Annotated in this window: 48 protein-coding genes and 4 pseudogenes (1 of these 52 running past the window's edge); 23 read left to right on the forward strand and 29 right to left on the reverse strand. The window is 68.5% G+C overall.

The window, feature by feature from the left end; all coding sequences use genetic code 11:
- Window positions 1-91 precede the first annotated feature (91 nt).
- Window positions 92-1,207 carry an ADP-ribosylglycohydrolase family protein gene (locus ACIBK0_RS33070; RefSeq protein WP_399087981.1) on the forward strand — a complete coding sequence of 372 codons (1,116 nt, stop codon included), beginning with the start codon at window positions 92-94 and terminating at the stop codon, window positions 1,205-1,207.
- A gap of 120 nt (window positions 1,208-1,327) precedes the next feature.
- Here the strand turns inward: ACIBK0_RS33070 and ACIBK0_RS33075 are convergent, their stop codons facing one another.
- On the reverse strand, window positions 1,328-2,896 hold the full coding sequence (locus ACIBK0_RS33075; protein ID WP_399087983.1) for a sodium:solute symporter family protein: 1,569 nt from the start codon (window positions 2,894-2,896) through the stop codon (window positions 1,328-1,330).
- A 445-nt stretch (window positions 2,897-3,341) separates the two neighbouring features.
- The gene (locus ACIBK0_RS33080) at window positions 3,342-4,127 is read right to left on the reverse strand and encodes an SDR family oxidoreductase (RefSeq protein WP_399087985.1); all 786 of its coding nucleotides are present in this window, start codon (window positions 4,125-4,127) and stop codon (window positions 3,342-3,344) included.
- 81 nt (window positions 4,128-4,208) lie between these two features.
- On the opposite strand from ACIBK0_RS33080, the gene ACIBK0_RS33085 reads away from it, so the two are divergent.
- Window positions 4,209-5,048, forward strand: coding sequence for a hypothetical protein (locus ACIBK0_RS33085; RefSeq protein ID WP_399087987.1), 840 nt, complete (start codon window positions 4,209-4,211; stop codon window positions 5,046-5,048).
- Between the two features lie 110 nt (window positions 5,049-5,158).
- Here the strand turns inward: ACIBK0_RS33085 and ACIBK0_RS33090 are convergent, their stop codons facing one another.
- From ACIBK0_RS33090 to ACIBK0_RS33100, 3 genes are all read right to left on the reverse strand, one after another.
- Window positions 5,159-5,356, reverse strand: a complete 198-nt coding sequence (locus tag ACIBK0_RS33090) for a DUF397 domain-containing protein (protein ID WP_399087989.1) — start codon at window positions 5,354-5,356, stop codon at window positions 5,159-5,161.
- 262 nt (window positions 5,357-5,618) lie between these two features.
- The gene (locus tag ACIBK0_RS33095; RefSeq protein ID WP_399087991.1) at window positions 5,619-6,476 is read right to left on the reverse strand and encodes a helix-turn-helix domain-containing protein; all 858 of its coding nucleotides are present in this window, start codon (window positions 6,474-6,476) and stop codon (window positions 5,619-5,621) included.
- A gap of 354 nt (window positions 6,477-6,830) precedes the next feature.
- Window positions 6,831-7,586 (reverse strand): GPP34 family phosphoprotein, encoded by a 756-nt coding sequence (locus ACIBK0_RS33100; RefSeq protein ID WP_369247303.1) that lies wholly within the window; start codon window positions 7,584-7,586, stop codon window positions 6,831-6,833.
- Between the two features lie 220 nt (window positions 7,587-7,806).
- On the opposite strand from ACIBK0_RS33100, the gene ACIBK0_RS33105 reads away from it, so the two are divergent.
- Together ACIBK0_RS33105 and ACIBK0_RS33110 are read left to right on the forward strand one after the other, a co-directional pair.
- Window positions 7,807-10,743, forward strand: a complete 2,937-nt coding sequence (locus ACIBK0_RS33105) for a serine hydrolase (protein WP_399087994.1) — start codon at window positions 7,807-7,809, stop codon at window positions 10,741-10,743.
- A gap of 205 nt (window positions 10,744-10,948) precedes the next feature.
- Window positions 10,949-12,784: an MFS transporter gene (locus ACIBK0_RS33110; protein ID WP_399087996.1), complete on the forward strand. Its 1,836-nt coding sequence runs from the start codon at window positions 10,949-10,951 to the stop codon at window positions 12,782-12,784.
- A 177-nt stretch (window positions 12,785-12,961) separates the two neighbouring features.
- Here ACIBK0_RS33110 and ACIBK0_RS33115 read toward each other — a convergent pair whose 3' ends face one another.
- From ACIBK0_RS33115 to ACIBK0_RS33125, 3 genes are all read right to left on the reverse strand, one after another.
- Entirely contained in the window at window positions 12,962-13,858 is an 897-nt protein-coding gene (locus tag ACIBK0_RS33115; RefSeq protein ID WP_399087998.1) for a MerR family transcriptional regulator, read from the reverse strand.
- A gap of 87 nt (window positions 13,859-13,945) precedes the next feature.
- The gene (locus ACIBK0_RS33120) at window positions 13,946-14,446 is read right to left on the reverse strand and encodes a glutathione peroxidase (RefSeq protein ID WP_399088000.1); all 501 of its coding nucleotides are present in this window, start codon (window positions 14,444-14,446) and stop codon (window positions 13,946-13,948) included.
- A gap of 34 nt (window positions 14,447-14,480) precedes the next feature.
- Complete coding sequence (locus ACIBK0_RS33125; RefSeq protein ID WP_399088003.1) at window positions 14,481-15,446, reverse strand: ArsR/SmtB family transcription factor; 966 nt, start codon at window positions 15,444-15,446, stop codon at window positions 14,481-14,483.
- A 78-nt stretch (window positions 15,447-15,524) separates the two neighbouring features.
- Between ACIBK0_RS33125 and ACIBK0_RS33130 the strand changes: the two genes are divergently transcribed.
- From ACIBK0_RS33130 to ACIBK0_RS33145, 4 genes are all read left to right on the forward strand, one after another.
- Entirely contained in the window at window positions 15,525-16,757 is a 1,233-nt protein-coding gene (locus tag ACIBK0_RS33130; RefSeq protein ID WP_399088005.1) for an MFS transporter, read from the forward strand.
- A 108-nt stretch (window positions 16,758-16,865) separates the two neighbouring features.
- Window positions 16,866-17,732, forward strand: a complete 867-nt coding sequence (locus tag ACIBK0_RS33135) for a calcium-binding protein (RefSeq protein ID WP_399088007.1) — start codon at window positions 16,866-16,868, stop codon at window positions 17,730-17,732.
- A 176-nt stretch (window positions 17,733-17,908) separates the two neighbouring features.
- Entirely contained in the window at window positions 17,909-18,682 is a 774-nt protein-coding gene (locus ACIBK0_RS33140) for a tRNA-dependent cyclodipeptide synthase (protein WP_399088009.1), read from the forward strand.
- Entirely contained in the window at window positions 18,672-19,859 is a 1,188-nt protein-coding gene (locus ACIBK0_RS33145; RefSeq protein ID WP_399088011.1) for a cytochrome P450, read from the forward strand. The genes ACIBK0_RS33140 and ACIBK0_RS33145 overlap by 11 nt, the downstream gene beginning before the upstream one ends.
- Window positions 19,860-20,116: 257 nt before the next feature.
- On the opposite strand, the gene ACIBK0_RS33150 is transcribed toward ACIBK0_RS33145, so the two are convergent.
- Both ACIBK0_RS33150 and ACIBK0_RS33155 read right to left on the reverse strand, forming a co-directional pair.
- A complete protein-coding gene (locus tag ACIBK0_RS33150; protein ID WP_399088013.1) occupies window positions 20,117-20,848 on the reverse strand; it encodes a DUF2637 domain-containing protein in 732 nt (243 codons plus the stop codon).
- On the reverse strand, window positions 20,845-21,099 hold the full coding sequence (locus tag ACIBK0_RS33155) for a hypothetical protein (RefSeq protein ID WP_399088015.1): 255 nt from the start codon (window positions 21,097-21,099) through the stop codon (window positions 20,845-20,847). Before ACIBK0_RS33155 ends, ACIBK0_RS33150 begins: the two co-directional genes overlap by 4 nt.
- 606 nt (window positions 21,100-21,705) lie before the next feature.
- On the opposite strand from ACIBK0_RS33155, the gene ACIBK0_RS33160 reads away from it, so the two are divergent.
- Complete coding sequence (locus ACIBK0_RS33160; protein WP_399088017.1) at window positions 21,706-22,824, forward strand: GNAT family N-acetyltransferase; 1,119 nt, start codon at window positions 21,706-21,708, stop codon at window positions 22,822-22,824.
- 499 nt (window positions 22,825-23,323) lie between these two features.
- Here the strand turns inward: ACIBK0_RS33160 and ACIBK0_RS33165 are convergent, their stop codons facing one another.
- Window positions 23,324-24,148 (reverse strand): SDR family oxidoreductase, encoded by an 825-nt coding sequence (locus ACIBK0_RS33165; RefSeq protein WP_399088019.1) that lies wholly within the window; start codon window positions 24,146-24,148, stop codon window positions 23,324-23,326.
- A gap of 252 nt (window positions 24,149-24,400) precedes the next feature.
- Between ACIBK0_RS33165 and ACIBK0_RS33170 the strand changes: the two genes are divergently transcribed.
- Window positions 24,401-25,654, forward strand: coding sequence for an LPXTG cell wall anchor domain-containing protein (locus ACIBK0_RS33170; RefSeq protein ID WP_399088021.1), 1,254 nt, complete (start codon window positions 24,401-24,403; stop codon window positions 25,652-25,654).
- A 53-nt stretch (window positions 25,655-25,707) separates the two neighbouring features.
- Here the strand turns inward: ACIBK0_RS33170 and ACIBK0_RS33175 are convergent, their stop codons facing one another.
- Window positions 25,708-26,187 carry a hypothetical protein gene (locus ACIBK0_RS33175; protein WP_399088023.1) on the reverse strand — a complete coding sequence of 160 codons (480 nt, stop codon included), beginning with the start codon at window positions 26,185-26,187 and terminating at the stop codon, window positions 25,708-25,710.
- A 547-nt stretch (window positions 26,188-26,734) separates the two neighbouring features.
- Between ACIBK0_RS33175 and ACIBK0_RS33180 the strand changes: the two genes are divergently transcribed.
- The gene (locus ACIBK0_RS33180; protein WP_399088025.1) at window positions 26,735-27,073 is read left to right on the forward strand and encodes a hypothetical protein; all 339 of its coding nucleotides are present in this window, start codon (window positions 26,735-26,737) and stop codon (window positions 27,071-27,073) included.
- Between the two features lie 282 nt (window positions 27,074-27,355).
- Here the strand turns inward: ACIBK0_RS33180 and ACIBK0_RS33185 are convergent, their stop codons facing one another.
- Both ACIBK0_RS33185 and ACIBK0_RS33190 read right to left on the reverse strand, forming a co-directional pair.
- A complete protein-coding gene (locus ACIBK0_RS33185) occupies window positions 27,356-28,150 on the reverse strand; it encodes a hypothetical protein (RefSeq protein WP_399088027.1) in 795 nt (264 codons plus the stop codon).
- Between the two features lie 87 nt (window positions 28,151-28,237).
- Window positions 28,238-28,870, reverse strand: coding sequence for an RNA polymerase sigma factor (locus tag ACIBK0_RS33190; RefSeq protein WP_399088095.1), 633 nt, complete (start codon window positions 28,868-28,870; stop codon window positions 28,238-28,240).
- A gap of 856 nt (window positions 28,871-29,726) precedes the next feature.
- Between ACIBK0_RS33190 and ACIBK0_RS33195 the strand changes: the two genes are divergently transcribed.
- The 4 genes from ACIBK0_RS33195 (at window position 29,727) to ACIBK0_RS33210 (ending at window position 36,111) form a co-directional block, all read left to right on the forward strand.
- On the forward strand, window positions 29,727-30,221 hold the full coding sequence (locus tag ACIBK0_RS33195; RefSeq protein ID WP_399088029.1) for a DUF1877 family protein: 495 nt from the start codon (window positions 29,727-29,729) through the stop codon (window positions 30,219-30,221).
- 306 nt (window positions 30,222-30,527) lie between these two features.
- On the forward strand, window positions 30,528-31,337 hold the full coding sequence (locus ACIBK0_RS33200; RefSeq protein ID WP_399088031.1) for a hypothetical protein: 810 nt from the start codon (window positions 30,528-30,530) through the stop codon (window positions 31,335-31,337).
- A gap of 14 nt (window positions 31,338-31,351) precedes the next feature.
- Entirely contained in the window at window positions 31,352-33,775 is a 2,424-nt protein-coding gene (locus tag ACIBK0_RS33205) for a glycosyltransferase (RefSeq protein ID WP_399088033.1), read from the forward strand.
- A gap of 134 nt (window positions 33,776-33,909) precedes the next feature.
- Entirely contained in the window at window positions 33,910-36,111 is a 2,202-nt protein-coding gene (locus ACIBK0_RS33210; RefSeq protein WP_399088035.1) for a transglycosylase domain-containing protein, read from the forward strand.
- A gap of 153 nt (window positions 36,112-36,264) precedes the next feature.
- On the opposite strand, the gene ACIBK0_RS33215 is transcribed toward ACIBK0_RS33210, so the two are convergent.
- On the reverse strand, window positions 36,265-37,629 hold the full coding sequence (locus tag ACIBK0_RS33215; RefSeq protein ID WP_399088097.1) for a sugar transferase: 1,365 nt from the start codon (window positions 37,627-37,629) through the stop codon (window positions 36,265-36,267).
- A 933-nt stretch (window positions 37,630-38,562) separates the two neighbouring features.
- On the opposite strand from ACIBK0_RS33215, the pseudogene ACIBK0_RS33220 reads away from it, so the two are divergent.
- The 6 genes and pseudogenes from ACIBK0_RS33220 to ACIBK0_RS33245 form a co-directional block, all read left to right on the forward strand.
- Window positions 38,563-38,796, forward strand: a pseudogene (locus ACIBK0_RS33220) (sugar transferase); the annotation flags it as partial.
- A complete protein-coding gene (locus ACIBK0_RS33225) occupies window positions 38,796-40,043 on the forward strand; it encodes a DUF1972 domain-containing protein (protein WP_399088037.1) in 1,248 nt (415 codons plus the stop codon). The pseudogene ACIBK0_RS33220 and the gene ACIBK0_RS33225, both read left to right, overlap by 1 nt.
- A gap of 11 nt (window positions 40,044-40,054) precedes the next feature.
- Entirely contained in the window at window positions 40,055-41,131 is a 1,077-nt protein-coding gene (locus ACIBK0_RS33230; protein ID WP_399088039.1) for a glycosyltransferase, read from the forward strand.
- Window positions 41,082-41,993: a glycosyltransferase gene (locus tag ACIBK0_RS33235; RefSeq protein ID WP_399088041.1), complete on the forward strand. Its 912-nt coding sequence runs from the start codon at window positions 41,082-41,084 to the stop codon at window positions 41,991-41,993. Before ACIBK0_RS33230 ends, ACIBK0_RS33235 begins: the two co-directional genes overlap by 50 nt.
- Window positions 41,968-42,960 (forward strand): hypothetical protein, encoded by a 993-nt coding sequence (locus ACIBK0_RS33240; RefSeq protein ID WP_399088044.1) that lies wholly within the window; start codon window positions 41,968-41,970, stop codon window positions 42,958-42,960. Before ACIBK0_RS33235 ends, ACIBK0_RS33240 begins: the two co-directional genes overlap by 26 nt.
- Before the next feature lie 154 nt (window positions 42,961-43,114).
- Window positions 43,115-43,933, forward strand: a complete 819-nt coding sequence (locus ACIBK0_RS33245) for a hypothetical protein (protein WP_399088046.1) — start codon at window positions 43,115-43,117, stop codon at window positions 43,931-43,933.
- Window positions 43,934-44,355: 422 nt separating this feature from the next.
- Here ACIBK0_RS33245 and ACIBK0_RS33250 read toward each other — a convergent pair whose 3' ends face one another.
- The 9 genes and pseudogenes from ACIBK0_RS33250 to ACIBK0_RS33290 form a co-directional block, all read right to left on the reverse strand.
- Entirely contained in the window at window positions 44,356-44,937 is a 582-nt protein-coding gene (locus ACIBK0_RS33250) for a transposase (RefSeq protein WP_399088099.1), read from the reverse strand.
- Window positions 44,889-45,506 carry a transposase gene (locus ACIBK0_RS33255; RefSeq protein WP_399088048.1) on the reverse strand — a complete coding sequence of 206 codons (618 nt, stop codon included), beginning with the start codon at window positions 45,504-45,506 and terminating at the stop codon, window positions 44,889-44,891. The genes ACIBK0_RS33250 and ACIBK0_RS33255 overlap by 49 nt, the downstream gene beginning before the upstream one ends.
- A 148-nt stretch (window positions 45,507-45,654) precedes the next feature.
- Window positions 45,655-45,834: pseudogene (locus tag ACIBK0_RS33260) on the reverse strand (helix-turn-helix domain-containing protein); the annotation flags it as partial.
- Between the two features lie 163 nt (window positions 45,835-45,997).
- The gene (locus ACIBK0_RS33265) at window positions 45,998-46,762 is read right to left on the reverse strand and encodes an FkbM family methyltransferase (protein ID WP_399088050.1); all 765 of its coding nucleotides are present in this window, start codon (window positions 46,760-46,762) and stop codon (window positions 45,998-46,000) included.
- Window positions 46,763-47,179: 417 nt separating this feature from the next.
- A pseudogene (locus tag ACIBK0_RS33270) lies at window positions 47,180-47,545 on the reverse strand (transposase family protein); the annotation flags it as partial.
- Window positions 47,546-47,569: 24 nt separating this feature from the next.
- Entirely contained in the window at window positions 47,570-47,716 is a 147-nt protein-coding gene (locus tag ACIBK0_RS33275) for a hypothetical protein (protein ID WP_399088052.1), read from the reverse strand.
- 82 nt (window positions 47,717-47,798) lie between these two features.
- On the reverse strand, window positions 47,799-49,088 hold the full coding sequence (locus ACIBK0_RS33280) for a polysaccharide biosynthesis C-terminal domain-containing protein (protein WP_399088054.1): 1,290 nt from the start codon (window positions 49,086-49,088) through the stop codon (window positions 47,799-47,801).
- 493 nt (window positions 49,089-49,581) lie between these two features.
- Window positions 49,582-50,301, reverse strand: coding sequence for a class I SAM-dependent methyltransferase (locus ACIBK0_RS33285; RefSeq protein ID WP_399088056.1), 720 nt, complete (start codon window positions 50,299-50,301; stop codon window positions 49,582-49,584).
- Between the two features lie 279 nt (window positions 50,302-50,580).
- A complete protein-coding gene (locus tag ACIBK0_RS33290) occupies window positions 50,581-52,059 on the reverse strand; it encodes a hypothetical protein (protein ID WP_399088057.1) in 1,479 nt (492 codons plus the stop codon).
- A gap of 677 nt (window positions 52,060-52,736) precedes the next feature.
- Here ACIBK0_RS33290 and ACIBK0_RS33295 point away from each other — a divergent pair.
- A pseudogene (locus ACIBK0_RS33295) lies at window positions 52,737-52,850 on the forward strand (dTDP-glucose 4,6-dehydratase); the annotation flags it as partial.
- 49 nt (window positions 52,851-52,899) lie between these two features.
- On the opposite strand, the gene ACIBK0_RS33300 reads toward ACIBK0_RS33295, so the two are convergent.
- The 5 genes from ACIBK0_RS33300 to ACIBK0_RS33320 all read right to left on the reverse strand — a co-directional run bounded on the left by ACIBK0_RS33300 (window position 52,900) and on the right by ACIBK0_RS33320 (window position 56,907).
- Window positions 52,900-53,235 carry a hypothetical protein gene (locus ACIBK0_RS33300; RefSeq protein WP_399088059.1) on the reverse strand — a complete coding sequence of 112 codons (336 nt, stop codon included), beginning with the start codon at window positions 53,233-53,235 and terminating at the stop codon, window positions 52,900-52,902.
- A gap of 49 nt (window positions 53,236-53,284) precedes the next feature.
- The gene (locus ACIBK0_RS33305; protein ID WP_399088061.1) at window positions 53,285-53,545 is read right to left on the reverse strand and encodes a hypothetical protein; all 261 of its coding nucleotides are present in this window, start codon (window positions 53,543-53,545) and stop codon (window positions 53,285-53,287) included.
- Between the two features lie 39 nt (window positions 53,546-53,584).
- A complete protein-coding gene (locus ACIBK0_RS33310) occupies window positions 53,585-54,442 on the reverse strand; it encodes a glutaminyl-peptide cyclotransferase (protein ID WP_399088063.1) in 858 nt (285 codons plus the stop codon).
- Window positions 54,435-56,261: a DUF4012 domain-containing protein gene (locus ACIBK0_RS33315; protein WP_399088066.1), complete on the reverse strand. Its 1,827-nt coding sequence runs from the start codon at window positions 56,259-56,261 to the stop codon at window positions 54,435-54,437. Before ACIBK0_RS33315 ends, ACIBK0_RS33310 begins: the two co-directional genes overlap by 8 nt.
- Window positions 56,262-56,337: 76 nt before the next feature.
- Window positions 56,338-56,907 carry a hypothetical protein gene (locus ACIBK0_RS33320; RefSeq protein ID WP_399088068.1) on the reverse strand — a complete coding sequence of 190 codons (570 nt, stop codon included), beginning with the start codon at window positions 56,905-56,907 and terminating at the stop codon, window positions 56,338-56,340.
- A gap of 511 nt (window positions 56,908-57,418) precedes the next feature.
- On the opposite strand from ACIBK0_RS33320, the gene ACIBK0_RS33325 reads away from it, so the two are divergent.
- A protein-coding gene (locus ACIBK0_RS33325) for a polysaccharide biosynthesis tyrosine autokinase (protein ID WP_399088070.1) crosses the window boundary here: on the forward strand, window positions 57,419-57,671 show its start. Its footprint extends 1,208 nt past the window's final position; only the first 253 of its 1,461 coding nucleotides appear in the window; it begins with the start codon at window positions 57,419-57,421; its stop codon lies off the right edge, out of view.

The following is a 57,671-nucleotide window of genomic DNA, read 5'->3' on the forward strand; positions in this document are numbered from 1 at the left end:
GCGCATACCGTTCCGGGCCCTGAACCGACCGTTCCCGTTCGATTACAGTGCTGAGCTGTCGGACGTACGGGCGGTTCCTGGGGAGGTCTCGGTGGGTGCGACAGCCGGTGCCGTCTGGGGCCGTGCCGAACAGCAGGACTTCCGGAGCAGGGTGCGCGGGACGCTGCTCGGCGCGGCGCTCGGCGATGCCCTGGGCGCGCCGGTCGACGGGCTCGGCGTGGCGGAGATCCGGGAGGCGTACGGCGCGGAGGGGCTCACCGATCTGGCCTTCGGGTACGGCAGGCGCGGCGCCGTCACGGATCTCACGCAGCTCACGCTGTTCAGCGTCGACGGGCTGATCCGTGCCCAGGTGCGCCGCGACACCGGCGCCTGGCATCCGCCGACCGATCTGCACCGGGCCTACCGCCGCTGGGCGGCCACCCAGAGCGACTGGGGGCCCGACGAGCGCCGCAAGGACGACGGCTGGCTGGCCCGCGAGGAGTGGCTGTACGCCCGCCGCGACCCGGCACGCTCCTGTCTGCTCGGCTTCGGCGACGAGACGATGGGCACGCTGGACGCGCCCAAGAACCCCGGCGAGCTCGGGCCCGAGGCGGCCGCCCGCTCCGGGCCCTTCGGGCTGCTCGTCGGCTGGGAGCCGCAGCTGGTCGTGCAGCTCGCCGTCGAGTGCGCCGCGCAGACGCACGGGCACCCCACGGCGTATCTGTCGGCGGGCGGGTACGCCGTGATCGTGCACGCGCTGGCCCGCGGCGAGAGCCTCGACGCGGCCGTGCAGAGGGCCCTCGCGATCCTCGCGGCGCGGCCGGGGCACGAGCCCGTCACCGACGCGCTCCAGCACGCTCTGGGCGCGGTACGGCAGGGAATGCCGTCGCCCGGACGAGTCGAGGAGCTAGCAGGGGACGGCACGGCGGCGGGGTTGCTCGCGGTCGCGGTGTACTGCGCGCTGGTCGGGGAGGACATCCGGCACGGCTTGTGCCTGGCGGTGAACCAGGGTGGGGCCTCGGGTGTGGCGGGCGCCCTCACAGGGGGACTGCTGGGGGCGCTGCACGGCGAGACGGCCCTTCCGCCGGCCTGGCTGGCGGAGCTGGAGGGCCGTCCCACGATGCTGGTCCTCGCGGACGACTTCGCGATGGAGATGACGCAGGGCCCGGCGTTGCACGGGCCGGGCGGGTCGTCGCCCGGCTGGCTGAGCCGGTATCCACGGGGCTGAGGCCTACGGTGTGCGCGCTGTTCCCCGCGCCCCTTTCGGGGCCGCGGGGAACAGCGCGAACGGGATCCGGGGCGGAGCCCCAGGGACGGGACGGGTAGGGGCGGCGGGGACGAAAACCGCCTAGTCCTTCACCGGGGTCGCCACCCCGTCCGGCGCCCCCGCCGGCGCGGGAACGGCCGCGGAGGCCGCACCGTCGTCATCCGTGTTGATCTTCTCGATGATCGCGTCCCGCTCAGGCGTGTCCTCGGGCCTCAGGAAACCGATGAGGATGTACAGGACGAGGGAGATGACCATCGGGACGGAGACCTGGTACTCCAGCTTCACATCCGTGCGCTGGGAGAAGTCCAGGTTGTAGTTGACGAAGAAGAAGGCGAGCAGACCGCAGGCCCAGCTGGTGAGGGCCGCCGTCGGGCCGGACTTACGGAACGGCCGGAGCAGACCCAGGATGAACGGGATCGCGATCGGGCCCATCAGACCGGCCACCCACTTGATGACGACCGTGATGATGTCCTTGAACGTGGGGGAGTTGACCTGCGTCGCCACCGCCATGGAGAAGCCGAGGAAGGCGACGGTGGTGACGCGGCCCGCGACCAGGCCCGTCCGGGTGTCCCAGGCCCGCGCGGCCTTCGACAGCACCGGCATCACGTCCCGGGTGAACACGGCGGCGATCGCGTTCGCGTCGGAGGAGCACATGGCCATCGTGTGCGAGAAGAACCCGACGACGACCAGGCCCAACAGGCCGTGCGGGAGCAGCTGTTCGGTCATCAGGCCGTACGCGTCCGACCCGTCGGGCTTCTTCGCCGTGACGAGGAGCGGCGACAGCCACATGGGGATGAAGAGGATCACCGGCCACACGAACCACAGCCCGGCGGACAGGAACGCCGAGCGCGTCGCCTGCTTGGCGCTGCCGGTGGCCATGTAGCGCTGGGCCTGGTTCCACATGCCGCCGTTGTACTCGAAGAGTTTGATGAAGAGATACGCGATGAAGAAGACGGTGAGATACGGGCCCGCGAAGCCGTCCCCGTGACCGTCCAGCTTCGGCGAGTCGAGAGCCTTGGACAGCCCGCCCTGGTCGGAGATCTTGTTCAGCGCGATGATCAGCATCGAGACACCGGCGAGCAACTGGATGACGAACTGGCCGAGTTCGGTGAGCGCGTCGGCCCACAGCCCGCCGATCGTGCAGTACACGGCCGTGATGCCACCGGTGATGACGATGCCCTGGGTGAGGGTGACCCCGGTGAACACGGTGAGCAGGGTCGAGATCGCGGCCCACTTCGCGCCGACGTCCACGATCTTCAGCAGGATGCCGGACCAGGCGAGCGCCTGTTGCGTCGGTACGTTGTAGCGGTCCTTGAGATATTCGAGGGGCGAGGCGACGTGCAGTCGGGAGCGCAGCCGGTTGAGCCGGGGCGCGAAGGCCTTGGCGCCGATGGCGACGCCGATGGCGATGGGCAGCGCCCAGGTGACGTACGAGGTGATGCCGTAGGTGTACGCGATGCCGGCGTACCCGGTGAACATCACCGCGCTGTAGCCCGACATGTGGTGCGAGATGCCGGACAGCCACCACGGCATCTTGCCGCCCGCGGTGAAGAAGTCGCTGACATCGTCCACACGCTTGTGGGACCAGATACCGATCGCGGTCATGACGCCGAAGTACGCGACCAGGACGGCCCAGTCGAGACCGTTCATGTGCCCCCTCCAGGGGTCCGCCTTGTGAACCTGCAGATACCGGACGGCACTTCGCCAGTACGCATGGGGGTCCCCCCTGCTCTGGGGGTACCTCCCAGGCCCTTGAGGCACTGGGGGAGAAGCCGAGAGCTTGGGGGAGGGCGGCGCCCCCGTGCGGGAGCGGGGACTTCGGGGATTGAACCGCTGGTTCGACCAGCCGGTCAAGACCTCTCGCGGTCACAGATATGAACACAGATCAGAAAGCAGAACGTTTTTGCCTCTACTTTACCCGTAGGGCTGTTGTCGTGCTCGTGACGTGGAACACACGATGAGCGGGCACTTCGTCAGCAGGACATCAACTCGCCGATCGCCACGACGATCGGCGGCGATCGGCAGGACGACAGAGACGACGGGCGTACGGGATGCGGGTCCCGTGCGACTGGGAAGGGAGCCGCGACGGCCGTGCCTACCGCATGAGTTCGCCGGCGTTCACGAGCAGCGACTGTCCCGTGATCGCGCGCGCCCGGTCCGACGCCAGGAACACCGCGGCGTCCGCCACATCCCCGTCCGTGGCCAGCTCGGGCAGGGCCATCCGCTCGGTGAGCCGGGCCAGTACGTCCGCCTCCGGCACGCCCTCGGTGTGAGCGGTGAACTGGACATACGCCTCGACGGGCGGGCCCCACATCCATCCCGGCAGCACGGTGTTGACCCGTATCCGATGCGGGCCGAGCTCCCTCGCCAGGGAGTACATCGCGCTCGTCAGGGCGCCCTTCGACGCCGCGTACGCCGCTTGCCGCACCTGACTCGGCGCGGCCACCGACGACTGGGTGCCGATGATGACGACTGCGCCGCCGCGCGACTTGAGCGCGGGAAGGCAGGCGCGGGTCATCCGCAGGGTGCCGAGCAGATTCACGTCGATGACCGACTGCCAGGTGGCGAAGTCGGCGTCCTCCAGGCCGCCGAAGTAGCTGTCCCAGGCGGCCACATGGACGACCGCGTCGATCCCGCCGAACCGCTCTGTCGCCAGCGCGGCCAGCGCCTCGCACTGTCCCTCGTCCGTGATGTCCGTCGCACGGTAGGTCGTGTGCGCGCCGTCCGGATCGAGTTCGGCCGCCGACTTGGCCAGGTGCGCCTCCGTACGCGCACCGAGCACCGCGTTGCCCCCGTCGCGCACCACGGCCGCCGCGACCTGATGGCCGAGACCGGCCCCGACTCCCGACACGACGACGGTCTTGCCCGCGAGCAGTGACATCGGAAGCCTCCCTGGCTCTGGCGCATTGTCTGACGGAGCGTCAGAGTATGGGCGTCCGGCGGAAGAAGGAAGGGGATCGTCATGTCGGAGGAGACCCGCAGCGAGACGTACGGCGAACTGGCCGCCCTCGGCCCGTACGGCGTCCACCCGGGCCACGCCCTGATCACCATGGTCGAACCGCACCCGGGCCACGAGTACGCGTACAACCGCTGGTACGAGGACGACCACTACTACGCAGGCGCGATGGCCATGCCCTGGATGTACGCGGGGCGTCGCTGGGTGGCGACCCGTGACCTCCAGCTCCTGCGCTACCCGGAGAAGTCGGCAATCGCCCAGCCGGTCACCGCGGGCTGCTACATCTCCACGTACTGGGTCACCGAAGGCCGCTACGACGACCACATGAAGTGGACGGTCGGCATCAACAAGCGGCTCAACCGGGACGGCCGCGTCTACCAGGACCGTACGCACGTCTTCACGGCCTTCCAGGACCATGAGGCCACCGTCTACCGGGACGGGGCCGCCGGTCCCCGCGACTTCCACGCCCTCGACCACCCGTACGCGGGCCTGGTGGTCGAGGTCGTCGACGCGGAATCCGCCGCACAGCGCGCCGAGTTGCTGGAGTGGCTGCGCTCCCGGCACCTGCCGAAGCGCCTCGCGGGCTCACCCGCGGCCATGGTCACCGTCTTCCGCCCCACCCCCCTCCCCGGCGACCGCATGACGTACGTCAAGCAGGTCGAGGGCGTGGACACCCGGCTGACCCTGCTGTGGTTCCTGGAAGCGGATCCGCGGGAGTGCTGGGAGGAGTACTTCACAGGGCTGGACACGGCGGTCGGCGAATCGGGGCTGGGGAGGGTGGAGCTGGTGGCGCCGTTCATTCCTACGGTGCCGGGGACTGACCGGTACGTGGACCGGCTCAGGTAGCCGCCGGGTTCGGTAAGGCCGAGCCCCCTCGGCCGGGACGGCGGGCCAGTCGAGAGGGCTCTGTACGTGACGCGTATGAAGTTGTCTGTGGTCATGTGTCAGGCGAGGTCTTAAACGCCCCGGCTCACCTCGGCCACGAAGGCATTCCAGGCGTCCGCGGGAAAGGCCAGCGTGGGGCCCTGGGGGACCTTGGAGTCGCGTACGGCCATCGTCGCGAGAACCGGGGACTTGACCTCGACGCAGGCGCCGTTGCCGGTGGAGTAGGAAGACTTGGTCCACGTGTCGGTGGCGCCCTGCTGAATTGCCATGTTCGCTCCAGTAGCGAGTTGTTGAGTTGCTGTCACCGCGCTGCTGGTTCGCTCCGGAACCCGCTGCTCGGTTTGCGCCAACGTTGTTGTTCGGTGGCGTGATCGACGCTACTCGCCAACATCGGCCCACGAAGCGACTATTCACTCGACTGGATGGCATATTCCATGGGGGTCTTCCGCACTGGTGTGGCGAAGGTGTATTGTCCGGCACCTTCCCGGCGGGGCTGCCGTCATGCGCCTCGGCGAGACCGCCGTCCCGGCCTCAGCGCGCGTACTCCTTCGCGATGTCGGCGATGAACTGACGCGACTGCTCCACGTTCAGGGCCTGCGCCCGCAGATGCTCGTACATCACGCTGTACTTCTGGACGTCGTTCGCCTTCTCCAGGTACAGGTCGCTGGTCACGCCCTCGATGTAGACGACGCTGGAGTCGGCCGCGTCGGGGAACTCGAGGATCGCGTACTGGCCGTTCAGTCCCGGGTGCGCCCCCATGTCGAAGGGGATCACCTGCACGGTGACGTGCGGCAGTTGGGACTGCTCGACGAGGTGTTCCAACTGGTCGCGCATGACGGAGCGGTTGCCGACGGCCCGGCGCAGGGCGGCCTCGTCGAGGACGGTCCACAGGCGCAGCGGGTTGTCGGGGGCGGAGATTCGTTCCTGCCGCTTCAGCCGTACCTGGACCCGCTTGTCGATGTCGCCGGGCGCGGTCTCGGGCAGGGCGCCCGCGATCAGGGCCTCGGCGTACGGCCGGGTCTGCAGGAGGCCGGGGACGACCTGGGGGTCGTAGACGCGAAGTGACGCGGCGTCGGTTTCGAGCCCGATGTAGACGCTGTACGGGATGTCGCCGAAGGAGTGCCACCAGCCCTGCTGCCGCGAGTCCTTGGCCATCTGCATCAGCGAGTCCACGATCCGGTGGTCGTCGACCTCGTAGACTCCGCACAGATCGCGGACGTCGCGCTGGCTGATACTGCGCCGTCCGTTCTCCAATCGGCTGATCTTCGACTGGGAGACCAGCAGCCGCTCGGCGACCTCTTCGGCCGTCATGCCCTTGAGCTCGCGGAGCCGACGCAGTTCCTGGCCCAGCCGGCGCCGCCGGACAGTGGGATTGACATTGGACGCCACGGGACGTGCACCTCCGGCTGCGGACCTCTACTTTGCGTATCTGCTGTTGAGCAGACTGCCACCAAGGTGCTTTCTACCGCTGGGAAACAGCGGATATGCGCTGGGTAGGCGCCAGTTCGAGGATCCGGCGTGTATATGCGGCTGCCCCGGCCTCCGTCGAGGCTCGCGCGGATGCGGCCGCGCGGGGCGATGAGGCCGTGTCGTCGTCCGGACGTACGGCCTCATCGCCCCGCGTGAGCCAGCGGCTCCCGAACCGGTCTTGGGGACTGCGGTGCGGCGCTGAGGTACTGGCGGTGCTGGTCGTGCTGGCGGTGCTGATACTGCGTGTGGTGCCGGGTGCCGTGGGGCTGCGGCTCAGTGGGCCACGGCTCGCGCCATGGAACCGCGGCGCGGTTGCATCGGAACACCGCGGGCGGGTTCCGGTGCGGTCCTGACTCCGGCAGTGGCCGGGCGGCCTGCCGGTGCCGGGCTGCGGCGCGGTTGTGCGGCCACACCGTTCTGGACGTCCATGACCGCGTGAGCTACGAGACCGCCCATGGGGTCGTGCCTGATCAGGTCCCGCAGCCGGGAACGGGACGAACGCCCCTCATTACCCGGATACAGGTGCTTGCCGAGACCGACCGCATGGGCCAGCGCGGCGAGCGCCGCGGTCCGCGGGTCCGGCGGGACGCCGGTGCGGATCGCGCTGTCCAGCCGGGACCTGATCTCCCGGCTGATCGCCGTGTCCGTCGCTTGGTAGCGAGTCGTCGGCAGCACCCCGCACATCTGGCCGGCCACGGCATGGACCATGCCGCACCTCTCCAGATGCGAGAGGTAGGTCTGGCGAAGTCCCAGTCGGGGTCCACCAATCCAGTTCACTGCGCGTACGGGTGCTCCGCGTCGGCGCAGCAGTTCCAACGCACAGTCCAGTGTTGGATCTCCAGTCGGCCGTGGGGCCACCACGGCGATACGATCCCCGTCTGGGGCTATCCGTCCGGCCAGCGCCAGCTCCACTAGCTGTGCTCCGGCCAGACCTAGGTCGAGCGACTGCGGCTGTGCGGTGGTACCCGTGGTCGGGTCCAACGCCAGCAGCAGAAGCTCCTCCGGAAGTGTTCTGCGGCTCCTGCCCATCCATGCCTCCCCGCGTGGATGAATGACAGGGTGACCCCTCTCACATTGGTCTGTCGAGGGCGCGTGACCGGAATGTAGTGGAACCGGTAGGTATGTCGTTCTCGTCTACCGCAGGGGTTAAGCCCTCACACAGGACACTGGTACATGGTTCGGACAGCGGTGTCCGGGCGGCGGTTGCAGGGTTTGACGGTTCGGTTGGCGCACGGAGGGCGTGTGCCGCATGGAGGAGGCATCGGTGGCGGGCGAGTCCCCCGACAGGTCGAAGCAACACGAGTCGTCGGCGTCGTCGGCAGAACCGACGCCGGGGGCCCCGGCCGCGGTTCCGGGTCCGGCGCGAGGTGCCGCGTCGGCCTCGACCCCGGCCCCGGCTTCGGTCGACCCCCGCATGGCGGTGGCCCGCGAGCGGGCCGCCACGGTGCGGGTGGATCAGGCTACGGCGGTGTTCTCCACGAAGGCCTTGGCGGGTGCCGAGCGGGGGGACTCCGCCGAGCCCGGCGAGAAGGGCTCCGAGGGCGACTCCCGACTGCGGGCGGCCGTGGCCGCGTGGGTGGCCGGGGCCGACGGGGACGACTCCCCGGCCACCGGGGAGTCCGGTCGCGACGACCGTGACGCTGCCACGGGGCGCTCCACGGACGGCGAGGGCTCCGACGCGGGGCGCTCCACGGACTCCGAGGGCTCCGACGTAGCCGCGGACGACGACGAACCGACCGATGACGGCGACGGCGACGACGCGGCGACGTCGGGCGTGGACTCGCCGCGCGATGCGGGGGACTCCCGCGGGGAGGACACCGACGCGGCTGCCGACGGCGCCGCGGCGACGTCCGGGTCGGGGGCCGAGCCGGCGTCCGACGAGGCGTCAGCTTCGTACGCCGAAGCGGTCGAAGGCCGGGACTCCGTCTCCGACGAGGACTCCGTCGCCGACGAGTCCGACGGCAAGGCCGAGACCGCGGCCGGTTCCGCGTCCCGCGCCGGCTCCGCGCAGGCCGCCGGCGAGACCGGAAGCCAGGCCGAGAGCGCGACGGGCTCTGCGCCCGACCCCGGCTCCGGCTTCGCGCCCGGTGCCGAGTCCGCCCCCGGCGCCGCCTCGGCGTCCGCCTCAGCCTCTGCGTCCGCCGGCGACGAGGCTTCTGCCGCCGGTGAGTCCAGGGGCGAGGCCGAGACCGCGCCCGGTTCCGAGGCCGCCGCCGCCTCCGGCTCGGCATCGACCTCCACCTCCGAGGCCGACGCCGGGTCTTCGTCCGCGTCCGCCTCCGGCGCCCGGGCCGCGTCTGCGTCCGCCGCGGACTCCGGCTCCGCGTCTGCCTCCAGCGGTGCTCCCGAGACCGCGGCCGGTTCCGCGGCCGCCTCCGACTCCGCGTCAGGCGCCGAGTCCAAGTCCAGGTCCGTCGACGACACCTCGGGCGAGGACGCAACCCCCAGCCCGAAGGGCACCACGGAGGACTCCCCGAACGGGCCCTCGGCGGCGTCCCCGAAGGCCGCCTCCACGGTCGCCAAGGACTCCACCACCCCCGAGCCCCCGGTCGACCAGCCCACCGCGATCTTCAAGGCACCCCGGCCCCCGGCCGTGGACCAGCCCACCACCATGCTCAAGTTGGGCGGTGGCACCAAGCCGACCACTGAAAAGCCCGCGACCGAGCCCGCGCCCAAGCGCGAGTCCGACGCCGAGCGCACCAGCAAGTTCGTCGCCCTCAAGCCCCTCGACGAGCCGGCCGCCCCGGCGAGGCCGAAGACCACTCCGCCTCCCGGCACCGCGACCAAGCCGGCGGCAGCCCCCGCCCCGGGAACCGCCGACAAGCCGGCGGCAGCCACCGCCGCGCTCCCGCAGGTCGGGCCCGAGCGCACCACCCAGCAGCCGCTGCCGCCGAAGCCCCCGCTGGATCTGCTGGCCGAGCTGACGAACACGCCGCCGCCCCCGCAGACCCCGGTCCGGACGATCGTGCGGCGGGTCAAGATCTGGACCCCGATGGTCCTGCTGCTCGCGGTGATCTTTGCAGTCGTACAGGCCGTGCGCCCGCTCCCGACTCCGGCACTCGCGCTCACCGCCGACGAGACGTACACGTTCGAGGGCGGCAAACTCGACCTGCCCTGGCCGGGGCAGGGACAGTCGGCGATCGAGGTCGAGGGCGTCGGCAGCCTCGGCACGGAGGGCAAGCAGACGCCCGCCCCCATTGCGAGCGTCGCCAAGATCATGACGGCGTACGTCATCCTTCAGGAACACCCGCTGAAGGGGAACGAGGGCGGCGAGAAGATCACCGTCGACCAGCAGGCCGAGGACGAGTCGAAGCTGCCGGACGAGTCGACGGCGGCGATGTCGAAGGGGCAGCAGTTCACGGAGCGCCAGATGCTCCAGATGCTGATGATCCCGTCCGGCAACAACGCGGCGCGGCTGCTGGCCCGTTGGGATTCCGACAACAAGACCTTCGTCGGCAAGATGAACGCCGCGGCGAAGAAGCTCGGCATGACGAAGTCGACGTACACGGACCCGAGCGGTCTGCAGAAGACGACGGTGAGCACCGCCACCGACCAGCTCGAGCTGGCGAAGGCGGTGATGCAGAACGAGGTTTTCCGCAGCATCGTCTCGATGGCCAGCGCGAAGATCCCCGGCCTCGACAAGCCCATCTACAACAACAACGACCTGCTGGTGAAGCAGGTCGGCGTGATCGGTCTGAAGACCGGTTCGTCGACGCCCGCGGGCGGCAACCTGGTGTGGGCGGCGACCAAGACCGTGAACGGCAAGACGCAGACGGTCTACGGCGCGGTGCTCGGCCAGAACGCCGGCACCGGCAAGGTCTGGGACAGCCTCCAGCTGGCACTGACCAACAGCCAGAAGCTCATCGACAAGGTCCAGCAGAGCCTGACCTCCGCCACGGTGGTGAAGAAGGGCGACGTCGTCGGCTACGTGGACGACCAGCTCGGCGGCCAGACGCCCGTCGTCGCCACCAAGAACATGACGGCGGTCGGCTGGCCCGGCCTGAAGACGAAGCTGTCGATCGGTGACGAGGACGGCGAAACGGTCCCGCACTCCGGCAAGGCCGGCACGGTCGTCGGCCGGCTGACCGTCGGCGACGGCTCCACTCACGCCGTGACGATCCCCGTCGCGCTCCAGTCGGACCTCGCCGAGCCCGGCCTCGGCGCCAAGCTGACCCGCGTCAGCTGAACGGACGTACGCACCGGTGACGTACTGCGATACGCACCGGTGACGTACGCCGGGTACGAAGCGGCGCACCGCACCCCACGGGCGGAGCCACACCCGGGGCGCTCCCCGGCGGGGTGCGTGCTAGCGTCGCTGAGTGGCCTCGGGGCTGGTCGTGGGCCGCGGCTCCCGGCGCAGAACGGACAACGGGACACGGGAGAGCCTTGCAGTGGCGACAGCGGAGCCGACACACGCCGACGACGCCGATCCGGGCCCAGGGGCAGGCCCGCGAATACCGCTGCGCGCCCCTACCCCTGACAGAGCGCGGGACACAGAGTCCAAGCCGGAGCACAGCACCCGCCTGAGCCGTTTCCTGCGCCACCCCGTCGTCGTCGCCACCGCTCTTGCCGGCGTCCTCCATGTCGTCTGGTTCTTCACGTTCGCGAACAGTGGTGGGGATCTCGCCGCGCAGGACGCGTGGGCGGAGTTCGTGGGGCGGCACCCGGACTCGGCGTACAACCTCGCCTGGTACGGCGGGATGCACCCGGTCTCGTACAGCGTGGTGTCGCCGTATCTGATGTCGGTGCTCGGCGTCCGTACGACGATGATGATCGCGGGGACGATCTCGGCGGCCCTGCTGACGATGATCCTGATACGCAGCCGGGCGGTGAAGAACCCGCTGTGGCCCGCCTTCGCGGGCGTCTTCGCGCTTTTGTGCAACGCCATCTCGGGCCGGGTGACCTACGGCCTCGGCCTGGTGTTCGCGCTCGCCGCGGCCGCCACCGTCTTCTGCTGGCCCTACCGCTGGCGCTACAAACGCTGGGCGAAGGCCCTGTGCGCGGCACCGCTCGCCGCACTGGCGACCGCCGCGTCGCCGGTCGCCGGACTGTTCGTCGGTCTGGTCGCGGTGGCCCTGTTCCTGCAGAAGCGCCGCCCCGGCGCGTACGCCCTCGGCATCGCGCCCGCCGTCGTGGTCGCCGTATCGGCCTGGCTGTTCCCCTTCTCCGGCACCCAGCCGATGGCCTTCTACTCGGTCATCCTGCCTTTCCTGTACTCCGTCCTGGTCTTCGTCCTCGTCCCCGAGGAGTGGAAGACGGTACGGATCACGGCGGCGGTGTACGGCGCCTCCGTGCTCGGCGTCTGGCTGATCAGTTCGCAGATCGGCACCAACATCTCGCGCCTGGCGATGCTGTTCGGCGGAGTCGTGCTGCTGGCGGCCCTGCCCTTCACCGTGCCGAAGTCGCGCAAGTGGTACGCGATCGTCGTCGCCTTCATCGGACTCAACGGGTGGATCGGCTTCAAGGCGGTCGACGACATCGTGCATACGACCCCGGCGGCGTCCTGGGCGCGTGAGCTGGCCCCGCTCGTCCATCAGCTCCAGGTGGTGGGCGCCGAGAAGGGCCGTGTCGAGGTCGTCCCGGCCCGCTCCCACCGCGAGGCTTCCGCCCTCTCCCCGTACGTCAACCTCGCCCGTGGCTGGAACCGCCAGGCCGACATGGAGCGCAACCCGCTCTTCTACGACGACACCCTCAACTCCGCGAACTACCACGAATGGCTGCAGCGCTGGGCCGTCCACTACGTGGTGCTGCCGAAGGGCGAACCGGACGGGGACGGCGGTGAGCGGGAGCGTGAACTGGTCCAGCGGGGGATGCCGTATCTGCGCCAGATCTGGGGCGACGCGAACTGGCAGCTCTTCGCGGTGACGGACCCGGTCCAGCTCGCCGAGCCCAACGCCGTCGTCGACCGCGCCGAACAGGGTGAGCTGACGCTCGAGGTGAAGAAGGCGGGCCGCATTCTCATCCGGATCCCGTACTCCCCGTGGCTCAGCATCGTCGATGCCGAGGGCAAGAGCGTGAAGCCGCCGCAGGAGACGGAGCAGTCCAAGAACCGTGCCGAGGGAGTGCCGAAGACGTACGACAACCTCCATGGTTGTCTGATGCCGACGGAGGAGACCGCGGCGGGCGACAAGTGGACCGAGCTACTGGCCCCGAAGCCGGGCACCTACCACCTCGCGGCGCCGTACCAGCTCCCCCGGGGCACCCCCTGCCCGGAGGAACTGCGCTGACCCGCCCGAGCCGGGTTCAGAACGTTTATTCGCCCCCTCCGCCCCTGCCCGTCCCGTACCAGCCTTTCGGCTGCGCCTTCAGGGGCGCGGGGAACTGCGCAGTCGGGGGTCTGGGGGCGGCAGCCCCCAGGGACGGGACGGGCAGAGGCGGAGGGGGCGAACAACACCCCGCCCGAGTCATCGCACCGGAAACGCCACGTCGCACACCGCGTCCTCCGGCCCCGCGGCGTCCCAGTCCGCGAAGTACACCTCGCGACAGGGACCGTCGTACGAGAGCCCCCGCTCGGCGATCCACGCCTCGACGGCCTCGAAGGCGGCGAGGATCTGGGGGTGGGCGACCTGCGCCTTGGTGATGCGGGTGTAGGCGAGCCGCTGCGCGGGCTCGACGCGGACCTTGGCCTGCCAGGGCAGGCCCCGCTTCGCGGCCCAGACACGCGCGGCGTCCGCGTCGGCGACGGGAACGCATGTCTCCGCAGGCCCGTCGCTCTCGGTGCTGACCTCGGCGTAGTAGACGACGAAGGGCGCACCGGTGATCCCCCCGCACTGCTCCGCGCCCTCCTCCAGCCGCCCCAGCGAGGCCGGAATCCAGACCGGCAGCTCGTCCGCCAGGGTGTGCCGCGTCTCCGTCAGCACCACCCGCTCCGGTACGTCCACCGTCTCGACCACGAACTTCCCGTACATCTCGGAACTCCTTCCCGACAGCCGTCCACGGAGGTACTCGGCGAGCGTCCGCTGCGCCGCGAACCGTGCCTCGGCGTCATCCCAGTACGCGGCGAGGAGATCGGCGCCGGCCCGGCTCTCCGCCTCGACCACCTCCGCGATCCTGGCGAGCGGCATGTCGAGCTGGCGCAGCAGCGCGACAAGGCGGGCGCGTTCGACCTGGCCGGCGCGGTAGTAGCGGTAGCCGCTGGCCTCGTCGACGTGCGCCGGAGCCAGTAGTCCGAGCCGGTCGTACAGCCGAAGCGCCTTCGGCGAGAGCCGCGCGCGAGCGGCGAACGCGCCGATCGTGAGCAGTTCCTGATCCGCCGGGCCGGGCTCCGACCGTGGTCCCCGATGCGCGTGTTCCTGATGCACGAGCCCATCCTCCGTCACCGGGCGCCTTCCGCCCGGTGACACAGGACGTTGCCCCTTGCCCCAGGGGCAAGGTCAAACACGTCGGAGTCAGCCGGCGAGCTGCTTCTCCACCGCCGCGACGACCTCCGCGGACTCCGGCTCGGTCTGCGGCGAGAAGCGGCCCACGACCGCGCCGTCCCGCCCGATCAGGAACTTCTCGAAGTTCCAGCGGATGTCCCCGCTGTGCCCCTCGGCGTCCTCGGTGCCGACCAGACGCTGGTACAGCCCGTGCCGCCCGTCCCCGTTCACCTCGACCTTCTCGGTCATCGGGAACGTCACGCCGTACGTCGCCGAGCAGAACTCGGCGATCTCCTCGGAGGTCCCGGGCTCCTGCCCCATGAACTGGTTGCAGGGCACGCCGAGCACGGTGAAGCCCTGGTCGGCGTAGCGCTCCTGGAGGCGCTCCAGGCCCGCGTACTGCGGGGTCAGCCCGCACTTGGAGGCCACGTTCACGATGAGGACGGCCTTGCCCTTGTACTGCCCCAGATCGGCGGAGCCACCCTGAAGGGCCCCGATTTCGACGTCAAGCACAGAGTTGTCAGTAGTCATAAGCGGATGCTAACTCCGGCGGATGACTTGACCGTCAGCCCCGCTGGGCTGTGACGAGCACCTCACCGGCCGCCGTCCGCGAGTACAGCACCGACCGCCCCGCCCGCCGCCGCTGTACGAGCCGCGCGTCCAGCAGCACCTTCAGATGCCGTCCGACCGAGCCCAGCCCCTGCCCGGTCACGGCGACCAGCTGGCTGGTCGACATGGGGGAGTCGAGGAGGACGAGGACGCCGGCGCGGGCCGGTCCGAGGAGCGCGCCGAGACTCTCGGGCACGGCTTCGGCGCGTACGTCGGCCAGCGCACCCGCGCACGGGTAGACGACGGCGTACCTGTGGGGCTCCTCCCAGGACACCCAGCCGGCCTTGGGAGTGACGGGCACGAAGAGGAGCTGCGCTCCGGAGATTTCGCGCGGCGGATACTCGTGGAGGTTGACCTGGAGGCGGTTTCCGCCGAGCCAGCGCGTCCCCGGCCGCAGCGCGTCCAGCGCCGCTGCCCAGCCGCCCTGGCTCAACTGCGCCGTACGGGCGACCACATCCGCCTCCAGGATGCGCCGTCGCCGGTCCCAGTACGGCCGTACGGCCTCGTCCCATACGTGGGTGAGGAGCTCGGCGGCGCGCCCGGGCAGATCGTCGCGGTCCACCAGCCGGTCGGGCAGCGGGCCGCGAAGGGAGACGGCGAGATGGGCGCGAGCGTCGTCCGGTGACGCCTCCCGTACCCGGGCGACCTCGTCCTCGAAGGTCTCGTCCCCGTGCGGCGTCGGGGTGAGGAAGTCGGCGATCCACTCCCGCCCGAGCCCGGAACGGATGAGCAGCGCGGTGACCGGGTCGCGGGCGAGGCGCTTCCGGTACGCGGGCAGATGGGCCCGCAGCCAGGCCTGCTCCCCGGGATGCGCGCCCACGCCCGCGTGCAGCACCTTCAGGCTCGCGAAGGTCTCCGCGAGCGGCGACAGCACGAAACGGCTTCCGGCAAGGGTGTCGGCGTTGACCTGCCACCAGCCCATGCGACGCCCCCCTCGTCTTGGTTTCGCCTCCGCGCGAAACAATAACGACCGCCTCGCACGGCCCCCGAGACTCCGCCCATGCGCAGCTACTCCGACCTCTTCCGCACGCGGGAGTTCACCCCGCTGTTCCTGTCCTCGTGCTTCAAGACCGCGGCCTCGACGGTGAGCGGTCTGGCCCTCGCCACCCTGGTGTACCGCGCGACGGACTCGCCCCTGCTCTCCGCGCTGAGCATGTTCGGACCGTCGCTGGCGCAGGTCGTGGGTGCGACGACACTGCTCTCAGCGGCGGACCGGCTGCCGCCGCGGGCGACGGTGACGGGCATCGCGCTCGCCTTCGCGCTCGGTACGGCGGCGATGGCGACCCCCGGCCTTCCGATCTGGACGATCTTCGTCCTGCTCCTGCTCCTCGGCCTGGTCCAGTCGTTCGGCGGTGGAGTCCTGTGGGGCCTGCTGAACGAGATCCTTGCCAAGGAGGGCTACCTGCTGGGCCGTTCGGTGTTCAACATGATGAGCGGCGTCGCGCAGATCACGGGATACGCGACCGGTGGCGTCCTGGTGGCGCTGCTGTCCCCGCGGGTCACACTGCTCCTGGCGGCGGCCCTGTATCTGGCGTCGGCCCTGACCGCCCGCCTGGGCCTGACCCGCCGTGCTCCGCGCGCCGCCGGCCGCCCGTCCGTCGCGGAGACCTGGCGCACGAACGCGCGCCTGTGGTCCTCGCCCGAGCGCCGCACCCTCTACCTCCTTCTCTGGGTCCCCAACGGCCTGATCGTCGGCTGTGAGTCGCTGTACGTGTCGTACGCGCCGAGCCGGGCGGGCGCGCTGTTCGCCTGCGCGGCGTTCGGCATGTTCGTGGGGGACGTGACGACGGGCCGATTTCTCCCGCCTCGGGTGCGCGCCCGTCTGGGCATCCCGTTCCTGCTGCTCCTCGCGACGCCGTATCTGCTCTTCGCGCTCCGGCCCGGGATCGGCGTGGCGGCGGCCGCCGCGGCCGTGGCCTCCATCGGCTTCGGCGCGAGCCTGATCCAGCAGGAACGGCTGGTGTCCCTGATCCCGGACGAACTGAGCGGCCACGCCCTGGGGTTGCACACGGCGGGCATGCTGACCATGCAGGGCGTGAGCGCGGCGCTGGCGGGCGGCGTCGCCCAACTCACCTCACCCGGTACGGCGATGACGGTCATGGCCGTGGCCTCGATCGCCGTGACGCTGACGCTGGCACCGTCGCTCCTCCGTGGCCGTACCGCGTCCCGGGATCGCCAACACCCGGAGGTGTCCGCACCAAGGGAAAGACAATCCGGAGTGAACTCTCCCTGAATTGAGCAAAGTTGTGCGGCCGGGGCCACAACCACCCCACGGTCACCAGGGTCGAAGAAGGCGACCGAAAGCGCACACGAGCGCGCAGAAACACACCAAGGGGTAATCATGTTCAGTCGCCGTACCGCCGCCGCCCTGCCGAAGGCCCTGGCGCTGGCCGCCGTGTGCGCCGCGGTCGCCGTCCCGACGGCACACGCCGCGACCCCCAAGAGCGCGACCGCGGTCTCCACCGGCCAGAAGCTCTACTACACGGCGGCCGCCGGTCAGACGAACCACCTGAAGATCTCCTGGGCGCTCGGCGCGACCGACCCGGACTCCCAACTGGCCGACTACATCTACACCTTCGACGACACCGTGAAGATCTCCCTCGGTGCCGGCTGTGTCCGTCCGGACGCGAGCGACGACACCAAGGCGGTCTGCACGGTCACCGAACCCAACACCTCGGCATCCGACCTCGACACCCTGATCGTCGACCTCGGCGACGGCGACGACACCGCGACGGTCGACCCCGACAACAGCGGGTACTCGCGCATCTACGGCGGACCGGGCAACGACACTCTGACCGGCCACGGCGTGGACGTCCTCTACGGCCAGGACGGCAACGACCACCTCTCCGGAGGCGGCGGAGCCTACAGCGAGGGCGCGTTCGGCGGCGCGGGCAACGACACGCTCAAGGCCTGCGGCGACACCTGCCACGGCGGCGCGGGCAACGACACTCTGTACGGCGGGATCAGCGAGGACAACGCCGAGGGCCGCGACTACGGTAACGCCCTGTACGGCGACGACGGCAAGGACAAGCTGTACGGCAACGCCGGCAGCGACCTCCTCCAGGGCGGCCGGGGTAACGACACCCTGTACGGCGGCACCGGCGACGACAAGCTGTACGGCAACAGCGGCGACGACCTCCTGCACGGGGGCGCCGGCAATGACTATCTCTCCGGTGGCCCGGGCAGCGACAAGATCCACCAGAACTGAAACACCGCGGGCGTGGGCGGGCGCGAGGAGCGTCGGCCGGGTGCCGTGGGTTACCTGCGGCACCGCCATGGCCCCCGTTGACACTCTCCGTGTCCGAACGCTAACTTCGCGGCGTCGTCGCCACACCAGGAGCACGAGGCTCCATTGGGACTAGCGACGCGAAGGACACTCTCCAGTTGACGACTGCGACAGTTCCCGAAATCCAGCACGTCACTCCCAGGCCCGTCCCTTCCGGCCTCTTCGTAGTTCAGCCCTACACACCCCACTGTCAGGTCATTCACGCCGCGGGCGACCATGCCGTGATCGGTGTCTCGCCGGGCAACAGCTATTTCTCGGCCGGCCGGATCAATGACCTCGCCCGTTGGGGCATCGACCACTTCGACCGGGTCGACTTCGTCTATACCGACCTCCATGTCGCCGAGATGTACGAGGCGTTGGGCTATGCCGCCGACGACGCCCGACGCAAGGCGGTGAAGAACCTGCGGGGCGTACGCGCCAAGGTGAACGCGGCGGTGGAGGCCTTCGGCACCGGGGGCGGGTCGGGGGGTGGGAGGCTCGCCGCCCACGCCATGTCGGACTTCGCGGACAACCCGGCGTACCGACGGATCCACGACCACATCCGCGAACTCCTCGACACGGACGGGGAGTTCCGTGAGACCTGCGACGCCCTCGTGGACTCGTACCTCTCCTCGAAGGTCCTCGGCGGGCGGGAGGGCACCGAGCGGCAGCGCGAGGTGTGCCTGAAATACGTCTGCGCGGAGGCGCCGCTGTTCCTGGACACCCCCGCCATCCTGGGTGTCCCGTCCTCCCTCAACTGCTACCACCAACTGCTGCCCATGGCCGAGCTGCTGTACGCGCGCGGCTCGGGCCTGCGCGCGTCCCGCAACCAGGGCCACGCGATCGTCACGCCCGTCGTCACGCCGGAGAAAGGGGACGGCGATGCGCGCTGAGAACCTGCTCGACTTCCCGTTCTCCTGGCGCGGGGACCAACTGCCCGCCGAAGTCGAGGAACTGCGCTCCTCGACCCCTGTTCGACGGGTGCGGACCATCGCGGGCGACGAGGCCTGGCTGGTCTCCTCGTACGACCTGTGCAAGCAGGTCCTGGAGGACAGCCGCTTCAGCCTGAAGGACACCTCGGCACCCGGCGTGCCACGCCAGTACGCCCTGACGATCCCGCCCGAGGTCGTCAACAACATGGGGAACATCACCGGGGCGGGGCTGCGCAAGGCCGTCCTCAAGGCGCTCAACCCGAAGAGCGAGGGCTTGGCGGACTGGATGCGCCGGTACGCCTCCGAGCTCGTCGACGGGCTGTTGGCCGAGGGCGCTCCCGGGGACCTGCGCGGCGGCTTCGCCGACCCGTACTCGGCGGCGATGCACTGTCACATCCTCGGCATCCCGCATGCGGACGCACCCCGGCTGATGCGCAGCCTGGACATCGCGTTCATGAACTCGGCCTGCCCGATCACCGGCGCGAAGCTGAACTGGGACCGCGACATCGCGTACATGACCGCCCGGCTGGACGACCCGGCGACGACCGGTCTCATGTCCGAGCTGGCGGTCCTGCGCGACGACCCGGAGTACGCCCACCTGACCGACGAGATGCTCGCCACGGTGGGGGTGACGATGTTCGGGGCGGGCGTGATCTCCACGTCCGGCTTCCTGACGATGGCGATCGTCTCGCTGCTCCAACACCCCGAGCTGCGCGCCGAGGTGCTCACGCACCGGGACCGGATTCCGGCCGCCGTGGACGAGCTCCTGCGCATCAACCTGTCCATCGGGGACGGACTGCCGCGCCTCGCCCTGGACGACGTACGGCTGGGGGACGTGGAGGTCAAGGCGGGCGAGCTCGTCCTGGTCCTCGTCGAGGGTGCCAACTTCGACCCCGAGGAGTTCCCCGACCCGCACCGGGTCGACCTCACCCGGGAGAACAACACCGCCCACCTCTCCTTCGGCGGCGGCCGCCACTACTGCCCCGCCACGGCCCTGGGCAAGAGGCACGCCGAGATCGCCCTGGAGACGCTGCTCGACCGCATGCCGGAGATCCAACTGGCGGTCCCCATCGAGCAATTGGTGTGGCGGACGGGTTTCATGAAGCGCATTCCCGAGCGGCTGCCGGTGATGTGGTGAGCGGTGCGGGGAGAGCCGTGGGCTCGCCTGTCATGAGGTGAGGCTGTGAGAACGGCCGGGAGCCCGCTGCGCCGGGGCTCCCGGCCGGCGCAGCGGGACCTCTTGCGCGGCCCCGGCCCGCTTCCCCCTCGACGCCCCGGCGGTCGCCGACAGCCACCCGGACAGGAGGGAGGCGGTACGCGCGGAGTCAGCCATCCTTGCTTCGGCGGTACCGGAACAGCACCCGGCCCAGCAGGCATCCCGGCCGGGCGCTGTCGTCATCCGTCGTTGGAGTGTTTCGCGCTGTGAGTGGCATGACGAGGGCCGCTCGGGGACGACATCTGCCCGACGAGCTCCCGGAAGCAGACCAGGGCGGTAACAGGTGGAATTCCGACGATCACCATGGTGAGTGCGGAGTGCGGAGAATGGCCTACGCACATGACCACAGCCGTTCCGGAAGAGATCACCATGACGGTCCAGGACCGGCGAGCGGGTCGGCGCTGAATGGATGCCCGCAGGATGGACAAACCTGCCACAAGCCACGGCCCATATACCGTCAGTGGCCACCATTGCGCCAGGTTGCGCGGCTCCACCAGCAAAGCGATAGCGCGTAGTTGATTATATGAATACGAGAGGGACCAGCCCAACATCGTCACCGAGCAGGCGATGATTGTTGCCACCAGGATCGCGACAGGGATGGGTTTGCGCTGCCTGACGAGGAGCCCTTGGCCTGGCCGGGGCCGCCGTCGATCGACCCGGTGGTGGCGCGGGGGCCCGTAGCCGTCCACCAGGGAAGAGGAAGGATCCATGGTGGTGGCCGTGCCGAGCATCTCGGCCAGCTCTTCGGCCGGATCCCATTCGTTCGGCGAGACCGCCGGTTGGGGGATGTGCAGAACGCGATCCGCATCGAACAGGTCGTGGTCATAGGGGTGTTGGCCCGACCACGTCTGGTCGGCTCTCAGGTTGAACTGCATGTCCTGCAGACCTGGTTCGTTCTGGCTCCTGTTCATCTCCGGCTCCCCCGCAGCCTGGTTCGGAACGTTCCTTCCAGGGCCTGAGTCCTGAGGCCATCGACGACCGCACTGGTGATGCCAGTTCCTTCCATGGAGGCCTGCAGGTATTCACTCTCCATCCGGCTGATCGTCTTGAGGAAGTCCTCAAGCAGGTCCGAACAGTGGTTGAAGTGTGCCTGCTCTTCAGGGTCTTCGTAGAGGCGGAGGGCCGAACGCACCTCACCTAGAGACATTTCCTTCCACGTCACGACCACCTAACGGGCGTAACCGGCAGTGAGGTAACGGGCATTCAGAGTAATTCTTTTGGTAGTGGCAGTCGATCGCTGTGGATATTGGATTGCACTACAAGGGTGGCGAAAGTCTGAAGATGCATTTCGCAGTCTTGTCGAAGATTGCATTATTGGCCAGGTCCTTCCGTCCTATGAGTCGTTTATGGCCTTGGTGATGGGCGGGTGAAGTGTAGAACTGCTGGTAGGCCCATTCGTCCGGCAGGATGCGGCTTGGGCGGCCTGCGGCCGCCGGGGTGGGGTCGGCGGCCGGAGCCATGCCGGCCGTGAGACCCGATCCGCACGCTTCCGTTACGACAGACACCCTTGACAGCGTGCGTACTGTTTCGCGACGTTTGAGCCTCGCTGGACAGTTCGAGACTCGGTCGGCGACCGTGGAACGAGCGCGTACACGGCGTGGTTCAGGGGATAGCCAAAGAAGTGACAGGACGCGGCCGGCGCGTCATGGGGGGAACTGGGGGGAGCGGTCGCCCATGCGATCCATGAGCAATGATCCACGCGCCTTAGGGGCCTGCGCCGTGACCAGTACGTCCCTCGCGGAGCCTGTGGAAGGGCGGTTGATCTGAGGTGGACATCACGATCCACAGACCCGGGGAGCTGAGTACTCGGCTTCGCGTGGCGTGGCACCGGGCGATGGACGAGTCGCCCGATTACGCCAACCCCTTCCTGGCACCGGAGTTCGCGGCCGGGGTCGGCAGACACCGCGGTGGGGCGCGGGTGGCGGTCCTGCACGAGGGCGGAGAGCCCGTGGGCTTCTTCCCGTACGAGCGCAACTCCTTCGGCGTCGGCCGGGCCATCGGGCTCGGTCTGTCCGACTGCCAGGCCCTCGTGCACCGCCCCGGGGTCACCTGGGACACGCAGGAACTGCTGCGGGCCTGTGGGCTGTCCGTCTTCGAGTTCGACCATCTCGTCGAGGAGCAGAAACCCTTCGGCAGATACGCCACGGGAACCTTCGCCTCACCGGTCATCGACCTGAAGGACGGCGGCCACGGCAGCTATGCGGAGTGGCTGCGCGGCGCGTACCCGGGGCTGGCCAAGACGACGCTGAAGAAGGAACGCCGGCTGGGCCGCGACCTGGGCGAGATGCGGTTCGTCTACGACGAGCGCGACCCGCGCGTGCTGCGCACGCTCATGCGGTGGAAGTCCGCCCAGTATCGAAGAACCGGTCGCATGGACCGGTTCGCGCGGCCGTGGATCGTGGACCTGGTGGACCATCTGTTCGACGTCCGCGAGGAGCACTTCACCGGTGTGCTCTCCGTGGTGTACGCCGGCGACCGGCCGGTGGCCGCGCACTTCGGACCGACATCGCGTACGGCGTTCGCGGCCTGGTTCACCGCGTACGACCCCGAGCTGCGCTACTACTCGCCCGGGCTGATCATGCATCTGCGGATGGCCGAGGCCGCGGGCCGGGACGGCGTACGGCTCATGGATCTGGGGCGCGGCGACAAGGAGTGGAAGGACTGGCTCAAGACCCGCGAACTGCGCGTGGGCGAAGGGTTCGCGATCCGCCCCCACCCGGTGGCGGCGGCGCACCGGCTCTGGCGCCGGCCGGTACGCGGCCTGCGGAACACGGTCCTTGCCCACCCCAGACTGCGCGATCCGGCCGACCGACTGCTGAAGACGGTCGGCACGCTCCGCACGTCGGGCCGGACGGGCTCCGGCGGAGCGGGGCCGCGCGCAAGCTGACCAGGCTTCGCCACTCGGACCGAATACGCACGCCGGAATACGCACGCCGGAATGCATCCGCCGGACTGCGTCCGCATGCCTCGGCACGGTCGGCTCTGCACTGGCGCTACGGCGCTGGTGCCGGCCTCCGTGTCCGTGGGACGGCGGCATCGACATGCCGCTGTAGGGGAGTTCACGTGGCGGAGCCGCCGTTGTCCTGGAGTCCACCGGGCGGAGCGCGGCCGCCCGCCCTGCGTTAACTTGTGGGAGCGTGGCCGCCGTCCCGGAGTTCAGCGGGCGGAGCGTGGCTGCGGTCCCGGAGTTCAGCGGGCGGAGTGGCTGCCTGGCGTCCCTGAGTTCGCCTGGCGGAGCGTGGCCGCCGTTCTGGAGTCCACTGGGCGGAGCGTGGCCGCCGTACCGACTGCGAACCCGTACGGGATGCCGGGCCTGGTGGTGGCACGGGCCAGCCCACTGCCGCTGCCTGCCGTTGTCGCCCGCCGATCGCTGCAGACCCCCCCGCTCAGCCCTGCGCCAGCTCCGCCACCGGCTGCCATTTCTCCCATGTCGCCAGACGCTGCTCGTAGTCGGCCCTGGCGATACCCAGCGGCGCCGAACCGAAGAAGCAGCGCAGCGGCGGCTCGTCGGCGTCCACGATCTCCAGCACGGCCGCGGCGGACGCCTGCGGGTCGCCCGGGGTGCCGACGCGTTGGCGGCGCTGCTCCTGCACCTGCTCGTGGAACTCGGCGTATGCCGGCAACTGTTCGGAGGTGCTCGACGAGGAGCCGGCCCAGTCGGTGGCGAACCCACCGGGCTCGATCAGCGTGACCTTGATGCCGAACTGTGCCACTTCCTGGGACAGCGACTGGCTGATCCCTTCGAGCGCCCACTTCGACGCGTGGTAGATGCCGACCAGCGGGAACGCGCTGATCCCACCGATGGAAGAAACCTGCAGAATATGGCCGCTGCCTTGCTCGCGCAGGAACGGCAGTGCGGCCTGGGTGACCCACAGCGCGCCGAACAGATTGGTCTCCAGTTGCGCGCGGGCCTCTGCCTCGGTGATCTCCTCGACCATCCCGAAGTGGCCGTATCCGGCGTTGTTGACCACCACGTCGAGGCGCCCGAACCGCTCGTGCGCCTGCCGCACTGCGGCGAAGTCGGCGTCGCGGTCGGTGACGTCGAGTTCAATGGGCAGGAGCCGCTCTCCGTAGGTCGCGCCAAGATCGTCCAACGTGGACAGATCGCGTGCCGTCGCGGCCACGGAGTCGCCGCGTTCCAGCGCCGCGATCGCCCACTCCCGCCCGAAGCCGCGTGAGGCACCGGTGATGAACCAGATCTTCTGTGTCATGGCGTGCTCCTCATGAAACTCGTCGCCCGCTCCGTCGTGACATCGCGGCGCTTCCTTCACCAGCGAACACCCTGGAGTGCACTCAAGGGCAACCCCGGCACTCCCGGACGAGGCACACCGGCCCCGGAGACGCCGGGTCGGCATGCTCACCCTCCGGTTCTACAACCCCCGGGGTCTTCCAGGTGTCCAGGACATGTCCGGGTGGCCAACGGCCCGGTCATCGCCCTTCCCGTCCCCACGAGGAGACCCACTGTGCGCCAGCACATCCGCCCCGCAGCGGCGACGATCACGGCCGCTGCCGCGATCGCCGCGGCCGTTCCCGCAGCCGCCGCTCCCGTGGCGCATGCCGAGGAGGCCGGGCCCGACCTGGTGATCTCGACTCTGCCGCGTACCGCTCCCAAGCCCGGTGAGGTGTACGACGAGTCGGTGACCCTCACCAACAACGGCACGGTGGCGGCGAACGGCGTCACCTTCCGGATCCGGCTGACCCGGGGACTCGACTTCCCCGAGCCCGTCGAGGGCTGCACCTACTCGACCGTCGAGGACCAGGTCGGACAGGCGCTGTGCGAGCTCGACACCGTCATCGAACCCGGCGCCTCCGTCACCACGCCCGTCCGGTTCAAGGCGCTGCCCAAGGCGCTGATGGAGGCTGTCGAGTATGGCACCGGGCGTACCGGTGAGGCACCGGGGGAGGGGTACACCGACAGCTACCGGCGGCTGACCCTGACCGCGGACAGTACGGCCGACCTCGTCGCGGTCGGTGACCGGGCCGAGGCGCGTCCCGGCCACACCGCGACGGTGGAGGCAACGCTGCGCAACGACGGCCCCGGCTGGATTCAGAACCAGGAGAGCGACGACCAGACGGCGCTCATGGTGCAGATCCCGCCCGGCACCGTCGCCCTCGAAGTGCCCAAGGACTGCGAGCCGTTCGGGATCGACGGCCCGAGCGGTCCATCGGCACCGGGAAAGCCGCGGTACGTCTGCTCGCCCGCCGACCACACCATCGAGGTCGGCCAGTCGCTCACCTATACCTTCGTGCTCAAGCTCAACGACACGGCGCAGGACACCAAGGGCGAGGTGAAGGCGACCTCCGTGTACGACATTCACCCGGTGTTCGACAAGAACCCGGCGAACGACAAAGCCTCCCTCAGCATCGATGTGCCCGGCGACGACGAACCCGGTACGGGCACTTCGGGAGGCGCCGCCACCGCCGGCGGATCGGAGGGCGGGGGATCGGAGGACGGCGGACCGCAGGACGGCGGCTCCGGAACGGGCGGTGACGGCAACCACCCGCAGGGCCAGGCCGTCGGCGGCTCGAGCACCGCGGTCTCCGCCTCGCCGGGCGCGTCGACCGGCGGTTCCACCAGCGGTTCCACGGGCGGCAACCTGGCGAGCACGGGCTCCGAGGGCACCTCGCTTCTCGCCGGTGCCGCGGCCGCCGCCGCAGCGCTGGGTGGCCTGCTGATCCTGGCCGTACGACGCCGCGCGGACGCCAAGTCCTCCTGACAGCCAGCGCCGCAGAGTCAACCCCGCTGCACGGGGTTGACTCTGCCGCGCAGTCACGTCATGCGCTCGGCAGTTGCTGCTCGCGCTCTCAGCCCTGCGGCTTTCTGGTGCGCCCCCCGGGCGTCCAGGATGCGGGCTCGGTACTCCATGGCATACGCGTCACCCAGTTCCTCAGCTCGCACGAACGCGCTGACGGCCTCGGCCTCACGTCCGTGATCCCGGAGCGCCACGCCCAACGCGGTGATGGGGAAGGCCTCTTGCTGTGCCTTGATGACGGAGGACCAGCGTTCCACCGTCGCCAGGTCGCCACGTTCCAGTGCCTGCTTGACCAGACCGAGCATGGCGTCGGGATCGCCCTGAGCGGCGGCGCGTTCCCAGACCACCTGTGCGCGGTTGGTGTCGCCTGCCTGAGCATGCAGAGTGCCCAGGTTGAAGCCGGCCGTGACGTTCCCGGCCTCCCAGGCCCTGTTCCACCAGTGGAGCGCCCCGGTGCGGTCCCCCTCCACGTACAGAGCCGCCCCCAAGTTGGCCATGGCCACGACGTGACCGCGTTCCGCTGCAGTCCTGACTCGCGCCAATGACTCTGCGGTGACCCTGCCCGAGGGGGCGAACTCCAATTCGACAGCGCCGGAGCCTGCGTCCGCCGCGCGCCGACGGAACCAACGGCCTCTCACACGCCCTCCGATCGAGGCCGTACGGGGATGCGGCTTACGCGGCCGTAATCGATCAGCACGGGCTGATCATGCCAAACTCCTGTCCCGTCAATAACGTCTGACCGACGCCCCTGCCTCTGTGCGCAGAATGAGTGAGCCGAAGTCGCATCGCTTTCCTCGGGGGCTCACTCCGTCCGTAGTCCTTGGATCCGCGAGATGCTGCGCAACAGGCCGGACGATACGATGGAAAAGGCATCAAACCCCACGACATGCTCCGGAAGCGAACGGAATGCAGTGTCCATGTGGGGTGGTAGGTGCACGGCGTGACGGAGTGAGGCTCGCCTCCTCGGCGTTCTGTGCGACCGCTGCCGCGGTGCGGAGCCGTCACGTCCCACTGGCCGCACCGGCAACGTCCAAGGCAGGTTGAATGATGAACCGGACTCGTCGTCTCACAGCACTCACGTTCCTGGTCGCCCCCGCGCTCGCGCTGGGCCCAGCGCTTGCCGCGCACGCCTCGACCACCACCGCGCCCGGCGCCGCGTCCCGCGCCGCGTGCCATGTCGAAAAAGAGTCGAACGGCAAGTACCACGTGTGGGGTGTGGGATGGCCCGGCGGCACGAAGGTGACCTACTCGGGGTCCGCCTCGGGCACTGTCTCCACGGACAAGTCGGGAAGGTTTGACATCGACGGTCTGAGCGGGAGCAAGTTCGTCGTCAAGACGGGCAACGGGAAGACCAAGGTCACTTGCGCCATGGTCCACCACTGAGGTTTCGCGCACGGCGGCCCCGGCCAACTCCGCGAAAGCGGCGACCGATTCGGCGCGGCGGGGCATTCGTCTCGGACAACGACCCGGACAACGACCCCCAAAGTCATCGGACTTGAGGGTGTCACGTGGAGCGGGCGACGGGGGGCCTGCGGCATCCATGAGAAGCACGAAGGCTGACGCAGGTCTGTCCTCCGGGAGCGTGAAGAGCGTGGCCCGGAATCGCCGTCTGATCCTGAGCTCGCCCTTCGCCCCCCTACGGGCCCCGATGGGGCGCGGCGGCGGCTATTTGTGCTTCCCACTGCCCTTGTCGCCGCTTTCCTGGCCATTCCCTGCCGCGTTGTCCGTGCCGCCGGGGTTGTTGCCGGAGATGCCGGTGTTTGCCGCCGTGCCGTTGCCGGCGTCTGTGGTGCGCCCGCTGGGCTTGCCCGTGCTGTCCGGCCTGCTCGGCTCCGCTGTCGCTCGCGCCAGCTGCTCGGAGCAGTAGGCGGCGACCTTGTCCTTGCCGCCGGCGGCCGCGACGAGCCGCTGCCAGGTCGTCGCGTCGAGCGCCTTGCCGCGGTCCTTGACCTGCTCGTAGGCGCGGCAGTGGGCTTCGGTGTCCTGGGCGGTGGCCGGGCCGTCCGTCGCTCCGGGACCGCCGGACGCCGACGAGGCCGCATCGCCCGGCCGGTCCGGGGCGACCGCCGACGGGTGTGCGGTCCCCCGCCCGGCACCGGCACCGTCCGTGGACGAGCCGGCGGAACCGATGGCCGCGACCGCGACTCCACCCAGGGTGAGGCTGGCGAACACCACGCCGAACGTCATCTTCGCCGGGCGCCTGGCACGCCGCTCCGCGGCCGGACGCCAGTCGTCCCGGCGACGGGTACGCGCCCGGTGCGCGCCCGCGGTGTGGGCGGTGCGGAAGGCGGCCACGGCCCGCTGCTCCGCCTCGGGGTCGAGATCGCCTACGCGCAGGACGGCGGCCAGGACGCTTTCCAGCGCGGCGGCGGCCCGTGCGTCCCGCGGACCGGACACGGCGCCGCCAGGGTGCACACGCCGACGGCCCATAACTCCGTCGCCGCTCAGCCGTTCACCCATGTCCGCTTCCGTTCCTGTTCGACCGGTTCGATTCGTTCGGGGCACCGGATCTGATGCCTGTCTGTCGGCAGCTGTCGCCGTCCTGGTTCATTTCGACTCCCCCAGCGTTCGGGAAGCCTCATCCGTCACACCCTCCTCCGCCTCGCTGTCGATGCCCAGCTGGCGGGCGAGGCGTTTCAGGCCTCGGTGGGCGGCGGTGCGCACCGCTCCAGGGCGCTTGCCGAGGACGCGTGCGGTGGCGGGACCGTCAAGGCCGACGAGGACCCGCAGGAGCACGGCCTCGGCCTGGTCCCGCGGGAGTCCGCGGACCAGTTCCAGGGCCCGCTCGGTGGAGAGGGACTCCAGGGCCTGTTCATGGGTGCTGTGCGGGCCGGGCAGGTTCAGTACGTCCTGTTCGATCGCCCCAGGCCGGGGGCGCGCCCGCTGGCGGCGCAGATGGTCCAGTGCCCGGTGCCGGGCGATGGTCACCGTCCAGCCGCGGAAACCGGCCCCGTCCCCCTTGAACCGTCCCAGATCGCGGGCAATCTCCAGCCAGGCGTCGGACGCCACGTCCTCCGCGTCGTCGCCGACGAATCCGCGCAGATAGCCGAGCAGGCCTGGCTGCACGATCCGGTAGGCGAGAGCGAATGCGGCCTCGTCGCCTCCCTGGGCCTGCGCGACTGCCGCGCCCAATTCCCCGTCGTACGCCTGTACGCGCCGGGGTTGCCGTACCTGGCCCAAGTCTGTCCTCGTTCGTACCGGGTTCATGACGAGTCCGTACCGCCCGAGGCGTTCCGGTCGCATCGACGGCCCCCATGTTTCTCAGCGTCCGTCCTCACAGAAGTGTCACAACGGCACCACGCACCCCTCCCGTCGCGGCCGGGCCCCGTCGCGCGGTCGCCGACGGCGCGCGGGTCGTCGCCGCAGGTCCGAGAGGTGCGCCGGGTCGGGGACACACACGTATCCATGTCGGGGCCGGGTCGACATGACAGCTCGTCAGCGGCCCCTGGACACGGCGCTCGGACGGCGGTACGAGAACCGCACCGCCCGGGCCGGGTGACGTTTCGCGCCGACCGTGCGCTGGGTGAGTACCGGGTTCGTGCCGTACGGACGCAGGCCGACCGCCCGACGGGGCGCCGGCAACCGCGACCCACGGCTCCCCGGACCTCTCTGCGTGTCGCTCTTGACTCCCCCCGAGAGCGGCACGCAGAGGGATGGGGGTGGCCGGGCCCCGCCCACTGCGCGGGGTTCCGGCCACCCCTACGCATGTGCCGGACCGACGGCCGGCGGGCAGGCGCGGATCATGGAGCTCACCGCGGCCGCTGATCCCGGGTTTGCCGCGCCGGCCGTCTCGTCGCGGCACAACAGCCGCAGCGAACCGTCTTGGACGAAGCAGCGGCGGGCCTCGCCGAGGGGATCCCACGGCCGTCCGCCGACCGTGCGGATCCGGTGATCGTCGCCGGTGCCGGGAGATTCCCGGCACCGGCGTGGGACCGCGGACCGCCCCCACCTCGCGCGCACGACGGTCGAGGGGCCTTCCCGGAACGGGGCCGTCGAGCCGCGTGATGCTTCGGCGCCCTCGTGCGCTCCTTGTGGCATGAGTACGTACCTCCGTCTGCGAGCGGTGCCGCCCCCGGCGCTGCGCAACAGTGCGACCTGGTTGGAACGACTTTTCGAGGACGAGTCGGAGACCGTCCGGCAACGGGCCGTCCGGCACCGTGAGGAAGTGCTGGACAGGCGTTACCTGGACCAGGAGCGCCTCTACGCCGGCGCTTCCCCGAATCGTGCCGAGGCCCGGCCCCGGACCCAGGTGGTGCTCGGTGGCCGACCGGTCTTCCGCGCCGACCGGCACAAGCCGCCGTTCCTGGTGCTGACGGCGGCCCAGGCCCGCCAGGTGGCCGGGTTCCTGGCGATGGCCGACTTCGACGCGCTGTGGGATTTCGCCCGCGACGAACTGCTGCCGCGCTACGGCGGCGTGACCGCGGAGCCCGAGACGTTGCATGCGTTCGCGGTGGCGCACCAGGAGTTGAGGGCGTTCTACGCACAGACTGCCGAGTACGGAGAGGCGGTGGTGAAATGGCTACCGGCCTGAGGCACTCGCAAGGCGCGGGTCAGAAACCTGCGGCTGACAGATGCATCGCGTGTCCGCCACGCGGAGGACCAATGGCAGGCTTGCTCCCCGTCGGCCTTGCGCAGGCCGGCCATCCTCCCGCAGGCGGGCGCCTCGCCAAGCACTCTGCGCAATCGGCCACTTCGTGCCCGGTGAATCCCTTTCAGTCGAATTATCCGTACTGTGCGGCTTATCCGTACTGTGCGGCCGAGGTGTAACACTTTCGGCCGAGTGCGCTCTTTCCATGCGGACGACCATGTCGGTCGGCCAGGACAGGGGGCACGACTCGTGCAGTGGAGGGACCAGAGCGGCGGAGCGTACGGCGAGGATCCGTACAGCGACGTCGGGTACGCGTATGCCCACGAGTACGAGTACGAGTACGAGTACGGCTACGGCTACGGCTACGGCGGCAGTGCCACTGCCGACACGGCCACGCCGTCCTGGGATCCAGGACAGCTCGCGCAGTGGACGTACCCGCAGAGCAACGCCCATGCGACGGGGACGGACCCCTACGTCACCGAGATGCCTCCCTACGCGGCCGGGCCGGGCCCCGCCACGACGGCGTGGGGCGTTCCCCATGGGGACGTCCTCACCGTGCCGCCCCCGCCATCCGACACACCCGGCCATCCCGTACCAGGACCGGACGCGCCGGTGAGCGAGTCGGTGCGGCCGGTCTTCGCAGATTCCTCGGGGCGGCGCCAGCGCCGCGTGCTCCGCGCCGCCCGGCTGCTGGTGATCCCCGCCGGCGGCTATGTCGCCCTGCTGATCAGCACGATGCTGGGCGGCCCCAGCATCAGCTCTCCGTTCGTCCCGCAGTCGGCCGCCACGCACCCGGCCACGCCCCGGGCGACCGCACCCGACTCCTCGTCCGGCACCGGACACTCCGGAGAGAGCGTGAGCTCCACCGTGGCGCGGAAGAACTCCAGCCCCGTGGCGCAGAAGACCCCCAGTGCCACCGAGCAGGCGGCAGCCTCCGCCGCCCCTGCGGCCACGTCCGGGTCCACTGCGGCACCCACCCGGACCACCGCTGCGACCTCGGCCGCCGCCCCCACCTCCAAGGGGCGCGCCGTCGGCTCGTCCCACAAGCCCGTGAAGTGATCCAAGGCCCTGACGTGACCGACCGCCGACGCCGCAACGCTTCCGCTCGCCGCCACAGCCGCACCCGCCAGATCACGCCCCGCACCCACTGGCTGCTGCTGAGCGTGCTCGCGGTGACCCTGTCGACGGCCCTCCTGCTGCAGGGTTACACCCACCACATGTTCGGGATCGCATCGGACGACGTGAGCGGTGCCCGTGGCCGGAGCGAGGCAGTGCCCAACGAGGTGACCCATGGCGGCCCGGTGATCGCGGATGCCGCCACCTCTCCGCACACCGCCCGGGTGAAGGCCCGCACCATCGCACTCACCTTCGACGACGGCCCCGACCCCGTCTGGACGCCACGGATCCTGGACGTGCTGCGCCGCAACCATGTGCACGCGACGTTCTTCGTCGTCGGAACCGAGGTCGTGGCCCACCCGGAGCTGGTCCGCCGGATCGTCGCCGACGGTCACCAGATCGGCATCCACACCTTCACCCATCCCGATCTGGCCCGTCTCGCCCCGTGGCAGCGTTCCCTGGAGCTGCGCGAGACGCAGTTGGCGGTGGCCGGCGCCGCGGGGGTCACCACCGCCCTGCTGAGGCCGCCGTTCTCCTCGAGGAACGACGCGCTGGACGACGCCGACTGGTCCGTCCTCGAACAGGCCGACGCGGCAGGTTATGTCACGGTGCTCTCCACCAAGGACGCCGAGGACTGGCAGCGTCCCGGCGCGGACCGCATCCTCTCCCACGCGACACCGCACGGCCACGCCGGGCAGATCGTGCTGATGCACGACGGCGGCGGTGACCGGTCGCAGACCGTCGCCGCGCTGAGCGCCCTGGTGCCACGGCTCAAGGCGCAGGGCTTCCGGTTCGCGACGGTCGGCGCCGCAGTCGGCATGGCCGGACCCGTCCAGCCCGCCGGGCTCGGCGACCATCTGCAGGGAATGGCCCTCATCAAGGTGCTGCAGGGCGGCGACTGGGTGGTGTGGCTGCTGGGCGTGCTGATGTACGCGGCCGGAGTGATCAGCGTGCTGCGCGCGGTGGTCGTGCTGACCGCCGCCCGGAGGCATCGGCGCCTGCGGGCCAGGCGTCGCGGCCGGTCGTGGGGGCCGCCGGTGACCGAGCCGGTCAGCGTCATCGTCCCCGCGTACAACGAGAGCGCCGGGATCGAGGCGGCCGTGCGTTCACTGCTCGCCTCGGACCATCCGGTGGAGATCATCGTGGTGGACGACGGTTCGACCGACGGCACCGCCGACCTGGTGGAGTCGCTCCGCCTGCCGGTGCGGGTGATCCGGCAGCCGAACGCGGGCAAGCCCGCCGCGCTCAACACCGGACTCGCCGCCGCCACCTGCGACCTGGTGGTCATGGTCGACGGCGACACGGTCTTCGAACCCGAGACCGTTCGCACGATCGTGCAGCCCTTCGCCGACCCCCGGGTGGGCGCCGTCTCGGGCAACGCCAAGGTCATCAACCGCGGTGGCATGCTGGGCCGTTGGCAGCACATCGAGTACGTGGTCGGGTTCAACCTCGACCGCCGCCTGTTCGATCTCGCCGAATGCATGCCGACCGTTCCCGGAGCGGTCGGCGCGTTCCGCCGCCGGGCGCTGCTCGACCTCGGCGGTGTCAGTGACGTCACCCTCGCCGAGGACACCGACCTCACCATGGCGCTGTGCCGCGACGGCTGGCGCGTCGTCTACGAGGAGGGCGCGAAGGCCTGGACCGAGGCACCCGCGTCACTCAACGCCCTGTGGCGGCAGCGGTACCGCTGGTGCTACGGAACCCTGCAGGCGATGTGGAAGCACCGCGGCGCGCTGGTGCAGCGCGGTGCCGCCGGCAAACTGGGTCGCAGGGGTCTGGGCTATCTGCTGCTCTTCCAGGTGCTGCTGCCGCTGCTCGCACCCGTCGTGGACGTCTTCGCCGTGTACGGGCTGGTCTTCCTCGACCCGGTCCGGATCATCGGGCTGTGGCTTGCCTTCCTGCTCCTGCAACTCCTGATGGGTCTGTACGCGTTCCGCCTGGACGGAGAACGCCCGGGCCCGCTGTGGAGCCTGCCGCTGCAGCAGTTCGTCTACCGGCAGCTGATGTACCTGGTGGTGATCCAGTCCGTCTTCACCGCCCTGTCGGGCTCACGGCTGCGGTGGCAGCGCATGGAGAGGTACGGCAGCCTGCAGGCCCCGGTGGTCGCGAAGGCGCCCGGCAATGACCTCCCTCCGCAGAACCCCGGTTTTTTGCGGCCGGCGCCGTACGACGGTCGTCCGGAGCCGGCGCGGTACGACGGGTTTCCGGAGCAGGCACCGTACGACGGCTTTCCGGAGCCGGGACCGTACGACGGATTTCCGCAGTCGGCACCGTACGACGCCCTCCAGCAGCCGGCACCGTACGACGGCCTTCCGGAGCCCCCACCATCCCACCAGGGCTTCCGGCAGCCCGGACCGTACGAGACACCGCAGTTGTACTGAGAGGACAGTGAGCAGAGCTCATGAGCGGACACCGGCGGAGACCGCCGCAGCGCGTCAACGGTGGCAGGCGTGCCGGGGGTGATCGCGCCACGAGCGGCCGGGCCTCACTCCGTGACCAGGGCACCCGACAGGACATGCCACGCCGTGCCCGGAGAAGGGCGCCACAGAAGAAACGTTGGATCGACTACCCGCGCCGAAGCAGGACGGGCCCGCGCCGCTGGCTGCCGTCGGTGCGCCAACTGCTGGCGCTCTTCCTGCTCTTCTTCGGCGGCACGGCAGCAGCCGTCGGCTATGCCTACGCCACGGTCACCATTCCCGACCCCAATCCCACGACGCTGCTGCAGAACAACGTCTACTACTGGTCGGACGGCACGGTCCTGGCGACCGACGGCAGCGTCAACCGGCAGAACGTGTCGCTCTCGCAGGTACCCGCCGACGTGCGGTGGGACTTCATCGCCGCGGAGAACGCCTCCTTCTACACCGACCCGGGCATCGACCCGAAAGGCATCCTGCGCGCCGTCGTCGACATGGCCGAGGGCGGTTCCGTCCAGTCCGGATCGACGATCACCCAGCAGTTCGTCAAGAACACCTACCTGGATCAGTCGCAGACGGTCTCACGCAAGTTCAAGGAACTGCTGATCTCCACCAAGATCGGCGCCGGCATGACCAAGGAGCAGATCCTCCAGGGGTATCTGAACACCTGCTTCTTCGGCCGTCAGGCCAACGGCATCCAGGCCGCGGCCCGCATGTACTACAACCTCCCTGTGGACAGGCTCGACGTGAGCCGGGGAGCCTTCCTCGCCGCGGCGGTCAACGAGCCGAGTCTCTTCCAGCACGCGGACTCCGACCCCGCGGCCAAGGCACAGGCGGAAGCGCGCTGGTCCTGGGTGCTCGACCGGATGGTGAAGATCGGCAAGCTGACGCCACAACAGCGGGCACGGTACGCGGCCGCCGGATTCCCCGTACCCAGGAAATGGACCCCCGGTTCGGGGCTCACGGGCGAGACCGGCTACCTGGTCCAACTCGCCAGGTCGTACATCGAGGCACACGACCGGACCATCACCGACAGCGCCCTGAGCCGGGGTGGCTACCAGATCCACACCACCTTCGACAGGAAGAAGACGGCGGAACTGGCCAGGGCCGTCGCAAGGGTCCGCAAGCAACGCCTCGACCCCGCCCACCGGTCGGTCGACCGGGACGTCCAGGTCGGAGCCGCCTCGGTGGAACCCAGGACCGGCAGGATCCTCGCCGTCTACGGTGGCCCCGGCTTCGACCACGCCCACTACTCGGACAACGCCGACACCTCCGGCGTCCCGGTGGGATCGACCTTCAAACCCATCGTCCTCGCGGCGGCGCTCCAGCACGGAGCCGTCCTGCAACCCGGCAAGTCCCCGGAGCCGATCACCCCGGCCAGCAGGTTCAACGGTGACGACGGCATCAAGATCAAGGACCAGCAGGGCAATTACGTCGCCGACCCCAAGGACCCCACCGGCCTCCTCCACCAGCACAACGACACCGACCAGCGCTGGGGCTACATCTCCCTGCGCAAGGCGATGGAGCAGTCGGTCAACACGCCCTACGTGCAACTGGGAGAGGACGTCGGCCACGGGAACGTGGCGAGGACAGCACAAGCCCTCGGCCTGCGCCCGGGCAGCCTCGCCGCCCCCAGCGCCGGCTTCTACATCGGTACCTCGACACCGAGCGCCATTCGGATGGCGGGTGTCTACGCGACCTTCGCCGCCAAGGGGATGCAGACACCCCCGTACTCGGTGACCAAGGTGACCCACAACGGCTCCGCACTGTCCGGCTTCACCGCACCCGCCCCCGTGCGGGCCCTGCCGGCGGCGGTCGCCGGCAACGTGACCGACGTGCTCCGGGGCGTCGTCGCCCGGGGCACCGGCACCAAGGCCCAGGCTCTCGGCAGGACCGCGGCGGGCAAGACCGGGACCACCGACGACTTCCGGTCGGCCTGGTTCATCGGCTACACGCCGCAACTCGCCACCTCCGTCGTCCTCTTCCGAGAGGACCCGAAGCACCCGCAGTTGCAATCCCTGGTGGGCGTCGGCGGTCTGCAGAAGGTGTTCGGCGGTGACATCCCCACCGAGATCTGGACCCAGTACATGCGCGACGCCCTCGCCGGCCTGCCCGACGCCCCCTTCCCTGCGCCCGCCCCCCTCGGCCACGGCACCGACGAGCCCGGCGCTCCCACGCCGTCCCCGTCCGCGGCCCCCGTCAAGCGGGGCGGCAAGCCGGGCAAGAAGACGACCACCACTGCCGCCCCCACGCCGGGCGTCCCGACGACAAGTCCCAAGTGCCGCCACCACAAGTGCCGTTGACCACGACGACACCGGTCATCGCAGGCGGCACCAGCCGATCGGCCGCCTCACCCGGACGGACACCCACGGGCCCCGATCGGGCCACCCGCCCGCGCGGCGGCGCCGGATTGACCACAGCCAGTCACGAGCCAGGACTGACAGCGGCATGGGGAATCAGTAGGCCCCGGTGCCCGCAACGACGACGCGCACCGTGCGAATGAGAACCCTGAGGTCCCCGGCCGGGGACCAGTTGTCCACGTACCTGAGGTCCAGGGCGACCGTCTCGTCCCAGGAGAGGTTGGAGCGGCCGCTGACCTGCCACAGGCCGGTGAGCCCCGGCTTGACGGCCAGCCTGCGCCGCTCCACCTCGTCGTAACCGGCGGCCTCGTCGGGCAGCGGCGGTCGCGGACCGACCAGGGACATGTGTCCCTGCACCACGTTGACCAGTTGGGGCAGTTCGTCCAGGGAGCAGCGGCGCAGTACCCGGCCGACGCGGGTGATCCGCGGATCGCGGCGGATCTTGAACATCCGGCCGTCCTGCTCGTTGGTCGCGGTCAGCTGGTGCCTCAGCCGCTCCGCGTCGGCGACCATGGTGCGAAATTTGGACATGGTGAACGGTTTTCCACCGCGGCCGATGCGCGTCTGCCGGTGCACGACGGGGCCCGGGGAGTCCAGTCGTACGGCGAGGGCCACCGCCACGAACACTGGGATGAGCAGCACGATCAGCAGCGCCGCGCCCAGCCGGTCCGTTGCCGACTTGAGCAGCGTCGCAAGCCCCCGCCTCAGGGGCGGGGCCACGTTCAGCATCGTCAGCCCGGCCACGGAGAGGACGCCCACCCGGCGCCCGGCCACCTCGGTCAGGCCCGGTACGACCACGAGCGGGCGCTCCTCGCTGTGCAGGGCCCACGACAGCCGCCGCAGGCGCGTTCCGGTCATGTACGGTCCCGGCACGACGAGAACCACGTCCACGTCGAGCCGCCGGGCCGCCTCCAGTACCGGGGCGGAGTCGGCCGACAGGCGCGGCGGAGTCTGTCTGTCGAGGCGGGCGGCGACCGGGGCCAGTGCGTGCGGGTTCTCGTCGCCGATCGGGCACACCCCGACGACGACGAACTCGTGGCCGGTTCGATTCGCGAGGTGGCTCACCACACCGTCGACGGCGTTCGCCTCACCGATCACCAGGGCCCGGCGGATGGCCCGACCGTCGCGGCGTCGGGCGACCAGATGACGGTGGATCAGTGTGTGCACGACGGCGCTCGTCGGGGCGCAGGGCACCAGGGCGGCCAGTGCGAGGAGGAACGGGGACTCCTCGCCCGTCGCCGCCCGCACCACCGCGAGCAGTCCGACCAGCACCAGCCAGTCCTGCAGCACGGGGCCGGCGTTGTCGCGCTCACCGAGACGGCGCTCGCAGTAGCGGTCCCGTGCGCCGCGCACGAGCAGCCATGCTGCGGCCGCCACCGTCGCGTAGGCCGCGGCATGCGTGCTGCCGGCCAGCGCGAAGGCCAGATACACCGGCACGGCGGCGCCGGCCGCGTCGCCCATGACGGCGGCCGGCGCGTACCAGACAGGCTTGCCGGTGCGGCGCCCGGCCGGCGGCTGCTCCCGGATGACCTGTGTTTGCGCAGGTCTTGCCACTGGTACGTGGGGCAATGTCTCCCCGAACGGCCGCATTCGCCCTCCAAACGCAACAAAAAGGACTAGCCGAGTGTGTATGACTGTCCACTCAACAGCGGGGCGCGACGCTGGGCCGCGGGCAACTCTCACCCGATGAGCAGAGCTCCATGCCCCATGCATATGCACACGCCGGGGCCGGGAGGCGAGGAGTTCTCAGGAGGGTGCTTCCGCGGGAGGGCGCTGGAGGGCGGTGCGATCCGCCGGGTCGACCGGCTCCTCCTGGCCGGCCTCGCCAACGCCATCAGCGCAGGACACAACGGCGTCATCAAGCTCAAGATCGATGAGCCACTTCACCTGTCTGCGTTGAAGGGGCCGGGCGTGCCGGATTGTGGCCAGGGTCGCGTTGGTGAGATCGTCAAAACACTACATGTCAGCCAAATTTGGCATACCTACCCTTAGGTAGACGAAAGAACGGGGTACCCATGCTCGAGCAGGTCCTGGGTCCGATCTGGGCTCGGCGGTACGCCGTCACGGCCACCGTCCCGCCCAGTTGGCGCAGGCCCTACACGAGGATCCTCGGCCTCGCGGTGCTCTTCATGGTGCTGGGGATCGCCAGAGCAACATGGTTCGGCCTGGCGTCAGATGCACGCGCCGACGCCCCCTTCTCCCTGTCGTACGAAGTCCTTGGTGTCGTCATGGCGATCGTGTGGTCGCTGACACTCATCGCGTTCCGGACCCGGAGCCCACGCGTCATCGGCCAGGGGACCGAGGGGTACCGCCGCGTCGTCCGCGCCACTTGGACAGCATTCGCGTTGATGGCCGTGTCGGCCGTGGCATTCAGGTCCAAAGATGCGTCGCAACCCGCGCCCGCCTCTGCCCGACGAGGTCGCGGAGTACCCGCGGCAGATGCAGCGCTGCCTGCTCGTCCGCCCGGGCATCACCGGGATGTGGCAGGTGTCGGGGCGTAGTGATCTTCCGTTCGACGAGGCGGTCCGCCTGGACCTCTGGTACGTCGACAACTGGTCCATGGTCAGGGACCTGCACATCCTCATGCGGACCGCTCACGCTGTGTTGGTCGGCCGACCGGCCTACTGATGAATACGGGGAACTGGATGCACATCGCCATGATCGGGACGCGAGGCGTTCCGGCGCAGTACGGCGGTTTCGAGACCGCGGTCGAGGAGGTCGGCAAGCGCCTCGTCGCGCGTGGTCACCGAGTGACCGTCTACTGCCGCAACGAGGGCCAGACGATGACCGAGTACCTCGGCATGGAACTCGTCAACATGCCTGCGCTGCGCAAGCGATCCCTGGAGACACTGAGCCACACCGCGTTGTCGGTGCGCCACGCGACCAGGCCGAAGAACACCCCGGATGCCGCCGTGGTTTTCAACGCCGCCAACGCGCCGTTCCTCGCCCGCATGCGCAAGGCGGGCATCCCGACCGCGGTCCACATGGACGGCATCGAGTGGAAGCGCCAGAAGTGGGCCGGCGTCGGCGCCAAGTACTACAAGTGGGCCGAGAGGAAGGCCGCCACCGAGGGCCTGGCGCTGATCGCCGACGCCCAGGGCATCGCCGACCACCTGTGGGACAGCTACCGCCGACACTCCTACGTCATCGCGTACGGCGCTCCGATCCTCTACCCCGAGTCGGACCTGCTGAAGCAGCACGGCCTTGAGACAGGTGAGTACCACCTGGTCGTGGCCCGCATGGAGCCCGAGAACCACATCCACATGATCGTCGAGGGCTACGCCCTGGCCGGCTCGGACGCCCCGCTCGTGGTGGTGGGTGGCACCCCGTACGGAAACGAGTACATCGACCATGTGAAGCGGCTTGCCGGCCAGTCGGACACCCGGTTCATCGGCGCGGTGTGGGACCAGCGGCTGCTGAACCAGCTCTACGGCAACTGTCGCAGCTACCTGCACGGCCACTCGGTCGGCGGCACCAACCCGTCACTGCTCCGCGCGCTCGGCTGCGCTGCTCCGGTATCGGCCTACGACGTGAACTTCAACCGTGAGGTCACCGCGGGCCACGCCCGCCTCTTCGGTACACCAGAGGAAGTGGCCGACGTTCTCCGGGCGGACGACGCCGACGTCGAGGGGGCGCTGCTTCGCGGCAAGACCGGCCAGGACCACGTATCGGTGGCCTACCGCTGGGACGACGTGACCGACGGGTACGAGCAGATGCTGCTGGAGATCGCGGGGCGCAAGGAAGGGGCGACGCTCGCGCTCGTTGGGACTCGATCCCCGCGCCTGGCCCTGCCCGATCTCGGTACGACCGCTAGGCGAGCGATCAGGCAGTTGCTACGGGATAACGCCAGCGGAGAGCCATGCTTGCGCATTTGACAAGGGTGGGTATGCGGCGGCCCAACTCAACCGTTCAGGTTCTCCCCGAGTTGAGGGCTAAGCAGGCCGAACATCTTGCTGAGCGCCCAGATGTTACTGGCCTCTTCTACGGGATCAAATGGGATATGCGGGACGATGATGTCCCAAGCAATGCGCATGCGGTATCGATTTGGAAGGCATGCCTTGGCGTGGCCCTCTACGCGCAGAGCGCCGTCGAGGTCCCCGAGCCCCTCTGGCTCCGCGAGTTGCCTCGCACCGCAGTCGTTGCACTTTCCGCGAAGCTGGGTGGGGTCATCCGGCGAAAGCCGGTGCAGGTTGTATGTTATGCAATCGAAAACGCGGAGTTCGTCGAGCTTGTGGGCAACGTTCCATGTCATCGATTCGTCCGGCTCGTGCTGGGTGCGTTCCTCAAGCTGTATCTGAGGTATGCCGTGGACTTCGTGGTCTTTGGCACCCCCAGCGCGCAGAAGACGTATGCCGCTATCTGGCCGGGCGCCGAGAGATATCCCGTCATCTTGGAGCTGCCGGCGTCGCGAGGAGCCGAGACGCGGTCGCGGCAGGGCCTCGTGTTTCTCGGCGAGACCTCCCCTCGCAAGGGTATTGATGTGGCTATGTCGTCATGGGAATTACTCGAAGCGGAATATCCCGATGCCGTCTTCTCGATCGTGGGGACGGGACCCCTTGACGACGCCATTACCCAGTGGTGTCGTGCCAATCCAGGTCAGCGCCGCTTCTTGGGCCTCCTTCCGCATCAAGAGGCGCTCGAGTTGATCGGCTCTGCGCTGGTACTCGTTGCGCCGTCCGTGCGCGAGAAGCGTTGGAGGGAACAGGTCGGCCTTCCCATTTCGGAAGCGCTCTCCCTTGGGCTGACAGTAGTCACGACGGACGAGACCGGACTTGCCGGGTACCTGAGCTCGCGGGGGCATCAGGTTGTGCAATCCGAGATGCTGAGTTCGCAGAGCCTCGCGGCCGCCATCTCAGCCGCTCTGGTCTCCCCGCTGCCAATGTCCCGTGTGTCAGGAGACCTACCCGAGGTTCATGGCCGACAGCGTTCGCATGAAGTTCTCCACGGGGGCTCGGGTGACTGACGCACAACAGGTGGTCTCAAGAGTCTGGGCTGTGGTTGTTCATCACAACAGCCTCGAGACACTCGAGGCGACGGCGCACAATCTGTTGGACGAAGGCATTGACCCGAAGCGGATCGTTGTTGTCGACAACTCGATGGACCGGGTATCTGAGCCGGAGCTGGTCAGGGCTCTACCTTCAGGTGTTCACTTGCTGCGCGTCGAAAACCAGGGATATGGAGCAGCAGTCAACGCGGGCTTCCGACTTGTCGACCTGGTCGCCGCGGGATGTGCTGAAGCAGTGCTGGTGGTGACGCACGAGGTTCTCTTCTCGCAGGGTGCGGTCGCAGTACTTGCAGAGACGGTTCGGGGTGACCCGTCCGTTGGTGCCGTCGCACCACTGCTCACAGTGCGGGGGGCGTCGGGTGAAGGAGTGTGGTCGACCGGCGGGTACTTGACCGGCTGCCTCCGCTTGCCGAGGCACAGCACGGAGTTGGAGGTCGGCCGTGACTACGCGACGGTTGAATGGGCTGATGGTGCTGCGGTGATGTATCGCCCCTCCGCGCTCGGGCTCGGAATGGACGAGCGATATTTCCTGTATATGGAGGAGGTTGAACTTCACCTGCGCCTACGCGCTTCCGGCATGAAGGTGGCCGTTGCGTACGACGCCCGCGCAAGTCAGTCCACCGGGGGCATGCCGCCCTATTACGAGGTCCGCAACATCCAGCTCCTGCACAGGCGATTCGGTCGTCGTGGCTTTCGCCACCTCGCGCTGGCGTCCGTTACGGCACGAGCGGTGGCGAAGGCGGCAAGGCATTCCGACCTCACGGCCTTCCGGGCTGTGCTGCGAGGGATGCTCGATGGGAGGCGAGCGCGTCTTGTCTAGGAATGTCATCGTGGTGAACCCGCTTGGCTCGATGCTGGCTCACTACGGGCGGGCACTGACACAGAACCTCGAGTCCGCCGGCATGACAACGACGGTGCTGTCGATGGACGAGCCGAGTGCCTCTGGTGGGTCGCGCCTACGGTGGCTTGCCTCCTGCTATTGGTTGTTGTTTCACGCGCGGCTCCAGTGCGCGCGTCACGGGGGCAGTGTGATCCTGGCTTGGCCGATGTTGGGCTATCTGGACGTTGTGTGCGTTCGGATGCTCCTTGGCAGGCGGGGCCTTGTGGTCTTGCATGATCCAGATCCGCTCGTGCGAGCAGTCGGCTACGGACGCGCGCTGAAATGGTTGGCACGGCGTCTCAATTGCCTGGTGGTGACCCACTCAGACGAGGCAACACGTGTGGTGGCGCGGCACGGTCTGCAAAGGATTGTCTGTATGCCTCATCCTGTGCTCGACCGCTCCCCCGCCAAGCGCCCCACGGAGCTGCGCTCCGTCTACGTGCTCGGCCAGTACAAGCCGGATCGGGACATCGAGTTGATGGAGTCTGTAGCCCGCGAGTTGCCCGACGAAGTGAGCCTTCGGGTGGCGGGTCGCGGTTGGCCAGAGGTGGCGGGCTGGTCGGTTGACAGCCGTTTCATCTCTGAGGGGGAATTGGAGACCATGCTTAGCGGCGAGTCAACCGTAGTGCTGGTTCCCTACCGGCGGTTCTTTCAGAGTGGCATCGCTATGCGCGCGCTCGAGAACCTCGTGCCGGTTGTCGGGCCAGCAGATTCAAGCTTGGCGGCGGTTTTCGGCTCCCTTGGCACCTTGCCGAGCAGCCAGGAGCCACAGGCGTGGGTTCGCGCCATTCACCGCGCGTTCGACACTGATGACCAAAAGCTGCGTGCTCAGCTCGGCCGTCAGGCGTATGCCAGCTCAAGAGCCTGGAAATCAGTACTGGAAGGGAACATGTACAGTCATGGGTGACATTCGAATGGTAATGCCCGGGCGTGACGAGCGGGAGGGGCAAGCCGTGACGCCACCACCTGCCCCCAAGCCCCGGAAACGAATTGGCTACTTTCTTCGCCTGGCTCTTCGAGGGTTGCTGTTGACTTGGAATCGATGTAGCTGGTGCCGCGTCGTGGGCGATGCAGACGCTGTTGTGTCCCTCACCAGCTATGGTGATCGGCTGCGCTATGCACCAGTCGCAATCGAGAGTATCGGGCTTGGATCGGTCCGCCCCCGCCGTCTCATTCTGTGGTTGGCGGATGGTGAGTCGGTCAATCCGTCTCTGCGGCGACTCGAAAGACGTGGCCTCGAGATCCGCCACTGCGCGGACCTGGGACCGCACAAGAAGTACTGGCCGTACGTGGCTCAGTGCCTTGGCCCCGCCGTTGCCGATTCGGCGCAACTACCACTTGTCACGGCCGACGACGACGTCTTCTACCCTCGTCACTGGCTGAGCGAACTCGTTGCCGTGAGTAAATCAGAACCGGGCTCAGTCGTGTGCCACCGAGCCCGCACGTTTGGGATTGCCAACGGAGTTCCCGTCCCCTACTCAAGTTGGCACCTATGTAGTTCGGACCGCGCAAGCTATCGGAACGTCGCCACGGGGGTCGGCGGCACGCTCTACCCCCGCTCGCTCCAGAGTGCGATCTTCCGATACGGTCAAGGCTTCGTCGAGAGTGCTCCTCACGCCGACGACCTTTGGCTCCACTGGATTGCTGTGAAAGAAGGCTTCCCAACGCGCCAAGTCAGATCCCGCCCCTTGCGCGAGCGAGTTATCCCAGGCACCCAAGCGGGGGCGTTGTGGCTGACCAATGTCGAACAGGGGAAGAATGACCTGCAGCTCCAGCGCACCTATGATTCGATTGCTCTTGCTCGCATTGAGCTGAGTTCGACTGTTGATGACTCGTTTGTGGGCGAGCTTCAGACTCTCGAAGAGACCAAGAGTGATTGATATTGCGTCGTGATCCCGAACCTAAATGGCGAGGATGAGCTCCTGGAGGCCATGCGGTCACTGCGGTGCTCAGACGTTGCGCCCTCACATTTTCGTCGTGGACAACGCGTCGACCGATGACTCGGTCGCCCGCCTTGGCGAGGCATTCGCCGCCATCGAACTCATTCGAACATGCTGAGAACCTTGACTACGCGGGCGCAGCCAACTGGGGTATACGAATGCCGCTCGAGCGCAAGACGAGGTACGTCGCACCATTCAACCTCGATTCTTCAGCGGTCGTGAGTGCATGACCGGGCCGTCGGTTCGCCCTGATCGCGGGTGGGGCCTTCGCGTGTCGCTGCGGCTGCGCCGGGGTTCCACGGCACCCGGATGTCGTGTGGGTCTGCTCCTTTCCTTGTCTGGTCGGGCTGGTGGTCTGGTGGTCAGGTGACGGCGGGCAGGGCGGTCAACCGGTGCCAGCAGGTGGTGAACGCCTTCGCGCAAGGCCAGGTCCGCTCGATCCGCAGGAAGTGGCGGCGGGCGTGGTCGGCGAGGCGGCGGGCAGGTGGTAGAGGGCGGAACAAAGTGTCCGGCTCGGCGTCGGCCAGGTCGTCGATGTCGTGCAGGGCCAGAAGCCGCAGCCAGGCGTCGAGATCGGTGGCGAGGTTCGCGGCGAGCATCCAGCCACGGTTGACCTCCCAGGAGGCGGAGGGCAGGTTGCCCGGGCCCATCGCCTTGTTGGTGCGTACCCGGTCTTCCACGCCGGCGTGGGAGCGGTGCAGCACGTCCAGGAACTGGGCGTGGCCCGAGCCGGGGATGCCCCACATTTGGCTGATGTTGGTCGCGGTGACGCAGTAGCGCCAGCCAGTCTCCTTCTCGAACGTGGTGAGTTTCTTCAGGTGCCGCCGGGAGGGCTTGACGCGGCGCACGATCAGCCGCATTCTCTCCGGCCAGCCCTCGCGGGTGTTCACCCCGGTCAACTCGGCGACGAAGTAGCCCTCCTGGACGCTGCCATCCTGGTGCACGGAGGTCTCCCAGGCGGTCTCGGGCAGCCTCGCGATGGCCCGCTCGTCGTCATCGTGATCTTCCAGCCGACTGTGTATCGCACTGTGCGCCGCGTTGTGTTCCAGGCTTCCAGGTGTTCCAACAGCCCATGAGTGGCTCCGGCCCCGTCCACCCGCACCAGGATCTTCGCCGCCGCAGAGCCCGGGATCTGGGCGAGGGCGTCGGTGAGCACGGCGATGTGGTCCGCCATCGTGTTCGCGCCGGAATTCCCCGGGCACAGGAGCATGGCCAGGGGCTCGATCGTGTTCGCGCACCACGCGGCCAGCGGATGAAACCCGAACATCTCTTTGAAGGTGACCGCCGCCCCGGCCTTCTTCGACGCCGCGGTGATGATCGTGGCGTCGAGGTCGATGACGATCCAGCCGCACAACCGCTTGCCCGCCACGACCAGCCACGGGAAGCCACCGGGCCGCAGACGCAGCAGACTCCACACGTGCCGACGCACCCGCGCCCGCGCCTTGGCGATCTTTACCAGGGCTGCCTCGTCGAGCGCGGTCAGCGTGCGCCGGGCGGTGGAGTCCGAGGCCACACGCCGGAACAGCGCCTCGTGGTGAAGCTGGAGCTGCTCGGCCTCCGACAGGCGCGAGCGGACCGCGCCGTAACTCCCGCTCCAGCCGCTCCCACTGCGCAGGGCTCAACCGCTCCACCGACGCCGGCCCCGCCGAGCGCAACGCGTCCGCACCACCCTGCTCCCACGCCCGCCGCCAGCGACGCACCGACTGCGCCATCACCCGAAGATCCCGCGCGACGGCCTCGGTCCTCTCACCATGAGCGAACCTCTCAGCCGCCTCCAGCCGCACCCGCTCCCGCTTCTGCTGCTCCTTGGGCGTCAGCCCGACCCCATGCGCGTACCGCATGACGACGTCGTACCGCAACGATCAAGAACCGTCACGGCCTCACGGACTCCACGAGTACAACCTGAGTAAGCTCCTGGCAACAGCCAGTTGATCACTTGTGTTGCAACGACCCCTATATTCGCTGGGTGGACGCGGGGGCCTTTTTTCGTATTCGACGGCCCGTTCAGCGGATGCCAGCCCGCTTCGCCGCCTTCGACAGGGTCCGGTGGGCGACGTGCGAGAGCTGGTGCGCGGCCAGACGGACCGACGCTCCGGCCGCCGCGGACGTGCTGAACTCGTAGGTGGGAGTCGCGTTGAACACGTGCCCGGTCAGGCCGTAGCCGAACGGCTTGAGCACGCGCTGGATATCGCGTAGCCGGGCGCGGTTCCACGCCTCGACGTAGACCGTCGGGTGGTCCGTGGAGAGGATCCGCGACGCGCCTTTGAGTACGCTGTCTTCCATGCCTTCGACGTCGATCTTGATGACCGCGACAGGATCGTGGATCAGCTCGTCGAGCGTGGTCACGGCGAATGTCTCGTCGCGGCCCGTCGGGGCCCCCGTAGGGTCGAAGCCGGTTTGGTGCTCCGGGGACAGGTAGTTGGTCGCGGTGCCTGATTCGTCGGACACACCGACGCGGTGCAGGGTGACCTGCTCGGCCAGCTGGTTCGCGTCGATGACCCGCTCGATCTGGTCCGCGAAGCGCGCCACGGGCTCGATCGCGTGCACGTGGGACGACGGGCACAACATCGCGAACCACGTGGTGGCGGTGCCCATGTGCGCCCCAGCGTCGATGTAGACCCCGCGCCGCCCCGCCTGCCGGATGTGCTCCAGGAAGCGTTCCTCGTACCAGCTACCGGTCTGAAAATTCTTGTAGGTGTAGGGAACCTCGGTGGCGTTGGGAACGTCAGGGAAGCGAACCCTGTGGCCGTGCCGGTGAACGGTGATCAAGGGGTTTCTCCAGGGTGCTCGGGTGGGGTTCCTGAACCAGGAGTCGGGCGGGGTTGCATGCCAGGTTCGCGGGGCGTTTCGCTCGGTCGGAGCGTCACCGGGCCAATCCTGACGGATCATCAGCCGGAGGGTTTTTCCATCGGTGGCCTCAAACGCCGTTGACAACCCACCCGGAATGCGAGCCGAAAGGCGAAACGCCCCCGAAACGGAATTTTCCGCCCGAGGGCGTTCGAGTCGACCCGAATGCACGCGGCCCGCTCCCGCTCCTTCTCCGCCGATTAACAATTTGCAGGAGGTGTTGCCAAATTCCCTATTGTCAGGGATGGGCTGATGATCCGCTTCACAGCACGGTGGGACAGTGAGCTGCGCGACGGCAGTTTACAGCCGGATTCAAGTCCCGGAGGCTATTCACGGGGTTCACCAGCCCTTCTTGTAGAAGGTGAGGGCGGTGATGTCGGCGTACACCTGAAAACCTCGTACGCCGACAGGTGATGGTTTGACGATGCGGGGGAAGCGGGTGAGGGGGCCGCGGTAGCGGGTGGCGAGGATCTTCCAGTCCTTGAGGTGGGCGATGGCCCGCTCGACTGCTGCACGGAGCTTACTGATGCTCTGGTCGAACACCTTGTCGGACGCAGGCCGGTCCTGAGCTGGTGGTTTGCGTCGGGCGGTGAGCATGCCCATCCCGATGTAGCCCAGGTCCCCCATGGATTCCCGGTCGGCGAAGACCTCCGGGAAGCCGGAGTGCCCCCAGGCATACGTATCGTGCCGGCTCCCGGGAACCGGAGCAGAGACCGCAAATAGGTCACGTTACACCTTCTTACCTCGCTCGACGAGCCCATACCGCTTGTGGATGCCGAGGTCGCGGGCCACGTGGGCGACTGGCCGGCAGAAGGTCTGGACCTCACGGACGGCCCGCTTGCGCAGCTCGTCCGAACATTTCCTTTGTGCAGGCATCGGGCCTGTGCGTTCTCCCATCTGCCGAGGCGATCAGGCCTGGCTACAAGGCCGCTACAAAATCCGGTTCAGCTCACCGTGGTCACCCGGATCGTCCTCGGAACGCGCGACTTGCGGTCTCCGTCAAAGCAACGAGGTCGCTTCGACTGATTCGGTAGAAGTCTCTCGCCATGACTGAGTGTCGTGTCTTAAGCCAATAGATGGCGAGGTTCGCAGCGGTCATGTTGCCCACAAGGGTCGCAAGAGCTGCCCCCACTGCGCCGAACGTAGGGACGAGCACCACCAACGCCGCAACGTTGATCGCGCAGCCAACCGCCTGGCTACAGCTGCGGAGACCTGGCTGGCCGAGCGCCATCAAGGCCACGCCTGCAAGTGACCCAGGGCTTCCAAGGATCACCGCGAGGATCAGGATCCAGGTTGGCATGACCGCCGCCTCGAACGCGGGGCCAAAGAGGACCGGAATGGCGACCCAACTCGCGGCTGCGCAGCCAGCGCCAATGGCAAGAGCGGCAACAGTCGAAATACGAGATGCCGCGGCGAGCCGCACTCCGTCAAACCACCTAGTTGCCTCGGTGACCATGACTTCTCGGAAGGTGCTGTTCACGATCAGCGCGACCTCGCTCAGCGACACGGCAACTGCGTAGTGACCAAGTGCAGCGGTGCTAGCCAGCGGAACAATAAGGAGCTGGTCCAGCCGTGAAAGTAGAAGGCCGGAGACTGAGCCGACCCAGACCTGAACTCCAAATCGCATTAGCCCGTGGGAGGCACCGGTTTTGACGGCTACTTCGCCCAAGGCCCTCCACGTGAACAAATAAACCGTACCAGCCAGAACCGGGACCCAGCACAGGACTACGACCGCGTTGGTCGGGGTGAGGTGACCCCCGAACATGAGGAGCGCCAGAAGAATCACACGCAGCACCGCTGAAGTGACGCGCTCTGCTAAGACGTGACCCCACAAGTCACGGCCAATTGCAGCCGCCTGCAGAAGGGACACCAGCATCGTGGGAAAGATCGCAACGGACGACAGCGAGATTAGCCGGGTGAGATCGCCATTCCCCGAGCTGAGCCAGGATCGGGCTGCGAAGGTTGCACCCATCGCCGGTACCGACGCGGCAAGCATCACCCATCCGGCTCGCGCCAGCACAGCCCGCGCTCGGTATCCCCCACGCGCCACGAAGTAGGTAACCGCGGCCGGCATGCCGAAGTTGAAGGCTGTGGCACAGAGTGCAAGGGGAGCGATTGCCGCTACCACTTCCCCCCTTCCGCCAACGCCGAGACCGCGCGCTAGTAGGGGTGCAGTGAAGAATCCCACGAGCGTGAGTGCAGCGTTCGAGGTCAAGTTGACACCGACGCGAGCGCGCAAAGTCTTCAACGAATAACCCTCGTTCGCACAGAGCGCTTCGAGCGCGGAAGGAGTCTGTTCTTGTTGTGGTGTGGTCGCGGATCTTCTGGCCGACCACGCAGGCCAGGCAAGGGCCGCTCGGTATCACTTGATGGTGTCTCGTACCCCGGTCGGCCAAGGGCCCCAGCGTGGGTTCATGCGCGGAGCTGAATGGGAGGTGCAGATTGACTGCCGATTACTGAGAGTGGCGACGTCCCAGTCCTCGGAGCCTGCCAGACGGACCAGCCAGCGGTCCGCGTTGATCTGCAGCTTGGCGGTCGCGTCGGCGAGGGTCCGGTACCTGAGCCAGGCAAGTCAGCATGCTGGAGAGGTCATCGGGTGCAGCCGGTGCGGCGTCGATGAGTTGATCCCAGGAGCCGTGCCTGCCTTCGTATCAGGCCCAGGCGACCACACCGCAGTCCCGCCCCGAATCCTGAAGCCCCATCAACCCGGACGCACTGCTTGAGAGATGCTGCGCTGGCTGTTACCTCGGCTCATAAATGAGGAAGTTCGCAAAGGATGTGTTAGTGCCCGAACCGCCAACATACGGGTAGGGGTTGTTGATTTTCTGTCGAACTTGCCATTCTGGAAACCTTTCGGTGACGTCCAGTGTCACTGGACGATGGCGCACATGAGGGGGGGTATATCCGCTGGCAGCAAATTCGCACGAGTCACTGGTATACAGAATTACGAAACGGCGCGCGGAGGAGAAGAGGTGATCCAGATGGAGCAGGTAAATCTCATCCTCGACCAGATGGTAGATTACATCCAGCGACATCGACAAATCTGCCGTTAGGAATCTTGCGTCATCGCGGAAATGGCGAGAGTCATACTGCATGAAACTCTTTGTGGGATCTCCCGCGAACAGAGTCATGGCTTGGCGCAGTCCTGTCCTGGAGATGTCGAGGCCTAGGTACCGGGGATACTTTGCGAGCGTCAACTGCCGACCATCCCCGCAACCGAACTCGATGACCGAAGCCACATCGTGCTGCTGGACAAACGAATTCAAGACTTCAGCCTTGAAGCGAGCCAGGACCCCTTCGGATCCATTACCAGATGTGCCTCCTTGTGCATAGCGTGCCTCCCAGTAATTCTGAGATCCTGGAAAGGAAAGCTTCCTGGGGAGGCGTGAAAGTGTCGCTGCTTTAGTGCCCAGCCACGGAATCTCTCGAACGTTCTTCCGTACGGCTGTCCTGAATGTCATGGGTACTCCGATCTGCCGGCCACGAATGGTGCGGCGGGGACCTTGCTGAGACGTCGGGGGCGACGGCTGGATATGCTCCACCAACACATGTCGCATGGCAGAGGCACGGGGAACAGCAACGGCCCAATCAGGGCCGAAGTGGCATAACAACGTCTCCACGCTTCGAAGTGATTGACACTTCCGGAGGGCACGTCTCCAGGCTGGCAGAAGACGGGCCTGGACCGGGTCGCTGGCTACGATCTGCGCGATGCCAGCGATACGACCGACGGCATGCTTCCTTCATGTCCACTCGTCAGTAGCGCGGTGTGCGGGGTGTGGGCGTCCATGCGGCCGCGGCGGCCTTGGGCTCTCGGTTGTGCCGACCCCATTAGGCCTTTCGCGATGTGTGTGGTGTTGCTCGCCGTCTGCGGCATCGCGTTCTGGCCGATCGTTGACTGGAACTGATCGAGCCGCAAGCGCAAGCCCAAGCAGGAGCCACGTGATCGGGGAGAACGAGGCGTTCGAGAACAGGTTGTTGACCACGACGACGGCGAGGGCCTGACCCGCAACGGTCCGCGTACCCGCGGCCGCCGCGCCGATCAGTAGCAAGATCAATGGGACGGCCAGGTACTTCGCGTCAACCCAGAGGGACAGCACCCAGTTACTCCCGACGCTGTTCTCGGACCGCGGGTTGTAGATGCCGGTGACACCCACGCGGCCGCTCGCGCTGATGCCGTGCCCATACCATGGCGCAGTCTCGGCCAGACGGGTCAGGCCCTCTATCTGCTGCACCCGCGCTCGGCCAGAGACGTCATTGGGGTTCGAGATGAAGATCGACTGAGCCCGATCTGCGAGATCAGCGCGCAGGCCAGGCGACGCTGCCAAGCCGACGGCAGCGAGGGCCACGAGGAACAGGAGAGTTGGAACAGTTCGGCCTCTCGCCTGCCGACTTTCTCGACGCCGATCTGCCAGCGAGAAAGCCATGTGCAGCACAACGGCCGCGAACAGCCCGAGCCATGCGGCTCTAGCGAAGGCCAAGGCAAGGGTGGATGCGTTGAGAGCGAGCACGACGTTGCGGAACGTCGACCGCGGCAACATCCGCCACGCCAGGACAAAGCCGATGGCGCCGAAGAGGCCGAGCCAGTCGGGCTCCGGGTAGATGCCCTGCGGGCGGCCAAGCGAACTGATTTCGCGGTGCCACAGTCCGAGACCCAAGACACCGCTCACCTGCATGAGGCCGACCACGGACGCGATGGTCGAGGTCGACAGGACGCCGTACAGCATCAGGCGACGGTCGTCCCGGTCGCTCTTGGCCGCGATCATGGTTGCGTTGCCGGCTAGGGCGAGCAGTTGTAGGGCCAGGGCGGCGTTGTCCACTAGTTCGCCCGTGAACGCGGTGATGGCCACCGGGATCACGGCAAGCCCGAGTCCGATGGCAACGCCCCAGCGGCCAGGCTTCGCCTGCACGCTCAGCAACCAGAAGACTGTAAGTACCGTGAATACGTGGACGTGCAACACCTGGACGCCGATCAGCGCGGCCGTGGCACCGACGCCCCATGCCAACGCGGTCGAGCGGTGCTTGTAGGTCGCCTTCGTCCGGCGCAGCGGCGCTTTCGCGATCCGGGACTCGCGCACCACCAGGGTCGGGTAGCGAAGGCCTGCGTCGTCGCTCCGGAGGCATCGCACCTCCGCATCCGGAAATGTCTCAACCATGACGTCGCGCACCTTCTCGGAGCCACCCATCGAACTGATCCAATCCAGGGCGATAACGCCGCTCATGATGACCCGCGGGCTATCGACCGAATGCGAACTATGTCCCGGACATTAGTGGCTCAGTCGGCCACCTCTGGTCTTTTGGCAGGGCCCGGAGTGTTCCCGGCTTGTCTCGTTTGACCAAGGTGCGGGCAGGGAGAGTCCCAGCCCCGCCCAGGCGCCCCCAGGCAGGCCCATGAGAGTCAGATGACGCTGCCTGTCGGGTGAATCTTCTTCGCAGCCAAGCGCAGCCACCGGTCGGATAGTGGACCTGTCGGACACACTCGGTCGCGTCCGCCACCTGCCGTGGGTAGTGGGCACGGGCACGTTCATGGGCCCGAAGCGAGTTGCTGTAGTCAGCTGGAGGGCGAATGTGGCTGTCCGGGCAGAACGTGCCCGACACGTCGTTGGTCGAGCCTGCGCATACACGGTGCAGCCAGGAGCAGCCTCGCGCGAGGCGAAGATGCTTCGGCAAACCCGCCTGACACTCGCCGGTCGGGGTCGCCACCGATGCCACAGGGGCAGCGCTGCCGGTGTACCTCGCCTTCAGCCCGGACGACGAGACACACACGGGCTCGAGTCGATCGCCGCGGCCGGGATCAGGGACGTGGGGATCGTCGTTGGGGACAGGGCCCATGTAATCGAGTCAACTGTCGGGAGCGGCGGCGTCTTCGGCCTCGATATACCACCGTCCTGGGCACCCGGACGCAGCGGCGCGCCACTGGCTGCGCACCTTCGTCTACAGTTCCACCGACGAGGTGTACGGCTCGCTCGACGAAGGTTCCTGGCCGGAGACCGACCCACGGTGTCCCAACGCCAGGGGCCGACCGACGGCGACGACGGCCTTCTCACGGCCGCGGCGGCGGGCTATGCGCCGGTAGCGTTCGCTGAGGAAGGTGTCGGTCGCTTACCCGCGGACTCCTTGACCTTGGGGGTGAACACCCGGGCCGCGGTGGCCTGGACACCGGGGATGTCAGCCGGCCGGTCCAGCGCCGCGTCAAAAGGGGCGATCTCCTCCTCGATCCTGCTGTCCAGCGCCGCGATATCGGCTTCGATCCCGTCCACCCGGGCTGGCTGCGCCAGCACCCTGGGACGCCGCTCACCGTCGGCCAGCGCGCCCGGCATGGCCCGACCCGAGACCCCGAACAGGTCACTGACCACCACACTGAGCTTGATCTGCACGTCCTCCAGCAGCTTCTCCACTGCTGCTTCTCCGCAGTACGCACCGCCACCAGATCGGACCGGCAACGGGTCAGATCCCGCACGACACGAAACTCGCCCGGATCATCTGCCGCTCAGCGACCTTGCACAGCCACATCGCATCCAACCGGTCGGTCTTCGGCCGACCGGGCAACTGCTTGACATCGCGGGCGTCGACCAGCCGCGGCTCGGACCCGCCCGCCTCCAGCAGATGGAACACCGCTTCCAGTAGCCCCCATGTCGCCTCCATCACCACCCGCGTCACCCCTGGCACTCGTAACCGGTCCGCCATCCCCAGCAGCGAGCGGGTCATCGTGGAGTACGACTCCACCTCCTGCCGCCGCGCTCCGGTTCAGCCGCCGGGGCCGCCCGTCTGTCGGGCCGAGACCAACACCACCTTGAACATTCTGGGCCAGAACTTCCCCGTGATCAGGAACTGATCCGTGCCAGGGACCGCCGCGATGCCGTTCAGCGTGGACCCCGGGACGAGTTCGTCGTCGCGCAGCAGGCCGGAGGCGTCGATGCTCGCCGTCACCGCTCCGTTGGCGGGATCGATGCGCACGATGCGGTTGGTGAAGAGCACGTTGGCGTACACGGCGGCGCCGACGCACTCCAACTCGTTCAGCTCCGTCACCGGCCTGCCCCCTTCGGTCACGGTGACCTCGCCCGTCTCCACGAGCGTCCCGGGGTCGCGGAACGTCAGCCGTGACGAGCCGTCGCTGGTCACCAGCCGGTGCCGGGCCTGCTGGAGGCACACGCCCCAGCCGTCGTCCGGGTACGGGACGCGACGCAGCTCCGCGAGCGTCTTGGCGTCGCGCTCGATGGCGATCCGGTCCCGCCAGGTGAGCTGCCACAGGGTTCGGCCGAGCACGGTGATGCCCTCACCGAACAACGGCGCGGGGAGTGCCGCGCGGATCGTGGGCTCTTTGCCCGGATGCCCTGCCCGTACCGAGGACCGGCCGGAGATGCCGGTGCCTTCGTAGAGCGTGTCGTCGGCCATCTCGAGTCCCTGGGTGAACGCCTGCGGGTCGTGCGGAAGGGTCTCGAGCACCTTGACCCGCAACGGCTCGACCCGATGCGCCGCGGTCTGCCTCCCCTCCACGGCTCGGCCTGCCGGGTTGTCGGGGGCGCGGTCTGCCGGGGGGCGTGACGCGAGCAGCAGCGCGGCCGCGAGTACGGCCCCTGCCGCGCGGCGCACGCGCTCAGACACGGCAGGTCCCTCCCGACTTGAGCGTGGTCCGTTGCGGCCTCACGAGGGACTGACGCAGCAGCGTCGGCGCGCCGTCCGCGTGCGGCTCCAGCAGGTGCAGCACCAGGGTGCGGCGGGCGCCGGCGGGCAGCTCCAGGTCCAGCGTGAACACGGAGTGGCGGCGTTCGACGCCGGGCGCGAGCAGCGCGCGGCGGCCATCCAGGGTCGCGTCGGCGAGGGTGGCTCCCACCCCGGCGTAGTACGACACCTGGAGGCGGTTGTCGCCCGGCCGGGTGCGGTAGGGAGGGGAGTCCGCTCTGATGGTCACGTAGTCGGGCAGGCCGGAGGCCGGCGCCCGGTTGGTCAGGGTCATGGTCACAGTGACCGTGCGGCCGCCGCCGGAGCAGGCGCCCGCTTCCCAGGTCAGGCTCCGGTCGAGGTAGTAGTCCAGTTTGCTGCCGGCCGCGTTGTTCACCACCAGTCCCGCGAAGGGGCCGGGAGTGTTGGGGAGCGTGCCCGAGTAGGGGCGGGACTCCAGGAGGCGCTGCTCCGCCGTGTGGGCGCTCCAGACCTTGAGCCGTCCGTCCCGCTGGACGTCGTTCACGGCGACGAGGAGTGCGGGCAGTCGGCGCGTGTCGTCGAGCGCCCCCATCAGCTGTGCGGCGGCGGCACGGGCGGCGTCGACGAAGAACGCCTTGCGCCGGGCGACGTCGTCGTACTTCGCGTAGCTGGCCCGTTCGGTGAGGTCCACGACGTTGTCGGCGGTGAGCTCGGTGCCGTCGGCCATGCGGGCCGGGCCGGTGACCCGCAAGAGACGGCTCAGCGTGACCGGGTCGACGGCGATCGCCCCGTCCACGCGTTCGCCGGTGTGCTTGCGCCATGCCGCTGCCCAGATGCGGGCCGCGTAGGGGAAGTGCGGGCTCTTGTTGGAGTTGGGCCACACGTGGATGGGGTCGCTGCCCGCGTAGCGGGCGTTGAACTCGGCCCCGAGGTCGATGTCCGGCTTCGTCGTTTCCATCTCGGTGTTGTTGCCGAACCGCTCGAAGGACAGCCGGCCCCGGTCGGCCCGCAGCACGGCGAAGGCGCCCGGAAGACCCCCGGTGCCTCGTGCCTCGGCGAGGTTCTGGAACGCGAGGAAGTAACGCCGTTGTCCTTGCGTACCGAGCATGGGCGGCAGGACGCGCGCCGCCAGGGAGGCGTCGGTCATCACCGGGGCGAGGCGGTCCAGCTGCTGTTGCAGCCCGGCACGGGCCCGGTCGGCCGCCGGGAGCCAGGTGGACCGGGGCAGACCGTGCACGTCGGTTCGCACCTCGGCAGCGACGTCTGCGGCCCGGGCGATCTCAGGCCCGTGGCGCTGCAACTCCGCGAGGGCCTCGGACATCCCGCCGCCGCTTCCGTGCGGCGTGGACGGCGGCAGGACCCCGGTCAGCGGGGTCAGCACGTCGCCGGCCAGCCGGTCCGCCGCGTAAGTGGCGCCGCGCACGGTTCTGACGGGACGCCCGAGGAAGGGCAGCTCTGCGGCGGAGTACCAGGCCGGCCCGGTGGTAAGACGATGTGCCCGAGTCGCGTGGACGGCGGCCGAGCGCACTGCCTGTTCCGCTACCTGCGCGGGCGCGGTCGCCTTTCCGGAGGCGGAGCCGGGCCCCGCCGCGGCCGTCGCCGAGTGCCGCAGCGCGTCGAGGTCCTGCTGGGCCGCGAGCAGCTCCGAGCGGGCGAGCAGCCCGGTGACACCGATCCAGACGGCGCCGGCCAGCGGGAGCAGCGCGATGGCCAGCAGTGCCTTCCTGCGTACGCGGCGGCGGTCCGGTGCCCGTTCGCCGGAGCGGTCTGCGCCGGGCATGCGGACAGCGTCCCGGCCGGGGCCGGGACGCTGTTCTACCGCCGCACGGATGTCTCGCTCCGTCATGAACTGCCCGTCATGAACTGCGGCGACGGCGCACGGCCAGCGTCGTGCCGCCGCCCGCCACGAGCAGCGCCGCCGCGGTGCCGCCCACGGTCAGGGCCTTCCCATTGCCCGTCTCCGCGAGGCCTTCGCGGTTCTGGTGCTGAGTCTGGTGCTGGTAGCCCGCCGGGTCGGCGACTGCGCCGCCTCCGAGGGATCCGTTGTGTCCGTCGTCATGTCCGTCGTGCCCACCGGGGTGCTCGGGCTTGTCCGAGTGGGTGGGCCGGCTGGTCGGGGTGTGGGTCGGTTTCGGGGGCTTGGTCGGCTTCGGGGGCTTGGTCGGTGTGGGTGTCGGAGTCGGCGTCGGAGTGCCACCGACCCCGCCCTGCACGTAGATGGTGACGCCGATGCTTTGGTCGGGGTTGTCCCCGGTGAGCCGGAAGACGTGCCAACCGGAAGGTGCCGTCTCCGGGATGTCCACGGTACCCGCCACCGATCCGTCGTCCTCGGCCTGGAAATTGCCGAGGACGATCGGGGTCGATTCCAGCAGTACCGTGATGCCCTGCCCGGGAGCGAAGACTCCCGCTGGCGTGTCGAAGCTCAACACTCCTCCGGCCGTGACCGTGGTGGTGCTGACGTTCAGGGGCGGGGGCGACCCCGGGTATGGCTGTGCGTAGGCGGCCTGAGCCCCAATCAGGGGTGCCGCGATGAGCATGGCAGCTGATGCTGCCGATGCCAGGGCGACCCTCCATCCGGGCGATGTCGTCATCCTCTTCACTCTCCTCGACTTCGATGCGGGCCAGGCTGCAGCGTCGGCCGTAATCCATGTCTGGGTACCAAGATCTGGATACATCGAATAAGTGGGACATACCGACATCTGTTGGTGTGGCGGTGCCCAGAAGTCACCGGATGGTGGAGCGCCTGCCCACTGTTGGCCCATGCCGCCGCGTCGAGTGGTCGGACGGTCTGCGCCACCGGGGTCGTCCGACAGCCCGACGCAGGGGTGGCTCCCCCAGTTCGAGCACGTGAGTCCCTATCTTCGGCTGTGCGCAGGGAACAGAACATTTCATTTCGGGTGATTGCCTCGGACCACGAGGGTTTATGAGGGGTGCAGCTTGGATCTCCACGGATTCCTGAAGGCTCTTGCCAGACGCTGGCCGACCGTCGTGGTCTGTCTGGTTCTCGCGATCGGGACGGCACTCGCCGTGACGCGCTTGAGCACCCCTGTCTACGAGGCCAGAACTCAGCTCTTTGTCGCCACCCACACCAGTGAGGAGGACACTGCCCAGCTGAACCAGGGGCAGAGCTTCTCGCAGGCACGCGTGCAGTCGTACGCCGAGATTGTGACGACCCGACAGGTGATGATGC

The sequence above is a fragment of the Streptomyces sp. NPDC050564 genome, from assembly GCF_044457265.1.
In the GTDB taxonomy this organism is placed as follows: domain Bacteria; phylum Actinomycetota; class Actinomycetes; order Streptomycetales; family Streptomycetaceae; genus Streptomyces.

What these genes read in the sequence shown, in the direction of transcription:
- ACIBK0_RS33075 (WP_399087983.1), bottom strand. Translation starts at nt 2,896, where the DNA reads ATGAACGGTCTCGACTGGGCCGTCCTGGTCGCGTACTTCGGCGTCATG.
- ACIBK0_RS33080 (WP_399087985.1), bottom strand. Translation starts at nt 4,127, where the DNA reads ATGTCACTGCTCGCGGGCAAGACCGTCGTCGTGTCGGGAGTCGGGGCC.
- ACIBK0_RS33085 (WP_399087987.1), top strand. Translation starts at nt 4,209, where the DNA reads ATGTCGGAGGAGACCCGCAGCGAGACGTACGGCGAACTGGCCGCCCTC.
- ACIBK0_RS33090 (WP_399087989.1), bottom strand. Translation starts at nt 5,356, where the DNA reads ATGGCAATTCAGCAGGGCGCCACCGACACGTGGACCAAGTCTTCCTAC.
- ACIBK0_RS33100 (WP_369247303.1), bottom strand. Translation starts at nt 7,586, where the DNA reads ATGGGCAGGAGCCGCAGAACACTTCCGGAGGAGCTTCTGCTGCTGGCG.
- ACIBK0_RS33105 (WP_399087994.1), top strand. Translation starts at nt 7,807, where the DNA reads ATGGAGGAGGCATCGGTGGCGGGCGAGTCCCCCGACAGGTCGAAGCAA.
- ACIBK0_RS33120 (WP_399088000.1), bottom strand. Translation starts at nt 14,446, where the DNA reads ATGACTACTGACAACTCTGTGCTTGACGTCGAAATCGGGGCCCTTCAG.
- ACIBK0_RS33125 (WP_399088003.1), bottom strand. Translation starts at nt 15,446, where the DNA reads ATGGGCTGGTGGCAGGTCAACGCCGACACCCTTGCCGGAAGCCGTTTC.
- ACIBK0_RS33130 (WP_399088005.1), top strand. Translation starts at nt 15,525, where the DNA reads ATGCGCAGCTACTCCGACCTCTTCCGCACGCGGGAGTTCACCCCGCTG.
- ACIBK0_RS33135 (WP_399088007.1), top strand. Translation starts at nt 16,866, where the DNA reads ATGTTCAGTCGCCGTACCGCCGCCGCCCTGCCGAAGGCCCTGGCGCTG.
- ACIBK0_RS33145 (WP_399088011.1), top strand. Translation starts at nt 18,672, where the DNA reads ATGCGCGCTGAGAACCTGCTCGACTTCCCGTTCTCCTGGCGCGGGGAC.
- ACIBK0_RS33150 (WP_399088013.1), bottom strand. Translation starts at nt 20,848, where the DNA reads ATGAACAGGAGCCAGAACGAACCAGGTCTGCAGGACATGCAGTTCAAC.
- ACIBK0_RS33165 (WP_399088019.1), bottom strand. Translation starts at nt 24,148, where the DNA reads ATGACACAGAAGATCTGGTTCATCACCGGTGCCTCACGCGGCTTCGGG.
- ACIBK0_RS33175 (WP_399088023.1), bottom strand. Translation starts at nt 26,187, where the DNA reads ATGGCCAACTTGGGGGCGGCTCTGTACGTGGAGGGGGACCGCACCGGG.
- ACIBK0_RS33180 (WP_399088025.1), top strand. Translation starts at nt 26,735, where the DNA reads ATGATGAACCGGACTCGTCGTCTCACAGCACTCACGTTCCTGGTCGCC.
- ACIBK0_RS33185 (WP_399088027.1), bottom strand. Translation starts at nt 28,150, where the DNA reads ATGGGTGAACGGCTGAGCGGCGACGGAGTTATGGGCCGTCGGCGTGTG.
- ACIBK0_RS33195 (WP_399088029.1), top strand. Translation starts at nt 29,727, where the DNA reads ATGAGTACGTACCTCCGTCTGCGAGCGGTGCCGCCCCCGGCGCTGCGC.
- ACIBK0_RS33210 (WP_399088035.1), top strand. Translation starts at nt 33,910, where the DNA reads ATGCCACGCCGTGCCCGGAGAAGGGCGCCACAGAAGAAACGTTGGATC.
- ACIBK0_RS33215 (WP_399088097.1), bottom strand. Translation starts at nt 37,629, where the DNA reads ATGGGCGACGCGGCCGGCGCCGCCGTGCCGGTGTATCTGGCCTTCGCG.
- ACIBK0_RS33225 (WP_399088037.1), top strand. Translation starts at nt 38,796, where the DNA reads ATGAATACGGGGAACTGGATGCACATCGCCATGATCGGGACGCGAGGC.
- ACIBK0_RS33230 (WP_399088039.1), top strand. Translation starts at nt 40,055, where the DNA reads ATGCGGCGGCCCAACTCAACCGTTCAGGTTCTCCCCGAGTTGAGGGCT.
- ACIBK0_RS33235 (WP_399088041.1), top strand. Translation starts at nt 41,082, where the DNA reads ATGGCCGACAGCGTTCGCATGAAGTTCTCCACGGGGGCTCGGGTGACT.
- ACIBK0_RS33240 (WP_399088044.1), top strand. Translation starts at nt 41,968, where the DNA reads ATGGGAGGCGAGCGCGTCTTGTCTAGGAATGTCATCGTGGTGAACCCG.
- ACIBK0_RS33275 (WP_399088052.1), bottom strand. Translation starts at nt 47,716, where the DNA reads ATGCCTGCACAAAGGAAATGTTCGGACGAGCTGCGCAAGCGGGCCGTC.
- ACIBK0_RS33285 (WP_399088056.1), bottom strand. Translation starts at nt 50,301, where the DNA reads ATGACATTCAGGACAGCCGTACGGAAGAACGTTCGAGAGATTCCGTGG.
- ACIBK0_RS33290 (WP_399088057.1), bottom strand. Translation starts at nt 52,059, where the DNA reads ATGAGCGGCGTTATCGCCCTGGATTGGATCAGTTCGATGGGTGGCTCC.
- ACIBK0_RS33305 (WP_399088061.1), bottom strand. Translation starts at nt 53,545, where the DNA reads ATGACCCGCTCGCTGCTGGGGATGGCGGACCGGTTACGAGTGCCAGGG.
- ACIBK0_RS33315 (WP_399088066.1), bottom strand. Translation starts at nt 56,261, where the DNA reads ATGCCCGGCGCAGACCGCTCCGGCGAACGGGCACCGGACCGCCGCCGC.